Source organism: Betaproteobacteria bacterium (genome assembly GCA_016720925.1).
GTDB lineage: Bacteria > Pseudomonadota > Gammaproteobacteria > Burkholderiales > Usitatibacteraceae > UKL13-2.
The window spans coordinates 115,343-158,886 of record JADKJR010000010.1 but is presented as its reverse complement, the minus strand read 5'-3'; the positions used below and the strand labels follow the sequence as shown (position 1 = coordinate 158,886).

At 59.5% G+C, this 43,544-nt stretch carries 37 protein-coding genes and 6 pseudogenes (1 of these 43 cut by a window edge); 14 read left to right on the top strand and 29 right to left on the bottom strand.

The genetic code is table 11. The features are described from left to right. Positions 1-262: 262 nt before the first annotated feature. Both IPP88_15585 and IPP88_15580 read left to right on the top strand, forming a co-directional pair. Positions 263-601, top strand: coding sequence for a hypothetical protein (locus IPP88_15585; protein MBL0124078.1), 339 nt, complete (start codon positions 263-265; stop codon positions 599-601). Between the two features lie 147 nt (positions 602-748). Beyond that, positions 749-1,108, top strand: coding sequence for a hypothetical protein (locus IPP88_15580; protein MBL0124077.1), 360 nt, complete (start codon positions 749-751; stop codon positions 1,106-1,108). A 916-nt stretch (positions 1,109-2,024) separates the two neighbouring features. Here the strand turns inward: IPP88_15580 and IPP88_15575 are convergent. The 4 genes from IPP88_15575 to IPP88_15560 all read right to left on the bottom strand — a co-directional run bounded on the left by IPP88_15575 (position 2,025) and on the right by IPP88_15560 (position 3,103). After that, positions 2,025-2,177: a hypothetical protein gene (locus tag IPP88_15575; GenBank protein MBL0124076.1), complete on the bottom strand. Its 153-nt coding sequence runs from the start codon at positions 2,175-2,177 to the stop codon at positions 2,025-2,027. A 55-nt stretch (positions 2,178-2,232) separates the two neighbouring features. Next, positions 2,233-2,496, bottom strand: a complete 264-nt coding sequence (locus IPP88_15570; GenBank protein ID MBL0124075.1) for a hypothetical protein — start codon at positions 2,494-2,496, stop codon at positions 2,233-2,235. A gap of 147 nt (positions 2,497-2,643) precedes the next feature. Further along, entirely contained in the window at positions 2,644-2,850 is a 207-nt protein-coding gene (locus tag IPP88_15565; GenBank protein MBL0124074.1) for a hypothetical protein, read from the bottom strand. A gap of 103 nt (positions 2,851-2,953) precedes the next feature. Next, positions 2,954-3,103 carry a hypothetical protein gene (locus IPP88_15560; GenBank protein MBL0124073.1) on the bottom strand — a complete coding sequence of 50 codons (150 nt, stop codon included), beginning with the start codon at positions 3,101-3,103 and terminating at the stop codon, positions 2,954-2,956. A 1,481-nt stretch (positions 3,104-4,584) separates the two neighbouring features. Here IPP88_15560 and IPP88_15555 point away from each other — a divergent pair. After that, on the top strand, positions 4,585-4,836 hold the full coding sequence (locus tag IPP88_15555) for a hypothetical protein (GenBank protein MBL0124072.1): 252 nt from the start codon (positions 4,585-4,587) through the stop codon (positions 4,834-4,836). 544 nt (positions 4,837-5,380) lie between these two features. Here the strand turns inward: IPP88_15555 and IPP88_15550 are convergent. The 5 genes from IPP88_15550 to IPP88_15530 all read right to left on the bottom strand — a co-directional run bounded on the left by IPP88_15550 (position 5,381) and on the right by IPP88_15530 (position 7,634). After that, on the bottom strand, positions 5,381-5,725 hold the full coding sequence (locus tag IPP88_15550) for a hypothetical protein (GenBank protein ID MBL0124071.1): 345 nt from the start codon (positions 5,723-5,725) through the stop codon (positions 5,381-5,383). Between the two features lie 309 nt (positions 5,726-6,034). Next, the gene (locus tag IPP88_15545; protein ID MBL0124070.1) at positions 6,035-6,280 is read right to left on the bottom strand and encodes a hypothetical protein; all 246 of its coding nucleotides are present in this window, start codon (positions 6,278-6,280) and stop codon (positions 6,035-6,037) included. 7 nt (positions 6,281-6,287) lie between these two features. Then, a complete protein-coding gene (locus IPP88_15540) occupies positions 6,288-6,692 on the bottom strand; it encodes a hypothetical protein (GenBank protein ID MBL0124069.1) in 405 nt (134 codons plus the stop codon). A 38-nt stretch (positions 6,693-6,730) separates the two neighbouring features. After that, complete coding sequence (locus tag IPP88_15535) at positions 6,731-7,288, bottom strand: hypothetical protein (protein ID MBL0124068.1); 558 nt, start codon at positions 7,286-7,288, stop codon at positions 6,731-6,733. A 16-nt stretch (positions 7,289-7,304) separates the two neighbouring features. Then, positions 7,305-7,634, bottom strand: a complete 330-nt coding sequence (locus IPP88_15530) for a hypothetical protein (protein MBL0124067.1) — start codon at positions 7,632-7,634, stop codon at positions 7,305-7,307. A gap of 1,570 nt (positions 7,635-9,204) precedes the next feature. Between IPP88_15530 and IPP88_15525 the strand changes: the two are divergent. The 6 genes and pseudogenes from IPP88_15525 to IPP88_15500 all read left to right on the top strand — a co-directional run bounded on the left by IPP88_15525 (position 9,205) and on the right by IPP88_15500 (position 12,279). Next, a pseudogene (locus IPP88_15525) lies at positions 9,205-9,607 on the top strand (glyoxalase/bleomycin resistance/extradiol dioxygenase family protein). A gap of 158 nt (positions 9,608-9,765) precedes the next feature. Then, a pseudogene (locus IPP88_15520) lies at positions 9,766-10,144 on the top strand (nuclear transport factor 2 family protein). 114 nt (positions 10,145-10,258) lie between these two features. Next, complete coding sequence (locus IPP88_15515; protein MBL0124066.1) at positions 10,259-10,753, top strand: hypothetical protein; 495 nt, start codon at positions 10,259-10,261, stop codon at positions 10,751-10,753. Positions 10,754-10,835: 82 nt separating this feature from the next. Beyond that, entirely contained in the window at positions 10,836-11,156 is a 321-nt protein-coding gene (locus tag IPP88_15510; GenBank protein ID MBL0124065.1) for a hypothetical protein, read from the top strand. After that, positions 11,129-11,596 (top strand): (Fe-S)-binding protein, encoded by a 468-nt coding sequence (locus tag IPP88_15505; protein ID MBL0124064.1) that lies wholly within the window; start codon positions 11,129-11,131, stop codon positions 11,594-11,596. The genes IPP88_15510 and IPP88_15505 overlap by 28 nt, the downstream gene beginning before the upstream one ends. A 5-nt stretch (positions 11,597-11,601) precedes the next feature. Next, positions 11,602-12,279: pseudogene (locus tag IPP88_15500) on the top strand (nitrate reductase). 83 nt (positions 12,280-12,362) lie between these two features. Here IPP88_15500 and IPP88_15495 read toward each other — a convergent pair. Continuing rightward, the gene (locus IPP88_15495) at positions 12,363-12,641 is read right to left on the bottom strand and encodes a hypothetical protein (GenBank protein MBL0124063.1); all 279 of its coding nucleotides are present in this window, start codon (positions 12,639-12,641) and stop codon (positions 12,363-12,365) included. Between the two features lie 417 nt (positions 12,642-13,058). Here IPP88_15495 and IPP88_15490 point away from each other — a divergent pair, with 417 nt between their 5' ends. Continuing rightward, a complete protein-coding gene (locus IPP88_15490; protein ID MBL0124062.1) occupies positions 13,059-14,726 on the top strand; it encodes a S9 family peptidase in 1,668 nt (555 codons plus the stop codon). Positions 14,727-14,849: 123 nt separating this feature from the next. After that, positions 14,850-15,095, top strand: a complete 246-nt coding sequence (locus IPP88_15485) for a prolyl oligopeptidase family serine peptidase (GenBank protein MBL0124061.1) — start codon at positions 14,850-14,852, stop codon at positions 15,093-15,095. A gap of 101 nt (positions 15,096-15,196) precedes the next feature. Here the strand turns inward: IPP88_15485 and kdpE are convergent, their stop codons facing one another. From kdpE to kdpF, 6 genes and pseudogenes are all read right to left on the bottom strand, one after another. Beyond that, entirely contained in the window at positions 15,197-15,886 is a 690-nt protein-coding gene (gene kdpE / locus IPP88_15480) for a two-component system response regulator KdpE (protein ID MBL0124060.1), read from the bottom strand. Between the two features lie 30 nt (positions 15,887-15,916). Further along, positions 15,917-18,625 (bottom strand): annotated as a pseudogene (locus tag IPP88_15475) (DUF4118 domain-containing protein). Next, positions 18,625-19,209, bottom strand: a complete 585-nt coding sequence (gene kdpC, locus IPP88_15470; protein MBL0124059.1) for a potassium-transporting ATPase subunit KdpC — start codon at positions 19,207-19,209, stop codon at positions 18,625-18,627. The pseudogene IPP88_15475 and the gene kdpC overlap by 1 nt, the downstream one beginning before the upstream one ends. A gap of 28 nt (positions 19,210-19,237) precedes the next feature. Next, positions 19,238-21,315, bottom strand: a pseudogene (gene kdpB, locus IPP88_15465) (potassium-transporting ATPase subunit KdpB). A 9-nt stretch (positions 21,316-21,324) separates the two neighbouring features. Further along, a complete protein-coding gene (gene kdpA, locus IPP88_15460; GenBank protein ID MBL0124058.1) occupies positions 21,325-23,112 on the bottom strand; it encodes a potassium-transporting ATPase subunit KdpA in 1,788 nt (595 codons plus the stop codon). Further along, positions 23,112-23,204: a K(+)-transporting ATPase subunit F gene (kdpF, locus tag IPP88_15455; protein ID MBL0124057.1), complete on the bottom strand. Its 93-nt coding sequence runs from the start codon at positions 23,202-23,204 to the stop codon at positions 23,112-23,114. Before kdpF ends, kdpA begins: the two co-directional genes overlap by 1 nt. An 821-nt stretch (positions 23,205-24,025) precedes the next feature. Between kdpF and IPP88_15450 the strand changes: the two genes are divergently transcribed. Further along, the gene (locus tag IPP88_15450; protein ID MBL0124056.1) at positions 24,026-25,960 is read left to right on the top strand and encodes a potassium transporter Kup; all 1,935 of its coding nucleotides are present in this window, start codon (positions 24,026-24,028) and stop codon (positions 25,958-25,960) included. 197 nt (positions 25,961-26,157) lie between these two features. Here the strand turns inward: IPP88_15450 and IPP88_15445 are convergent, their stop codons facing one another. Continuing rightward, positions 26,158-27,324: a dipeptidase gene (locus IPP88_15445; GenBank protein ID MBL0124055.1), complete on the bottom strand. Its 1,167-nt coding sequence runs from the start codon at positions 27,322-27,324 to the stop codon at positions 26,158-26,160. A 268-nt stretch (positions 27,325-27,592) separates the two neighbouring features. Here IPP88_15445 and IPP88_15440 point away from each other — a divergent pair, with 268 nt between their 5' ends. Beyond that, the gene (locus IPP88_15440) at positions 27,593-30,163 is read left to right on the top strand and encodes a DUF1800 family protein (protein ID MBL0124054.1); all 2,571 of its coding nucleotides are present in this window, start codon (positions 27,593-27,595) and stop codon (positions 30,161-30,163) included. A gap of 15 nt (positions 30,164-30,178) precedes the next feature. Next, entirely contained in the window at positions 30,179-31,696 is a 1,518-nt protein-coding gene (locus tag IPP88_15435; protein ID MBL0124053.1) for a DUF1501 domain-containing protein, read from the top strand. Between the two features lie 203 nt (positions 31,697-31,899). On the opposite strand, the gene IPP88_15430 is transcribed toward IPP88_15435, so the two are convergent. The 12 genes and pseudogenes from IPP88_15430 to IPP88_15375 form a co-directional block, all read right to left on the bottom strand. Continuing rightward, entirely contained in the window at positions 31,900-32,370 is a 471-nt protein-coding gene (locus IPP88_15430; GenBank protein ID MBL0124052.1) for an NUDIX domain-containing protein, read from the bottom strand. 55 nt (positions 32,371-32,425) lie between these two features. After that, positions 32,426-32,950, bottom strand: a complete 525-nt coding sequence (locus IPP88_15425) for a GFA family protein (protein ID MBL0124051.1) — start codon at positions 32,948-32,950, stop codon at positions 32,426-32,428. A gap of 90 nt (positions 32,951-33,040) precedes the next feature. Beyond that, a complete protein-coding gene (locus IPP88_15420; protein MBL0124050.1) occupies positions 33,041-33,319 on the bottom strand; it encodes a ribosomal protein L7/L12 in 279 nt (92 codons plus the stop codon). 24 nt (positions 33,320-33,343) lie between these two features. Beyond that, positions 33,344-33,490, bottom strand: a pseudogene (locus tag IPP88_15415) (ribosomal protein L7/L12). 56 nt (positions 33,491-33,546) lie between these two features. After that, on the bottom strand, positions 33,547-34,026 hold the full coding sequence (locus IPP88_15410) for a nuclear transport factor 2 family protein (GenBank protein MBL0124049.1): 480 nt from the start codon (positions 34,024-34,026) through the stop codon (positions 33,547-33,549). A gap of 288 nt (positions 34,027-34,314) precedes the next feature. Next, the gene (locus IPP88_15405; protein ID MBL0124048.1) at positions 34,315-34,980 is read right to left on the bottom strand and encodes a methyltransferase domain-containing protein; all 666 of its coding nucleotides are present in this window, start codon (positions 34,978-34,980) and stop codon (positions 34,315-34,317) included. Beyond that, positions 34,981-35,382, bottom strand: a complete 402-nt coding sequence (locus IPP88_15400; protein ID MBL0124047.1) for a hypothetical protein — start codon at positions 35,380-35,382, stop codon at positions 34,981-34,983. It lies immediately after the preceding gene. Between the two features lie 103 nt (positions 35,383-35,485). Continuing rightward, the gene (locus IPP88_15395) at positions 35,486-35,797 is read right to left on the bottom strand and encodes a hypothetical protein (GenBank protein MBL0124046.1); all 312 of its coding nucleotides are present in this window, start codon (positions 35,795-35,797) and stop codon (positions 35,486-35,488) included. 385 nt (positions 35,798-36,182) lie between these two features. Continuing rightward, positions 36,183-37,997, bottom strand: a complete 1,815-nt coding sequence (gene ptsG / locus IPP88_15390; GenBank protein MBL0124045.1) for a PTS glucose transporter subunit IIBC — start codon at positions 37,995-37,997, stop codon at positions 36,183-36,185. Between the two features lie 53 nt (positions 37,998-38,050). Beyond that, positions 38,051-40,597 (bottom strand): phosphoenolpyruvate--protein phosphotransferase, encoded by a 2,547-nt coding sequence (ptsP, locus tag IPP88_15385; GenBank protein MBL0124044.1) that lies wholly within the window; start codon positions 40,595-40,597, stop codon positions 38,051-38,053. A gap of 210 nt (positions 40,598-40,807) precedes the next feature. Further along, positions 40,808-41,212 (bottom strand): MmcQ/YjbR family DNA-binding protein, encoded by a 405-nt coding sequence (locus IPP88_15380; GenBank protein MBL0124043.1) that lies wholly within the window; start codon positions 41,210-41,212, stop codon positions 40,808-40,810. Between the two features lie 18 nt (positions 41,213-41,230). Continuing rightward, on the bottom strand, positions 41,231-43,544 hold the 3' portion of the coding sequence (locus tag IPP88_15375) for an error-prone DNA polymerase (protein ID MBL0124042.1). It continues 767 nt past the right edge of the window; the window shows 2,314 of its 3,081 coding nt (coding positions 768-3,081); its start codon lies beyond the right edge, outside the window — the gene reads right to left on this strand; its stop codon occupies positions 41,231-41,233.

Genomic DNA, 43,544 nt, shown 5'->3' with positions numbered 1-43,544 from the left:
CGTGGTGAAGACCTGCCTACTACGACGCGAATTAGCGATGCCCGCCTGTTGATTCGTGTAACAGGGCGGATCGTTTAGCGCCCGTCGTCTCGCGTAGCAAAGAAAATGGATCCCGCGTTTGCCCGGACTGGTATCGAGCTTATGTGCACCAGTTTCTCCCTCCCGTTCAGCTCAATCCCGTGCGCAGCATGTTCGGTGTGGATATTCCCGATTTTCGAGAGTTTCCATCCCGAGGCCTATCCAGGATATGGTGCAGCCGATCGTGCGCAATATCATCCGCCAGAGCGGTGAAGAGCCGCCCGCGGCGCGGGTGTATCGCGGCGCGTTCGGCTTTGTGCCATCGTGGTCCAGGCCGGAGGATCTGGGCTCCGACGAAGCGTTTCGCTGTACGCATAACGCGCGCCTTGAAGCGTCAGCCAGCTTTCAAGCTACAAAACACGCCACAATTCACAGCGCTGCCCTGATCCCGGTCGAAGCGTTTTTGAGCCGTGCTGGGAAACCGGCAAGGCAGAGCTGGAAAATGACCTGGCGCGACGGGCAGGGTCGTGTTCGCGCTCGCCGGCATCTGGGAGCGCGGTATCGCGATGGCAAGAAGTCATGAGCTTTTTCGATGCTGACGGTCAATGCGGACGATCACGCGATTGCAAGCGCATGCACCGCCCGGTGACGAAAAGCGCATGCCGGTCATCATTCGTCAGGAAGATTACGATCGCTGGCTTGGCGTTGACCCGGAAGTGGCGCGCGGCGCATGCGCCAGACGTTTCCGGCGGATGAGATGATTGCTGAACCTGCGCCGAAGCCGGCAAAAATTGCCAAGTTGATCCCGGGTCAGACGACTTGGAGTTGCTGGACTAAGGAAGAAATTCTCTGGGCCGCCAGTCATCGGCCTCAGACATCTTCCTCAAACTGGATCATCACCCACGCGCCCGCGCTTTGCACCGGCAACGAGGCGCGGATCGGCCACGTTTATTGCCGGTCTTTAATTCAAACCGGCGGGTGTGGGGCGAGCGCACCACTGGACACCAGCATCAGGGTCCTGTCGCTCCCGGTCTCGTCGGGCGGCAGAGAAACAGGCCGGATACCGCTCATCAGTGTGCGCTTGGCCTGATCTTCCGACTGACGCGGAACCAAGTGAACCGGGACCGCGTTCTCGCCAATCAGCTGTATGCCAAACCGCGTATCGTTTCATCGAGGCCTTTGAATTTCCGCACGATGCGGCCAAGACTCCAGGACGCTTCACCTTCGACGGCCACCAGGATCAGCGTCCCGACAGAGATATCCGCATCGGCCGCGTGCGCTGAGGCCAGACCAATTCCGCCGGCGCTCAGGTCCGAATCCGCCAGAGCAGGAAATTGTTGCTATTGCGATGCTCAGGTTCGGGCCCGAGGTGCGCATCGATGAGTGGCAGGGTCCGTCGAGAACGGGCAAGCGCTTCACCAGCGGCACCAAATTTTTTGCGGCGATGGGCATTTAGCCGGAAACGTCCGCGTCGACTTGGCTTCCCAACTCGATGCTTCAAGAAATTCCTCAATCAGGTTCCAGCCGACGAGTAATGACCTGCGCGAAACGATCCGGCGGCGCCAGGTTGCCGGCGCGGGCCGCCTGGAATGCGGAACGATCGTGATACAACTTCTCGAGGAGGCGAGCGTGTCCGGAGAAATCGAGTTCGGTTGCCTCCTTGAGCTCCTTGGTCGTGTCATCATCGTAGTTGCTGTTGGCCAGCTATGCATCTGTCTCTTCAATGTGTCTCGCGACGACGTGATATTGATATATAGCGATAAGTTGGTTCAGTTTTCTCGGCAATACGCTGGATGCCCTGGTCGGAATCGAGGTTCACCAGCATGCTGTGCTTGCCCGGTACGGTGCCTGGCTGAGGCCGACATCGTGCGCCAGCTGCTTAGCCAATTCTGTGAAATCAGTCGCTGCCCTGGCAGCAGATCGCGTTCGGCAAGATCCGCCATCACCAGCATCACTCCATCCTGGCCTTTGGGTGTAATGGACAAGTCCACATCGGATTCGTAGGGTTACACGCCCTGTTCGGCAATATTGCGCGCCTCGGCAATGGCATAGAGCCGATGCAATGCCTTCAGCGGCACGTCACACGGCAACTCGGCGCGCGCGCGCCAGCGCAATTCATTGACGTGACAGTGCAGGGCGACGGCAATGGTCAGCGGCAACAGTCCGGTTTCCGTCCTCGCGGGACTTTAAGCCATTCAGTTGCCCCCAATGCGCTCACGGCCCAGGCAAACCCCCAGGGCCTGCCACAAGTCGGCAATCTGCTGGCTGATCGCCAGCGCGTCCGCCCGCCGCGAATCCAGGCGCCACAATTGAAGCCGGGACATATCGTTTGCGCAACAGCCAATCAAGATGATCCTCCAGTTGCAGCGTCAGGCGCAACTGGCCGACGAACAATTCGCGCTGCTCGTCGCCAAAGGCAAAACAGACCTTCCGATAGCGTTCAAGCGAATGCGGCCCCAGCAGCGTTTCCATGCGCATGACGGCCTCGCGACACGGTCCTCCGTGGTCTCGAGGGCAAAATCGGTTTGATTGAACTTTCTCTCATCTGTGGGGGCCGGTTGGATGGATTAATTCGCAAGTTCAAGCTTCATATGCGTACGCGAAAGCAACGGCTTTTCTTCCCCTTCATGGACTGGCAGCCAGATACCGACGGCGGCTCTTCGTGACCGACCAGGCCGCCGCACTGTGGCAAGAGCGATTCGGCGGATCGAGCAAATAGCCAATGCGCTGTACTTCGTCCCAATTCTTTGATTGCGGGTGGTACTTGCGGAACCACTTCGCGTTGACGAGATAGTCGTTGGCAAATTTCTCGCGATACAGGATCTCCAGCAACCCGAGCCAGAACTCTTCTGTATGGGCCGGCTGTAGGCGGCATATTTCAGGAGCCGTTTCGCGAACTCGGCGGCACCTTCGTCGTGGACCCTGCCAGCCTGGCTCAGCAGTCGTTGGGCGCATCCAGCGCCGGCTTCAGGATCGCGATGTCCTGATAGCGGCTCTCCAGATAACGCGTGCGGCGGGCTCGCAAGTCATTGGCGGGAGCGCTAGTTTCTTCCTTGGGTGCCGGCGAGGCAAAATCGAGCTCCACGCCAGGATTCCCCAAGCGCGGCCACAGGAGCCTGCTGGAGGGCGGTCGGCGTAATCGGAAATGAATTTCTGGCGCGTTGGGCGCGGTGGCCGCGCTAGTATCGACTTCAGCGCTATGCCGGGCTGAAAACGCGGGCGCTTCATTGCACCGTTTTCGCGGGTGAAATCGGCATTGGTCACGCTGCTGGCGCGTGGCGACACATGCGGTTTGTGCGACTCCGCCATTACTTCCGCCACGTAGTCATCGGCCTGTTGCGGCAAGATGCGGAATGTTTCTGCGCGCGCGCAGATGACGCCGCACCACCAGAACGCGGCGCCGGCGACGGCATCGCGGCCGCAGCCATCAACAAAATCGTCGACGTACGGGAAGCGGCGATTCAACGGTTTTTGCGGAGCCAACGATTTTCGGGGATGGCTTTCGCGGGCGCGATTACGGGGAACGACGCGCCACGGGAGCGCTGGGTGACCCGTCGGGCGCCGGTACGGCGGATTCGATCGATTTGGGCGTCAGGCGCGGGTGTGGGTCGATTGATATTAAGCGTGCGCTCGGTGGCAACGCTGACGCGTGCGGCGAGCTGACCAAGCTCCTTTTCCAGCAACGATCCGGTGATGGCGTTCCAACAACGCGGACATGAGATCGTCGGTATCGAGAGTCAACTGCCGCCGCCGCAATGTCTGCGCGCATCTCCTCGCTGGCCATCGGCAGGTGTTCCACGCTTTCGGCGTCGAGCGAAAGGCGCAAGGGGTGCCGGTCGGCCTTTGTTTGCAACATCCGTTTATCGGTGGCGCGCCGGCCTGTCCGCACGTTTACCGCGGCGCGGCGGCGAAGGAGCGGGTTAGTCAATCGGTGCAGTCACCGGCGGAACGTTGACGGGAGATCGGCGTCAGAGGTTCGCGCTGAGCCGGACGCCGCAGATCGTTGCGGCCGCGGCGGGCGCGCCCCTTGCCGATTCGGGAAGCGGCAGGAGGCGAGCGGCGCGTTGGCCGCACCCACGACAGGCGGCAAAATGGCGGCGGGCGCGCGGTGATCGATCACCGTTTGGGCCCAGGACGCGTCCAAGTCAGTGCTGCATCGCTTGCGCGATCGGTTCTTCCAACGCCCGCAGGTGGAGGATCCCAGCAGCAGGCTGAATTCGCGGCTGCGCACCCCGTGTTAGACCTGTTCGCGGGATAACAATGCCGATGGCCAGTTCGTTCACCGGCAAACGCGAGCGAATCACCAGGAAGTATTTCTTGTCCCCGCCGTTTCAAAAACGATCTCCGCGTTTTCCGGGAACGGAATCGGAGCGTTGGAGGGCCGCGAACCCATCGAAAACGGGAAGGCGTGACTTCTTCGGTCGCGTCGGTTGCCTCGATGGGAATTTTCACCCACAGCGGGCTGCCGTCAACGAGCACCCCGGCATTCCGGGAGGCGCGAATAAGTATTCTGGGCGTAACTGGCGGGTGAGCCAACGAGCGCAGGCACCAGCATCGCGATGCGCAATGCGCCGCGACGATGCACCCGTGACGAAGCGCGAGTTGACAGGTGCAGGGGACGCCAGCCCGATGGGCGTGCGCGGGCACGGACGCGGCGCCGTCACCGCGAGTTCGGTTCAGAACGAAAGGCCCGATTTGCATCACGATTTTTTTGACTTGGTTAGATCGATTGTGGTTGCAATGAATCCTGATTCGGCATGTATCCATGTGGCAGAATCACGCTTCAAAAAATCAGTTAATCGACTGAATATTCACTAAAAATCGCATCCGTGTGGGTTCCCCTGACTTGCAATAACCTCTAGCTTCGGATGGAGGATAACAGGCCCGACGACCGGTGGCCACTTCTAGATATAACCGGCAAAACACCATTTTCCTTGTTTGTCGGCTGGCATCAAGAGTGGACGTGCATTTCCCGCTTTCTCGCCGATGCCGATTTGAAGGGATCCCAGCCATCGTTCCCGCCATGATCTTCGCTCCACGTGAGTATTCTCTGGCATGAGCAATTTCGTTTTCCGACAATCCTGCAAAGTCACAAAGGTTTACATGCCGGGGTGGGAGTGGGGGGATCGGAGGCGACGCGGAAATCACCCGCGTAGGGCGACGGGCAGGGTATGGCGGCACGTTTAGCGCCAGGGTCGCTCCAAACGCGGCCATGCGCCAATTGGCGCCTTGCTGTTGCCACGCGCCGCACAGCCCTCATAAGTGCGTACTTCCAGCGTAGACTGCCAGCGGCGAATCCAACATAGGTCTTGTTGCTGACAATCACCGAGTCGGCGAAGCCGTCGTCGGGCGGTTCCCGTGATCAGGATGCCTTCGGTCGGCTGCCCATGTTGGTGGCCTCATCCACCCCTGTCCATCGCGACGAAGACAGGCGCCTTGGAAAGTACCTTGACACCGATGAGGGTGGCGGATGGCTTCTGCAAACTCGATTTGCGGACCACCACGCCCAGCACGCATGGGCGGCCCTTTCGAGGCGAATGGCGAGCAGGTCATCGACGTGCACATGCCGGGCATCGTCCTCGACCATGTCCAGTCCCAATCCGCCTTCGCTGATGTCGATCAATTGAATGGCGTTGCGGATACCAATTTCGGTCCCGCCACCGGCGAGCGGATGCAGTTTTTTCCGAGCGAGAACGCCATGCGGCAAATCTCTTCGAAGCCGAAAATACGCCCACCGGTGAATTCAATCCGATGGCCATGCGCTTGCTGCGCTGCTTGCGCGCGGCTTCGATCAAGGTGAATTCCCGTTCCAGGAAATCGATGACCGCGACGTGGTCTTCCATTTGCCACCCATGCCGATGCCCCAGCCGGGAAAAATCGCCGTGATGAAATTCCCGAAGCGAGCGCGCCAACTGCCGCTGCAAAGGACGCAGGCTCAGGAACAGATGCGCGCCATCTCCCGGCGCATAGGGCGTAAGCCGCGCTGCGGAACGTTGGCATGACGCCCAGCGTCGGCTCACCGGCAACCGGTACCCGCGTGAGCCACAGCGCGCCCATCCATTCGATTAGCCAGGTGTCTGAGGATTTCCGGGCGCTTCGGCGGCAAATTGCCGCCCGAAAACGATCCAGCAGCAACGCGCGTACATACAGCGCCCTCGACGTTGGCATCAATCTGCCGGTCTTCGATGCGCACGCTCAGCACCGTCGCATCGACGCCGAACGCGACAGCGGTGCGAAAAATTTCGTGCAGCCATTCGCGCACAGTCGTGTCAGGCCGGCTGCCCTAGTGGTTCGCCATTTGATTGCGTGCCCGAGAGGTACGATCGCCAGCGCACGATTGCCGCGCGCGGCTGAATATCCGATTGTCGTCGGCGAACGTGCGCGGGGACACATTCGCGCGCCAGCCGCAGCAATGTCCATAGCGCCCCGCGATCCACGCGCAGGTCGCCTGTTCCGGCCGGGTCTTGAGAAGTCCGGTTTGAGCAACTGTTCGCGATCCACGCGACTGACGTCATCGAAGTTGCGCCGGTCTGCGTCAATAACTTCGCGGCCTCGGTCGGCGTGAGTCCGGCGAGAGGGTTTTCAAGCGCGCGGTGCCGGGCGGTGATCTCGTCGTGCGCGGCATTCGATACGCCATATGCCGGGCCCGTCCGGGTGGAATGGAGTGTGTTCATCGGTTTAGTCGCCAGCGTCATTATTCATCGTGGCGGCACTAACGCGGCGCCAATCCGAGAATGGCCTGCGTGGCCCGCACAAGCGAGGCGTGCATCGTCCGCTGTCCCGAATCGTCGCGCCCCAGCAATGCGGAGGCGCTCCAGTCGGCCGGCGCCGCGAACGTTCCTGTTGTCACGGCGGTTCCCGGCGCGCGGGCAAAGCGCCGTGCCATCGCGTCAATCTGCGGCATCGCTGCGTCGTTCGGAAATTGAAGGGCGAAAGCCTGCAGTTCGCCGAATTCGGTGGCGTTGTCATCTTCGTGTCGCCCAATCAGGAACAGCCATAGCGGCCGCTGCTCGGGATCCTCCTCGATGGCGAGCCGCACCAGTTCGGTCGCGGAACGCGGCAGGCCATCGTCCTGCATCTGCTGCACCCAGCGCAGAATTTCATTGGTATTGCGCAGCGACATGCGCGGTTCCGGCATCTGCAGAAAGCGCGCCGTGATGTAACGCAGGCGAATGCGCAGCACCGGCGGATCGAGCGGCCACGGCGTACCGAAGACGCTGAGTTTGCGCGGTGGCGGACGTTGCGGGGGTTTGGTGTTGTGCGTGGCCATGCGCAAATTGATCGAATCAGGCGAAGGCGGGTGTCGCGCGGGTCAGGCGGAAAAACATGGGAGTGTTCTCCTCGTCTATTTGGGTGTGCGCCAAGCGAGTGCGCGCAAAGTGTTCCGTCAGGAATTGTGGCTGATTGGCGGGCGCATCGCCAAAGCAGACACCTCCGCGAACCTGGATTCCCGCCGCAACTGTCGGCAGTCCTTGCGGGGCGCGGGAATGCCTTTTTCCGGCTTGCCACAACATCAAACACCAGCACTGGCGCGCCGTTACAGGCAAAAAGGCCACAAACGCCGCGCCAGTGCTGGTGTTGATGAACGGCATCAGTGTTTCTTCACGATGCGGCATTCGGCTGCGGCGCCTGCGTTGGCAAATGAGCGTGAATTGAGGGCGGCGAGGCGTGGCTTGCATTCGACGGTCGCCGCCCTGCATCTTCCACGCCCATTTCGCGGCGCAGGCACCGCACCACGGTAAGCGAAGTGCATCTGGGTGGATCAACCAAGGCCTTGCCAGTTGTACTAAAGCCCCGCTTGCGCGCGAATCATTTATCGATTGCCGTGGCAAGATCAGGTTGCTAGACTGTCCTTTGTTAATACCGCGCAGGCGAAAAACTTCGTTAAAGTGAGTGACGGAAAAAGGGGTTCTGTTATGGCTGTACAGATATACAGTTTATGGGCGGAAGCAATTGATTGCAAGCGTGTTTTCCGCATTTTTCAGAATGATAGGGAGCAGCGCGGAACGGTATGCAGACGCGGTGCTCCCTACATTGAGTTATGCATCACTTGAGATCCGCCCTCTATTTCCTTTGCCTCTTACACCTGCCTTGCGGCGTATGCGTCGTGATCGCCCGGAGAAATGCAGCCACCACACTTTCAAATACTACGATGAGGCACTTTCTCTACAACTTACGGAATGAACGCCGAATGCGTGAAGGTGCGAGATAAATATTCTAGTGTTGCTGCAAGCAGCGTCCCAAAAGGGTAAGCCCGCGTCAAGTTGACAACTACTTTCACGAGGTCGCAACGTCATCGAAGGACTCTTGCTAAGAACTGTAGCATTTGGTTGAATGGGCAACCAAAGAAAGTTACAGTGATGTTCAGGAGACACAAACCTCAGATCGCAAGCCTAGTGGGAAAAATGTTCACTGTTGCGATCATTTAGTCCAGACGAAGTAGCCGTGAACCAGCAGCGCCTGTTGAACCATTACGCCAAACAGCCGTCTGCGCCCGGATAGACAAAGCAAAATGATGCATAACATTGCGGTCAAAAACGCTCCCTTCGGTCGCTCGGACGGCGCAAAAGCGCGCCGCCTTTTACCTTAATCGTTAGCCGTCACCACATGACCCAATACTGGAAACTTGGTCCCGGGGATGTCGACTCCACGCAATTCTTCCAGCTGCTGCCCATTCACTTTCCAGATGCCACCACCATGTACGGAAGGTACGTCCATCGAGTCTGATGTTCGACAGAGCTTGGTTTGAAGCATCTGCAGAAGACGGTGAGTATTTGCCTGGAGCGCAAACGATTGGCCAAAGTCCAAGAAATATCGCTGTCGTCTTTTCGCCCGCCGCACTCTGAACAACTTGCTCGTGTATCTTTGGGCATGGTGCCGAACCGTGAATTGTTCGACCATATTTTATTTTACGCGGGCAAAGATGCCCCTAATTGAATGGCCGGATGCGTTTGGATGCGAGATGTACATCCGACCGTCGCTCATCGAAGATAGAGTTTCACAATTCGCACACTTGTTGGGACTACCCCCCCCCCCCCCAAACATAAGTGTGAATGCCAAGACGGCTAACACGTCGCTCAAGGTCGCTCCCTTCGGTCGCTGGACGGCGCAAAATCGCGCCGCCTTTTACCTTGGTCGCTAGGCCGCAACCCAATCGTCGCAACTACCAGTTCAAAGGAGACTGGCATGATCAACCAGATTTTCCTCACCCTTCCGGTCCTTGATCTCCAGAGGTCGGTTAGCTTTTCAGGCGCTTGGATTCAGTCACAACCCACAGTTCAGTGACGACACGGCTGCGTGCATCGTCATCAATGATGCAATTTCTGTCATGCTGGGTACCCATGCCAAGTTCCGTGAGTTCACGCCCAAAGCTGTCTGCGATACCAGTCAGGCCGTCGAAGTCTTGATATCTCTCAGCTGTGAGAGCCGTGAACAGGTAGATGAATTGGTCGCCAAGGCCCTTGCAGCTGGTGGTTCAACCTACGATAAGCCCGAGGATTTCGGGTTCATGTACACACACAGCTTCGTCGACCCGGATGGTCATGGGTGGGGGCTGCTCCACATGGTTTCCCAGCCTGCACCACAGTGATTTGCATCAACCAAGCATGGGTATCTTGCGGCCTAACGGATGCAACGCGCGTGGTCGTTCGCCCACTCGGCGCTCAAATAACATGCTCTCTTCGGTTGCACGGCGCCCCGACAGCAGTGCGCATCCTGCATCAACCCATAACCTGAAGACAGGATTCCATGCCAAGCAAGGAAATCGTTGACGCCTTCATCGCCACCGTGGTCAGCGGCAAACACGTCGAAGCTATTGAGCGCTTCGCGCCGCACGCAACGATGCAGGAAAAACCTGAATCCACCGCGTCGAGGATTGGAAGATCTCGTCGCGAATGAGCGTGCCGCCCTGGCGCGCCAGAAGGAAATCGCCACGCGACCGGTGGATTTTTATGCCATCGATGGCGACCGCGTCGTCATTCACTGGATCTTTGATTTCACGACCCTCGATGGCAGAAGATTTGCGCTGGACGAAATCAGCTTGCAGCGGTGGGAAAACGACAAGATCGTGGCGGAGCGCTTCTACTACGATCCGGCGCAGTTTCGGGTGGCCGACCCAGTATCGTAGTGGAGCTGTAGCGGGTTGGGCTCAAAATGACGGGGCTTCTGAATCGAGCGTCGCTTTTGCCGCCCGGTTGATACACGTCAACACGCGCCGCACCGGCAGGTCGAGAATCAGGCTATGGTTAACTCTGCCCCCTCGTCAACCGCTGTTGAGCAACGCGCCCGCGCGGTCGTCGCGTCGGTGGCGGCGCCCGATGCGCGCAAGGCCGTCAACGAGTTCCTTGCCCAGATGGGCCGAGACGTGTCGGCCCAGCTCCGATGCCTGCGTACGCTGGCCAATGCGCCGATGCCTGCCACTTCTGTATCTTGTCACGCGCGATCCGCGCTATGCGCCGGTGTGCGCTGCGCCCGCTGCTCCGCTTACCAGCGTGAGCGTGCGCCGTTTTCCACGATAAAGCGGTGGCTGGGCCTGGCGCCATCCGAAGTCACGGCAGCGGAGCTCGTGGAGTGGTCGGAATTGATGTACGACGGCTGCAACATGTGCGGGCGGTGCACGTTGGCTTGTCCGATGGGGCTCGATATCGCGGGCCTCGTGCGCCGCGCGCGCGAAGGATGTCGGCGGGCGGCTTTGCACCGGCGGACCATTGCAGGCGGCAGGGCGGGCGCTCGATAGCGGCAGCCCGATCGGCGTGGCCTGGCCCGGCGCTGAGGCGCCATATTGAAATTCCGGAAACGGAAAGGGGCTGAATATCCCGGTGGATGTCGAGGGCGCGGATTACCTGGTCATTCTTTCGTCGATCGAGATCATTGCCTTTCCGGAAACGATCGGCGCACTGGCGCGAATCTTCAAGCAGGCGAAAGTTTCCTGGACCATTCCCAGCGTCGGGTTCGAGGCGACGAATATCGGTGTGCAAATCGGTTCGCGCGATATCGCCGCGACGCTGGTTGCGCGCGTAGTCGATGTCGCGGAGCGACTGAAGGTGAAATACGTCATCAGCCCGGAGTGCGGCCACGCCTATTCGGCGCTGCGCTGGGAGGCCGAATCTGCTTGGCCGGCCCTTTGCGTTCAAAGGTGATACAGATAGCCGAGCTTCTCGATCAACTGGTTCGCGAGGGCCGGCTGCGTACGCGCGGCAAGGACACCCGGCACCTTACTTTCCACGACCCATGCCAGCTGGTGCGCCGTGGCGGAATCACCGAAGCGCCGCGCCGGTTGCTGGATGGCGTGAGCGAACACAATGTCGAGATGCCTTCCGCGGGCGACGCCAATTTTGTTGCGGCGGAGGGCGGCGTGAGCGCAATCCACCGCGCCGAGAAACTGCGGTTTGCCGTGTTCGAACTGAAGAAGCAGCAAGTTGCGGCGACCGGTGCCGAGGCGCTGGTTACGGCGTGCGCCAACTGCCGCAATGTCCTCGAGGAAGCCATCGAGGCGCACAACATGACGCTTCCGGTGCTCGGCCTGACCGAGCTGGTCGCACAGTACCTTGAACCTGATCCGGATGTGCCTTCGCCATGACGGCCATGAACCTGCTTGAGTTCGCGCGTGGGCCGGCGCTGTGGTTTTCCCTTCTGGTGCTGTTCGCCGGCAGCGCGTGGCGCATCATCACCATTTTTCCGGTTTGGGACAAAGACGGACCTTTCCGAGCCGCGCAGCACAAAGTGGGTCGCCGACGCGATGCATGGCATCTTTTCACGGATGATCCAGCGGAAAGAGTTCCGGCGCTGGGGCAAGCTTGGCGCGTTGAACGGCTACCTGTATCACATCGGCCTCGCCGTCATCGTGTTTGGCTTTCTGCCGCACATACTTTTCGTTGAGCGCCTCACCGGCTTCGCGTGGCCTTCGCTGCCGGGACCCGTGATCTATGTTGCCGTCGGCCCGCCATCATTGGCTTGCTGGTGGTGATGTTTGAGCGGCTGACCGACCCGGTGTTGCGATTGCTGTCGGGGTTCGATGATTACTTCAGTTGGTTCGTGGTGTTCCTGCCACTTGTTACTGGCATGGGGGCGGTGACGGGCTGGGCCACTCAGGTGTCGGCAGGTGGCGCGCCACTGTATCCACTGCCGATCGCCATCCATTTGCTGAGTGTCGAATTGCTGTTCCTGTGGCTGCCGTTCGGCAAACTGTCACATGCGTTCATGGTCTTCATCTCGCGCGGGATCACCGGTGCGGCGTTGGGACGAAAGGGCGCGGCGTTGTGACGTGCGGTGAGCCGCTGAAAATTTCCGGTAGAAACCGCTTGCGCACGCTGACCCTGGCAATTATTCCCAAGATCCAGTTTTTTCTAAAGCGAGATCAATTCACTCCACGTATCGATGGATCGCTGCTTCGGCGGCTGCAGCGCGCGATAGTGGTTCTGAATTGCAAACATTTCGCTCAGCACGGCTGTCGAAAAGCCACTGCGATTGCCGCGGCTGTCAAATAAGAGGCTATCCAGATAGCAGTCAAGCGACCGCGCGTCCCAATGTTCGGTGATTTTTGCAACGATATGCGGGAACGCCTGCTCCAACTGGTGTGGGTAAAGCTTTGGCGTGTTTAGCTGCGCGGCCAACTTGTTGTTCATCGTTTGCCTCCACTCGTGGACTTGAAAGATAGCCGAAATGGTTTCGACAGGAGATTACGGTGAGTTCGGTACTTGCGATACAGCGGCCAATTTTAATCGGATTGGCCGACATTGTGAGCGCCGTTAGATACCTGCGCGAAAGGGGAGCCACCGCACTAAGGTAGTAAACGCTAATACTGGCGCGGGTTGCAGGTCCTAAATGGCGGGAAAAGCGCGCCAGTGCTTGAGTTTATCCAATCGATTTGCTGGTGACCCGTGCCGGTTCGCGCGCTGGTGACGGGTTGAAACTGCCGCTATAAGTCTGTAGCTTACGCACGTTGCGCGCTGATCTTAGTGCGATGGCGGTTGCGAAATCTTCACTGGCGGCAGGTTTTGGGGGCGAGTGGTGGTTGCAATCCACGACGATGGAAGTGACCGATGCGATTCGCCCTGCTGATTTGGCTATTGGTATGCGCGGCAACCCTCACGCTTGCGCAAGCCACTGAACCCGCCCGGGCCGCGTCGCGCTACGCGAAGCCCGCTGATATTCCGATCGGGGCGTTTTTCCGTAGGGCGGAATATTCGCAAATGGCGATTTCGCCTGATGGCAACCGGCTGGCCGCCGTGAGACCCATCAATGGCCGTGACAATCTGGTGGTCATTGATTTTCTCGCCGGCAAATTGCAGGTTATTTCCAACTTCAAGGAGTTGGACGTTGTTGATTTTGTGTGGGTCAGCAACGACCGGCTGTATTTTCGTTCGGCCGACTTGAGCGAAGTCAGTGGCGCCACCAGCTTGAAAGGCGCCTATGCGGTGGATGTGGACGGCAAGAACATTCGCGACCTCACTTTCCCGCTTGAGCGCACACGCGAACGCGAAGCGCGGCGCAATTCGATTCTTGTGCACGGCATCAACATCTCCTTTCGTATTCTCAGCCAGACCTTTGACGGCAGCGGCGATGTGATCGCGGAAATATTCGGTCGCAGCCAAAGCTATGCTGATGTTTATCGCTTCAATACCAGGACGGGTGAATACAAGCTGCTCACGGTTTCAAACGCCCGGCAACGTTGTCCGCTGGGTGTTGGACCGCGACCTCGAACCCCGTATCGCCATCCGCCAGGAAGAGCGCAAGGATCCCACGAGCCCGCGCGAGCAGACTATCTGGCATCGGCCGGACGACGGAAAAGACTGGGAGATGATTGGCCACGCGTCCGGCAAGGGAAGCCAGGGCAACGTCATGCCGCTGTCGTTCGACTACGACAACAAGACCCTCTATGTTTCGTCCAGTGTCGGCCGCGACCGGAGGGCAATTTTCAAAACGACATTGCCCAGCGAAAACTTGGCGAAAAATTGCTGGAACATCCGCTCATCGACCTGAACGGCGGCTTGATCTTCAGCCGCACAAAGAAAGCACTGGTCGGGATTCGTTATAGCGCCAACGTGCCGGTCACCACATGGTTCGACGAGGACCTCGCGCGCTTGCAGGCGGCGCTCGACAAGGCATTGCCCGAGCGCACCAACGCCATCGATATTGCCGATGAAAACAGCCGGTACGTGCTGATCTACTCCGTATCCGATACCAATCCCGGCGGCTATTTTCTCTACGACACGGAAAAGCGCAGTTTGCAGGAAGTGTCAAAATCGCGCGAGTGGCTTCCGCCCGCACTAATGAGCAAACGCAGCTTCATCAAGTACAAAGCACGCGATGGCCGCGAAATTCCTGCCTGGGTGACCACGCCCATCGACAGCGATGGCAAGGATCTGCCGCTGGTCGTGCATATTCATGGCGGGCCGTGGGTGCGGGGCTACAGCGGAATTCAGTGGGGCCGCTGGCCGGTTGCGCAATTCCTGGCGTCGCGCGGCTATGCTGTACTGGAGCCCGAGCCTCGCGGTTCCACAGGCTTCGGCAGATCGCATTACACGGCGAGTTTCAAGCAATGGGGGCTTGCCATGCAGGACGATATTTCTGATGGTGCTTTGTATCTGGTCAAAGAAGGCATTGTGGACAAGGGCCGCATGTGTCTCTTCGGCGGAAGCTATGGTGGCTACGCGACGCTGCAGGGTCTGGTCAAGGATCCGGATTTGTGGCGCTGCGGTGTTGCCTAGGGCGTGACGGGATCTCGAGTTGAAGCAGACCGTTTCATGGTCGGATGTAGCGCGCAACCTGGATTTTACGAAACCGACTTCAAAGCGCTGGGGAGGTGACAGGACCGCGACCGCGAACAATTTCTGAAGACCTCGCCGGCGAAAAATGCGGACAAGATCAAGGCCCCGGTGCTACTGGCGATGGGTCGTGACGACCAGCGCGTTCCGCTCATTCACGGAACGACGATGCGCGATGCGATGGAAAAAGCGGGCAAGCCGATCGAATATGTGGTCTATGACGGCGAAGCGCATGGCTTCAATAAAGAACAGAACGTCGTCGATTTCTATACGAGGGTGGAGCGTTTTCTTGCGTTGCATCTCGGCAAGTAGCCCGCCGTCACTGCAAGGTGTTTGCGGCGCCGCTGATTGCGGCAAAGTATGGGAGAAACCTGTCTGGGCAAAATTCCCGATTGCGTCCGGCAATGCCGGTGCTATGGCAGCACCAGCCGATAGCCCACGCCGATTTCCGTCAGCAGGAATTTCGGCTGCGCGGGATCATCTTCGAGTTTCTGCCGCAAGTGCTGCATGAAGATTCGCGGATAGTGGCTCTGCTCGACGTGCGAGGGCCCCCACACCTGTTTGAGCAGTTGCCGGTGCGTCAAGACCTTCCCGCTGTGCGTGCACAGGTAGGAGAGCAAACGGAATTCGATGGGGGTGAGGTGCACCTCCACGCCACCCTTTCGTGTCACTCGATTGGCGAGATCCACTTCGACGGCGCCAAACGAAACCATGCTCTCACCCGACTCGGCATTGCGCGCGGACCGCCGCAGCGCCGCGCGCACACGCGCCAGCATTTCACCGACGCCAAACGGTTTAGTCAGGTAGTCGTCAGCTCCCAGATCAAGCGCGGCAATCTTGTCCGCTTCCCCCGAGCGCGCCGAAAGTACAATCACCGGCACGTTCGACCAGCCGCGCAAATCACGGATCAACTCCAGGCCATCGCGATCCGGCAGCCCAAGATCGACGATGACCAGATCGGGCTTCCTGGTGCCGGCCTCGATCAGGCCGCGCTCCACCGTTTCGGCTTCGAACACCTGACAACCTTCCTCCTCCAGCGCAACACGCACGAAGCGGCGAATTTGCGGCTCGTCCTCGACCAGCACGACGTGACGGGCGCTCACGGCGTCCGGCCTTCAGCTTCAGCTTCGACTTCAACTACCGCCGCCGGCGTATCCGAGCGGCAACGTGAACACGAAGCGTGCGCCATGCGGATGCATGTTTTCGGCGCGAATGCTGCCGCCATGCGCTTCAACAACCGCGCGGCAGATTGCCAGACCCAGGCCCACGCCACGTACCGTCGATTCGGGCTCGGCGCGGGTGAACTTGTCAAACAGCCGTGCCGCGAATTCCGGGTGGGAAGCCCGGACCGTCGTCAAGGACCGCAATCTCATCCAGCCACTGCCCGAGCTGGCGCAAGTGGCAATGTGCGACCTGAGGGCGTGTACTTGCGGCGTTCTCCAGGAGATTGCGCCACCACGCTCGATCAGCACGGCATCAAAGCGCACCAGCGGCAGATTCGCCGGCAAGTCGGTCGTCACTTTATGCTGCTGCAACACCGGTTGGCTTACGCGCAAAGCGGTTCCCACGACTTCCTCAACAGGTTGCCAGTCGGCATTGAGTTTGACATCACCGGCTTCCAGGCGCGCCATGTCGAGCAGATTGTCCACCAGTTGCGAGAGCCGCTGTGACTCCGTGAGAATGGATTCCGCCCACTCGATCTGTTTTTGGCAAGCCTGGGTTCCGAGCGCGCCAAGGCGTCGGCCATGCCGATCAACGCAGTTAACGGTGTGCGCAGATCGTGCGACAGCGCCGCCAGCACGCTGTTGCGCAGGCGTTCCGATTCCATCTTCAGGATCGCTTCACGAGCCACTTCAACATAGTGAACACGCTCCAGTGCAATCGCGATCAGCGACGCGAATGTTTCAAGCTGCCGGCGTTGCTCGGGGACTCGCAGCCATCGCGGATTCTCGGTCTCAATCGCCAGCACGCCGCGCGTGCGCATGGGCGCCGTCAGCGGCAGATAGAGTACGTTGCTGCCCGCCAGCGTATCGGTGCCCAATCCCGCCGGCTGGCCGCGGTCATAGACCCACTGCGCAATCGATTCGTTGATACGCGTTGGGCGGGTGCGATCCGTGCCAGGTGAAAAGTCCAGCCGGTCTCCTCGATCTGGCAGAATCAGCGCCGCCTTGGCACGGAAAGTCTCTTCAATGCGCGCATCGCCCATCTCCACGACCTGCTCAAACGTCAGCGCCCCCGATAATTCGCGCGCCATTTCGAAAAGGGCACGTGCGCGACCCTCCCGGTGCCCGGCGATTCGTGCCTGGTATCTCAGGCCGGCCGTCAGTTGCGCCGTGATCAACGCAACCGCCAGCATGATGGCGAACGTCAACAGGTATTGCACGTCTGAAACCGCGAAAGAAAAGCGTGGGGTCACAAAGAAGAAATCAAAGGATGCGACAGAGAGAAATGCCGAAAGGATCGCCGGGCCGCGGCCCAGGCGCGCCGACACCAGCACCACATTCAACAGAAACAGCATGACGATGTTGGCCAGCGCAAAATACGGCAGCAGGCCCGTTGCGACCAGGCTGGTGAGCGCACAAGCACCTGCCGCGACTAGATACGGAAGCACACGCGATTTGCCGCCACTGGCGGATTCCTCGACGGTCGCGCCGACCCGCAAAGTGCGGCCCGTTGTCCCGGCGCCGCGCGCAATCTGCATCACATCGAGCTCCGGTGCCTTTCGCAGCACCCGATCCGCGAGCGTCGTGCGCCAGGGCCAGCTTACATTCCAGTCGTGTTCGCCGGCCAATTCCCGGCCGATCACGACCCTGTTGAGATTGTTATCGCGGGCATAGCCAACCAGTGTTTCATCGATATTCTCGCCGGCCAGCGTCGTCGTGTTCGCCCCCAAATCCTGGGCCAGCTTGAGGACGCTGAGAATGCGCGTGCGTTCCGCTTCGGGCAGGCGCTGCAACCTTGGGGTTTCCACGTAGACTGCGTGCCAGGGTGCGTCCAGGCTCTCGGCTAGCCGCGCGGTGGCACGCACCACGCGTTCGCCTCCCTCACGCGGACTGACGCAGGCGAGCAGCGCATCGCGCGTGGCCCATACGCGCTCGATGGATTTTAGATCGCGGTAGTCCTTGACGTCGGCATCGACATGGTCAGCGGTGCGGCGCAGCGCGAGTTCACGTAGCGCGATCAGGTTGCCCTTGCGGAAAAAATTCTTCGCTGCCCGTTGCGCCTGCTCAGGCAGATAGACCTTGCCGGCCTCGAGGCGCTTCAGCAATTCTTCCGGCGGCAAGTCGACCAGGGTGATTTCATCGGCCTGGTCGAATACCAGGTCGGGAACGGTCTCCCCATACGCGCACGCCGGTGATGCCACCGACCACGTCATTCAAACTCTCAATGTGCTGAATGTTCAGCGTCGTGTGAACATCGATACCGGCCTGCAATAGCTCTTCCACGTCCTGCCAGCGCTTGGCATGCCGCGACCCCGGCGCATTATTGTGGGCGAGCTCGTCGACCAGCAATAGCGCCGGACGGCGTTTCAATGCGCCATCCAGATCGAATTCCTTGAGAGCCCGGCCTGCGCCGGCAACTTCCGCGAGCGGCAGGACTTCGATGCCTTCTAGCAGCGCGCCGGTTTCCCGGCGTCCGTGCGTTTCAACGACGCCAACGACGACATCCAGGCCCTCACGCCGCGCCGCACGCGCCGAGGACAGCATGGCGTAAGTCTTGCCGACGCCCGCGTTGGCGCCCACAAAAACCTTGAGCCGCCCGCGGCGGCTCTTGGCATAGACTTCCTGAAGTTGGGCTAACAGCCGGTCCGGATCCGGCCTGGTCTGTTCGTTCAATTGAATTACTTTACGGTATCCACTGCAAGGTTAAGTTTTAGCACGTTTACGTGTGCATCTCCAAACAGCCCCAGCCATTTCGCCTGGGTATTCGCGGCGACCAACTCGCGCACGCTTGCTTCCGGTATGCCGCGCATTTTTGCCACCCGTGCCAGCTGGTATTCTGCCGCAGCCACGCTGACGTGCGGATCGAGTCCGCTACCCGAGGCGGTTACCAGATCGATCGGCACCGCTTTCGTTTGCTTGACGCCGGCCTCTTGATCCGCCTTGCCCAATGCCTCGATGCGCGCTTTCACATTGTCGGCAAGGGCCGGGTTCAACGGGCCCAGATTCGTGCCGCCCGAAGCGGACGCGTTATAGGGATAGGTTCCCGTGCCGGACAGGCGGCCCCAGAAATATTTGGAATCGGTGAATTGCTGGCCGATCAGGGCGGACCCGACCAGCTTTCCGTCCTTCTCGATCAAACTGCCGTTTGCCTGGTACGGAAACACCAGTTGCGCGACGCCTGTCGTCAGTAGCGGGTAAACCAGGCCGGTCAGCACGGTCATCACCAACAACATCAGAATAGCGGGCTTCAATTGCTTTTTCATATTCATTCCTTCATTAAACGAATGTCACTCATACCCAACCGGCGGCGACCAGCATCAGGTCAATGATCTTTATGCCGATGAAGGGCACAACGATCCCTCCCAAGCCGTAAACCAACAGGTTGCGGCGCAACAAGACTGCCGCACCTATTGCGCGGTACTTGACGCCTTTCAGCGCCAGCTGAATCAATGCGATGATGACTAGCGCATTGAAGATTACGGCCGAGAGAATCGCCGAATTGGAGGTGGCAAGCCCCATCACATTCAGTGCCCCGAGTTGGGGATAAGTTGCGGCAAACGCGGCCGGGATGATGGCGAAATATTTGGCCACATCATTGGCAATCGAAAACGTGGTCAGCGCGCCGCGCGTCATCAGCATCTGCTTGCCGATCTCGACCACTTCGATCAGTTTGGTCGGATTGGAATCGAGATCGACCATGTTGCCGGCTTCCTTGGCCGCCTGCGTGCCGCTGTTCATCACGACCGCGACATCAGCCTGCGCCAGCGCCGGGGCATCGTTGGTGCCGTCGCCGGTCATCGCCACCAGCCGTCCTTCGGCCTGGTATTCGCGGATCAGGGCAAGCTTTGCCTCCGGTGTTGCCTCGGCGAGGAAATCGTCCACGCCGGCTTCGGCCGCGATCGCCGCGGCGGTCAGCTTGTTGTCGCCGGTGATCATCACGGTCTTGATGCCCATGCGCCGCAGTTCGGCGAAGCGCAGACGAATATCGGGTTTGACGATGTCCTTCAATTCGATCACGCCGAGCACGCGGTCGTTTTCGGCAACCACCAATGGCGTGGAGCCGCGACGCGCAACGTCGTCGACCTTGCGTGCGACTTCCTCCGGAAAACGGCCCCCAAGGTGTTCGACATGCAGCCGAATCGCGTCGGCGGCACCTTTGCGGATGATTCGCTTATCTTGCCGGTCCGCGACGTCGACGCCACTCATGCGGGTCTGCGCCGTGAAGGAGACGAAGACGGCATTTGCATTTGTGCCGTCGATCACCGTCAGCGGGTACTCTTGTCGTGCCAGCATGACAATGCTCTTGCCTTCAGGCGTTTCGTCGGCCAAAGAAGCGAGTTGCGCGATTGCGGCCAATAGTTGATCGCTCACACCCGGTGCCGCCAGGAATGCCGACGCCTGCCGGTTGCCAAAGGTGATGGTGCCGGTTTTATCGAGCAACAACACATCGACATCGCCCGCGGCCTCCACAGCACGGCCGGACGTCGCAATCACATTGGCCTGCATCATGCGGCTCATGCCCGCCACGCCGATCGCCGACAGCAACGCGCCGATGGTGGTGGGAATCAGGCATACGAGAAGTGCGATCAGGACGGTGACGGTGACCGCGCTGCCGGCCTTCGCCGCTTCCACTGAGAACTGCGAGAACGGCAGCAACGTTACGGTGGCCAGCAGGAACACGATGGTCAATGCCACCAGCAGGATGGTCAGCGCAATCTCGTTTGGTGTCTTGCCCCGCTTGGCGCCTTCCACCATCGCGATCATTCGGTCGAGAAAAGTCTCTCCCGGATTGGCTGAAACTTCCACAATCAGCCAGTCGGACAGCACGCGCGTACCGCCGGTCACGCTGGAAAAATCGCCGCCGGCCTCGCGTATCACCGGTGCGGATTCGCCGGTGATAGCGCTTTCGTCCACCGAGGCTACGCCCTGCAGCACGGTGCCGTCCGCCGGAACGACATCGCCCGCCTGCACCAGGACGACGTTGCCTTTCTTCAGTTCTTCCGAGGGCACCGTATAAATGGCGGCCCCGTACTCCGGCTGGCTCATCCTTTTCGCCCATACCGACTTGCGCAGGCCGCGCAAGGACGCTGCCTGGGCCTTGCTGCGGCCTTCGGCCATGGCTTCGGCGAAGTTGGCGAAAAGCACGGTGAACCATAGCCAGAGCGAAATGGCAAGATGAAACCGGCCGGCGCTTCGCCCTCCCCGCCGAGCGCATGCAGGAACAGGCCGGATGTGAAGATGCTGCCGACATAAACGACGAACATCACCGGGTTCTTCATCTGCGTCGACGGCGCCAGTTTGCGGAATGCATCGGCAATGGCGGGATAGATCAGCGCCGAGTCGAACAGGGATAGGGTTTTGGTTTTCATGTCTTCACCTTATTTCGCGGCAAGCATCAACAGATGCTCGACGATGGGTCCCAGCGCCAGCGCGGGAATATAGGTCAGTGCGCCAATAAGCAATACGGTTCCGATCAGCAATGTGACGAACAGCGGGCCGTGAGTCGGCATGGTGCCGCTCGATACCGGGATGCGTTTCTTGGCGGCGAACGAACCGGCCAGCGCCAGCACCGGCACGATGATGGCGAAGCGGCCGAACCACATGGCGATCGCCAGCGCCGTGTTGTAGTAGGGCGTGTTGGCCGAAAGACCGGCGAACGCGCTGCCATTGTTGTTGGCGGCCGACGAAAACGCGTAGAGAATTTCGGAGAAGCCATGCGCACCGGGATTGAGCACGCCGGCTTTGCCATCGGCCAATAGCACGGATAACGCGGTGCCTGCCAGCACCAGTATCGGCGTCACCAGGATTGCCACCGACACCATCTTGATTTCATAGCTCTCGATCTTCTTGCCGAGATACTCCGGCGTGCGGCCGATCATCAGGCCGGCCAGGAAGACCGCCATCACGGCGAACACCAGCATGCCGTAGAGGCCGGAGCCGACACCGCCGAAAACCACTTCTCCCAACTGCATCAGTAATATCGGCACCATGCCGCCGATGGGCGTGAATGAATCGTGCATGGCGTTAACCGCGCCGCACGATGCCGCCGTGGTGACCGTGGCAAACAAGGCTGACGCCGCGACGCCAAAGCGCATCTCTTTGCCTTCCATGTTGCCCATGGAGACGTCACTGCCGAGTTTGGCAATGAGCGGGCTGGCCGTCTGCTCGGCCGACATGGCAACGATTGCGAAGCCAACGAAGATCATCGCCATCGCACCGAGAATGGCCCAGCCTTGGCGCGTGTCACCTACGGCGCGGCCAAATGCATAGCACAGCCCTGCCGGAATCAGGAAGATCGACAGCATCTGCAGGAAGTTCGCCAACGGCGTCGGATTCTCGTAAGGGTGGGCGGAGTTGGCATTGAAGAAACCGCCGCCGTTGGTGCCCAGCATCTTGATCGCTTCCTGCGAGGCGACCGGTCCCATCGCAATGACCTGGGTCTTGGCTTCGGCGGGTTCGGTGACCGCATTGCCCTTGTCATCCTTCTGCGGCTGGCCGTTCGGACCATTCTTCGGCGCATCGTATTTGTTTACTTCCAGCGTCGTTGCCTCCGGATAAGGTGAGAGATTCTGAATGACTCCCTGACTGACAAGGGCCAGCGCGAACACGAATGAGATCGGCAGCAGCAGGTACAACGTGATGCGATAGAGGTCGGTCCAGAAATTGCCGATGGTCGCCATCGAATGGCGGGCGAAACCGCGAATCAGCGCAAAGGCCACCGCAATGCCGGTTGCCGCCGACAGGAAGTTTTGTACCGTCAGCGCCGCCATTTGCGTGAAATAACTCATTGTGGATTCGCCGCCATAGCCCTGCCAATTGGTGTTGGTGATGAAGCTCACCGCGGTATTGAACGCGGAATCCGCCGACAGGTTGGCCATCGATCGCGGGTTGAATGGCAGCCACAGTTGGATTCGCTGCAGGAGATACGTCAGTAGCACGCCTGCCGCGCTGAACAGCAGCACGGCGACCGCGTAATCCTTCCAGTTCATCTCTTCATCGGCGTTGGTTCCGACCAGGCGCAATATGCCGTTCTCGATCCGCTTGCCCGCCTTGACCAGGCGCGACGATCCGTCAATCAGCCCCGTCAGATGCAGGCCGACCGGTTTCGCCACCGCGACGACGATAGTGGTGAAAACCGCCAGCAATAACCAGTATTCAAAGGACATCATGAGAAGTCCTCCGCATTGAACAGGGCCACCAGAAGGTAGACCAGCAAGCCGACCGCCACAAGGGCGCCAGCGATGAGAATTCCGTTCATTTCTTCTCCTTCAGGCGCGCGCAGCCCGCGACCAGCAACAGAATCACTGCACCAAATACCAGAATCAAACCCACAAATAGAAAATCCATGACTGCTCCAATTCAGGAAGACCTGCGGCAAGGTTACGTACATGTTCGTTTTGGCCGTCTATATATTTGGGCCAGACATATAAAGACGGCATAAAGAAATTGGACCGCCCGCCCCGACGACGGGATTCATCGATATGCCGGCCCTATCAGATCAGAATGGCAAGACGCAAAGTCGCAGTCGCTTTCTCTAACCTGAACGTCCGAAGTCTCACGTGCTCGGTGACTTCCACATTGGCAACCATTTTCGTCCGCGTGTGGCCGGTGTATTGACAGCCCGCAAATAACCACGTTTAAGCAGAACTGAATTGGTGGAGCCGGTCGCAAAAATCATCCCAGGTAATACCCAGCCACCGGCGCGACTCCCGGCGCCTTTTGACCGGAGTGCCGTACCGGTGCTTGCGTTTGGCGTCTCGCTACGGGCGATTCCGCAACCTGCGTCCGCAGGAAGTTACGCACGCATTCCTGGAAATTACATGTCCCTTATGTCGATTCGTTCTTCAGCATACCCACCGAAGTCCAATATCCCCTGGCATCATGGAAAGTGCGCTTGGCGCGAAGGCTCACCCAGTGCTGCAATCTAGGTTTCTGAGGCATGCAAATCGCGGCCCCGAAGCCGGTATGCCCGACGACCGGCGCCGTTTGCGCATAAAGAACCTGTAAAATTTCTCGCATAGACAGCCTTGCCTGCAGGTCAAAACCTAGAATATGACCTTGTTGTAACAAGAGGTCGCAATGGAATCAACTCAGCCGCAGCCGCTGACGCCGCCGGAAAAGCTGGCAGCGACACCTCAAACGTCACCACAATCGCACCGGCAATACGGCCTGCTGGCGCTCGCTGCCCTCGGCGTGGTCTACGGTGATATCGGTACCAGCCCGCTGTATACGATCAAGGCGATGTTCGACCCCTCGTTCGGCATTCCTTTCACGGCGGAAAACATCCTTGGCGGCCTCTCCGCGCTGTTCTGGTCGCTGATGCTGGTGGTCTCACTCAAATATGTGATGCTGATGATGCGCGCGGACGACCAGCGGGAGGGCGGCATCATGGCGCTGCTGTCTCTTGCCTCGACGTCTGTGAAAGACCGTCTGCATTGGCGGACAGGACTGACGCTGCTGGGCGTGTTTGGCGCGGCGTTATTCTATGGCGACAGTGTCATCACGCCCGCCGTCACGGTGCTTGGGGCGATGGAGGGGCTGGAGATTGCGACGCCGTTGCTGAAGCCGTACGTGGTGCCGCTTTCGGTAGTCGTCATCGTTGCACTTTTCGTTCTGCAGCACAAAGGCACGGCGACCGTTGGTGCACTGTTCGGCCCGGTCATGTTGCTGTGGTTCGGTACGCTCGCGGTTTCCGGCGTGCTTAACATGATCGCGAATCCGCACGTCCTGCAGGCCCTGAGCCCGATGCACGCGTTGCGTTTCGCGACGCAGCACGGCTTCGGTTCCTTCATCGTGCTGGGCGCAGTTTTCCTGGCAGTCACCGGTGCCGAAGCGCTGTATGCGGACATGGGCCATTTCGGAAAGCAGCCGATCCGCCTGGCGTGGTTCTTCTGCGCATTTCCGGCACTGGTGCTCAACTACTTCGGGCAGGGCGCACTGCTGATTGCCAACCCCAAGGCGCTGGAGAATCCGTTTTTCCTGATGTTCCCCAGTCACCTGCTGTACCCGGTCGTGGTGCTCGCAACGGTTGCCGCGGCGATCGCGTCGCAGGCTGTCATCTCGGGCACCTATTCGATGACGCGGCAGGCGATACAACTCGGCTTCCTGCCGCGCGGCAAGGTGGTGCAGACCTCGGCGAAAGAGATCGGCCAAATCTACATGCCGGTGGTGAACTGGACCCTTATGCTGGGCGTGCTGGCGGCGGCAATCGGCTTTGGCTCCTCGACTACGCTGACGTTTGCCTACGGCCTCGCGGTGTCCGGCACCATGCTGATCACCACCGTGCTGACTTTTTTCGTGCTGCGCTACGGCTGGCAGTACAACCTGCTGCTTTGCCTGCTCTCGACCGGTTTTTTCCTTGTGATCGACACGGCATTCTTTTCGGCCAGCTCGGTCAAGCTCGTTGAAGGCGGCTGGTTCCCGCTGGCCATGGGTGCCACGATGTTCACCATCATGACCACCTGGAAGCGCGGTCGCGCGGAGGTCGCAAAACGTACCCATGAATGGAGTATGCCGTTGAGAGACTTTGTCGAAAACGTCGGCGCGTCACCACCGACACGCGTGCCGAATACCGCTGTCTTCATGACCGTCAATTCTGACGCGGTTCCCAAGGCGCTCCTGCACAACATGAAACACAACCAAGTGCTGCACGAACGCATCGTCGTGCTCACCATCGTCAACGAGGACATTCCGCGCGTGCCGGAGGAGGACTACATCTGGATCGAGGATCTGGGCCACGGCTTCTGGCGCAGCAAGGGTCATTATGGATTCAAGGAAACGCCGGACGTCCCGCAATTGCTGAAGGACTGCGGACGGCAAGGCCTCCATTTCGATCTGATGCAGACTTCATTCTTCCTGAATCGGGAGACCCTCGTGCTGGCGCCGGGCAAAGGCTTGGCTCGTTGGCGGCGGCACCTCTTTATCTGGATGTCGCACCTGGCGACCAAGGCATCCGACTACTACCGGATTCCGTCCAACCGGGTGATCGAGTTGGGGACGCAGGTACAGATTTAACGCTGACGGTATCCGGTTTGCTCTGCAACACGCGGATCACGCAACGTGCCGCGACGCTAATTCACATGCTGATGGGTTTAAGCTTTGGTTCTTCGCGAATGCGGGAAAATGTAAAGAAATGAGTGTGGGTGCGGATCCTGGAGTATTTTCTGCTTGAAAGGTGCGCCAGTGCTTGAGTTTTCTCCCCGCGTGCGCGCCTATTGCGTCGGCAAGTTTTCCAGTAGCAGGCGCCGGACATTGCCACCCATGACGTCGGCGATGTCCGATTCACTCAAGCCGGCTTCCATCAATCCTTGCGTCAACAACTGCAGGCCGGTGGTATCGAACGCGACGCGAATGGCGCCGTCAAAATCGGAGCCCAGCGCCACGTGTTTGACGCCCGCCACCGCAATGGCATGCTGCATCGCCTTGATGATATCTGCCGCAGTGAGCCCGCATACGGCGCCCTGGAAGTACGCGATGCCGATGACGCCACCGGTTGCCGCAATCGCTTTGATATGTGCGTCGCTGAGATTGCGTGGACCGGGGCAGGTACCCTTGACGCCGGTGTGGGAGACCAGCACCGGACGCTTGGCGATGGCCAGCACATCGTCGATCAATTGCGGCGAGGCATGTGCCAGGTCCACCAGCATCTTCCTCTCTTCCAGCCGGGCGACCACCTGCCGGCCGAAAGGCGTGAGGCCGCCTTGCACCATGCCGTGCGCGGAGCCGCCGACCTCGTTGTCAAAGAAATGCGTCAATCCGGTGATGCGAAATCCGGCGTCATAGAGCCGGTCGACGTTTTCGAGCTGGCCTTCAAGCGGATGCAACCCTTCTGTCGCCAACACTGCGGCCAGCCGCCCGCTTTGGCTGGATTGCGTTTTGAGTACTTCCACCAGATCGGATTGCGTTCGCACGATGCGTATCGCGCCCGTACTCGCGGCGGCAGCCTGGTGCAGCCGTTCGCTTTGATAGAGTGCGCGTTCAAGCAGACTCGTCCAGGTGCGTATCGGCCAACGCTGTGCCATCACCAGCAGAGTGATATTGTCGCTGTCCGCGGCATTGCGATCGAAATTCATGTTGCGTGGCGTCTTGGTGACGGTGGAGAACACCTGAAGCCCCACGTGCCCGGCCTGCAGCCGCGGCAGGTCGCTGTGGCCATAATCGTTTCGCGCGAGCAGATCGCGCGACCAGAGCAGGATATCGTCGTGCAGATCCGCAACGAAGAGCTTGTCGTGGAGCGCACGGGCGGCGGCGCTGGCGGAATAGGGCGGCGCCAGTTCCGAGGTATTCATCCGTTTGTCCAGCACCTGGGGAATGTTCAGGAAAACAATCACACCCACCAGGACGAGGAGCGTGACGACGATCAATATTTTTTTACGCATGGGTGGCAACGAGAACCTCAGTGAACAAACGCCAAGCATCTCATATCTTTAACGGAATTCCTGTTGAATGTGGGGGCTGAAGTTTGGATCCTCGGAATACCCACCGCACAACCAAGCCGACACTTCTGGCGCCATTTGTCGCCGATTGACGACAAATTGGACTGCGAAATGGCGCTTGTCGGCGTCGCCAAAAGACTTGAATCCTTGGCACGGTTAGTGCTTTTCAATTGAAATGAGAAAGTTCAACCAACTATATTTGGCGCGCCCCATGACAGAAAAATGCCCGAAGCCGCCGCGCGGCGTACTTTCGTTAATGGTATTGACGATCGCATTGCTGGCGTCAACGATTGCATCATCAGCCGCCGCACTTTCGCTGAACGGCGTCGTCTCGCGCAAAACACACGGCAGCGCCGGCACGTTTGATCTGCCGATCGACCCGGTACCTGCTATCAACGGAAATATTTCAATCGAGCCGCGATCCGGCGGTGCGGGTCATTTGATCGTGTTCAGATTTGGCGAAGCCGTCACCTCGCCAGGCACAGTCTCGGTCGTTGATACCGCGAACGCGTCCATCGGCAATGCCACGGCAAACATGTCCCTCACCGTGCCCACCGAGGTGCTCGTGAATCTCACCAATATTCCGGACCGTCGGCGAATAAAAGTCACGCTCACGGGCGTGACGGGTGGGAGCGGCGCGCTGACAGTCTCCTCCTCAGTGGGTTTCCTGATGGGCGACTTCGATAATTCCGCGTCGGTCACTGCCGTGGACAAAAGCGCCGTCAAGATACGCGCGGGTCACATCGCGAATGCCAGTACGTTCCGCTATGACATCAGCGTTTCGGGACAAGTGACCGCGGCGGCGATTGCTGCGGTCAAGTCGCGGGTAGGCATCACGCTCACGGCCGCGGCACCGCCGTACGTATCGCTCGCCGCTGTTGGCGCGGCACAGATGGGCACACCCGTGACGCTCGATGCCAGCGCGTCCGTCACCGGCGGAACCATCGTGCGCGTCGAGTTTTTTGATGGCGTCAACAAGATTGGCGAGGATATTGCCGGCCCGTATTCGTTCGCGTGGACGCCACCGACGGAAGGCCCGCGCTTCCTGACGGCCAAGGCCACCGACGGCAACGGCGTTTCGGTAATTTCCGCGCCAGTGGCCGTCAATGTCGGGCCGCATCCGCAAGGGGATCCCGCGCGCCTGCTCACGCAGACAACGTTTGGCGCGACCCAGGCCGAGATCAATCGTGTGGCCGCGCTGACGCCGGCCGCGTATCTCGATGAGCAGTTTGCATTGCCACCGTCGCTACACTTGCCTACCGTGAGAGATGACCCGTTTTATCCAGTCACGCCCTACGCGGTGATGATGCCGTCGATCTGGAAGAAATACTTCGAGGCGCCGGATCAACTGCGCCAGCGCGTTGCCTATGCGCTCTCGCAAATTCTCGTGATCTCGATGCAGAACAACACGATCGGCGATGCGGCTTGCGGTGCGGCGAGTTACCTAGACATATTGGGCGCCAATGCGTTCGGCAATTTCCGCACGCTGATCAAGGAAGTCACCCTGAACCCGGCGATGGGGGAATACCTGGACATGAAGGGCAATGCCAAGGCGGACCCGACGGCGCCCAACATCTTTCCAAACGAGAACTATGCGCGCGAGATCATGCAGCTCTTCACCATCGGCACGGTGATGTTGAATCTCGATGGTTCAGTACAGTTTGATGCCGGCACCGGCAAAGCTATCAGTACCTACACGCAAGACGATATTCAGTCGGTGTCGCGCGCGCTCACGGGTTGGACCTACGCGGGGCAAGACCAGACCAAGACCTGGCGCTGGCTATATCCCGACGTGCCGTACCCGTCGGATGTCGCGACCGCTGCTAAGGCCTGCACGGCGTGGTCAACGCCAATGGTGCCCTGGACAGCTAGCTACCGTTCCAGTGACGACAAGCGTGACATCACCGGCGGCCCGCACGACGCAGGCGCGAAAACGCTGCTGGTTTATCCAGGATCAGCGGGCTTCAGCCAAAACGTACCGGCCGGCCAGACGCCGATGCAGGATGTCGATGCCGTGGTGGATAACCTCTTCAATCACCCGAATGTCGGTCCATTCATCGGCGAGCAATTGATCCAGCGGCTGGTCACCAGCAACCCTAGCGGCGCATACGTTGCGCGTGTGGCGAGCGTATTCAACAATAACGGCTCGGGTGTGCGCGGCGATATGAAGGCTGTGATTCGCGCGATCCTGCTCGATCCCGAAGCCCGCCTGTCGCGCACCAATCAGCCGAATAGTTATGGAAAGTTGCGCGAACCGGTTCTGCGCTTTACACACCTGCACCGCGCATTTGGTGCGGTGATGACCAGCGGTTACGCCACCATCTGGGATCTGGGCGGTTCCGATGCACTGGGGCAAAGTCCGCTGCATGCACCGAGCGTATTCAATTTCTACAGCCCCGATTACGCACCATCCGGCCCATTGTCACAGGCTGGACTGGTCGGGCCGGAGTTTGAGATTGCCAATAGCGCGACGATTTCCGGATTCATGGATTTCTCGCAGTGGGGCATCATCGGCGGCTTCGGTCAATCGAACGCGTTGCCCGGCGATCGGCTGACGCCGGACTACGCTCCCTACATTGCGCTCGCCTCGAATCCGCCAGCCATGGTCGATGCGCTGAACATCCTCTTGCTGTCGGGCGGGATGAGCATGCAGTTCCGCACGCAGTTGATCGATGTCGCGACCAAGCTCACCGATAGCAACGCCACCACGCAGAGTACCGAGCGCTTCAAGACGGTGTTTTGGCTCATCATGAATTCCCCCGAATACTCGATTCAGAAATAGCGCGAGACGCCAACCATGAAAACCTTCAATCTTCACCACGACCGGCGTCGCTTCATGAAAATGATGTCCGCTGCCGCATCCATGCCGATGATGGGCAACATCATGCAGGCAGCCTATGCGGCAGGTCCGTTCAACGACTACCGCGCACTGGTTTGTGTTTTCCTGTCCGGCGGCAATGACAGCCAGAACATGATTATTCCGCTCGGTACCGAGTACGCCGGTTACCTGGCGGGGCGTGGAAACCTGGCGATTCCACAGGCAAATGTGCTGCCGGTGAATGCCGGACTGGCGGGCCGCTCGTTTGGTTTTCATCCCAGCTTCACCGGACTCGCCAATATCTTCAACACGAGCCGCAAGCTCGCCTGCATCAATAACGTTAGCGTGATGCTGCAACCAACCTCGAAAGCACAGTATCAAAGCGGTACCAATTTGCCGCCGCAGCTATTTTCGCATTCGGATATGGTGAGCCATTGGCAAACGGGACGCGCGGATTATCCTGCGCTCACCGGTTGGGGCGGGCGCCTGGGCGATCTGATTGAATCCGCCAATGGCAATAGCCAGGTGTCGGTCTCCATCACGGTTGCGGGACAGAATATGCTGCAAAAGGGCAACAACGCAGTCTCCTATGCCGTCTCTAGCTGGGGCGGGCCAAGAAATACCATCGTGCGGCGGCTGCGGTCTTATCGCTCATGGGACAAGTCCGCCGGACGTCCGAACCCACAAGCAGCCTTTGAGACTCAACTAAACATTCTGCGCGCCAATGCGCTTGAGGATCAATGGGGCGATTCGGCCGCGCGGGCGCTTTCCACCAGCGAATTCGTCAATGCCACACTCTATAACCTGGACGTAAATGGCAACCCGGCAAAGGATGCGTCGGGAAACTATCTGGAGAAATTTGCAGTCAGCCCCGCCCCGCCGATGACCTATATCGATTCTGCAGGCGCGTCGAAAAAAAATCGCCTTGCGGAACAACTCCGATCGGTCGCAACAATGATCGCGGCACGCGACACACTTGGCGTGAAGCGGCAGATATTTTTTGTTTCAATCGGCGGCTTTGACAATCACGCCGATCAATTCCTTGGGTCTCTCAATACGACCACGCCAATTCTCTCCGGCCGCCACGCTGAACTGTTCTCGCAGATCGATCAGGCGCTCACCTGGTTTTACAACTGGACGGTATCGCAAGGCATCGCCAACAACGTCACCACTTTTACCGGTTCCGATTTTGGTCGTACGCTTACGTCCAACGGATTGGGTACCGATCACGGCTGGGGCGGGCATCACTTCGTGCTTGGCGGCGCTGTGAATGGTGGCGCGTTTTACGGCGGTCCGGCAGCGGGGCAGGAGTTTCCAACGGTTGCGCTACTGGGGCCCAACGACATTGGGCAAGGCCGACTGCTGCCGACTACCTCGGTCGATGAGTACTGCGCGACATTTGCCAAATGGATGGGCGCTTCCACGGGGGAATTGGCGACCGTGTTTCCGAATTTGTCGCGATTCCCGCGCAGTAACGGGATGCCGTTTCTTATATAACAAAGTCAAGCACTGGCGCGGCTTCTGGCGGCGTTGTGGCTGGAGAGGCGCTACAGTGCTTGTGTTTTGATTGTTCGCCATACATCAGTTCGAACATGTGCTGGCTCGCCTGATATTCCCCGGGCGGATAGATTTTCATGCAGCCCCTGGCGAATCCGCGGTGTCACACACGCTGGCGGCGCAGTATCGCTCGCGGCGCCGATTCATAGCAGTTGAAGCTCCTTCGCGGGCTCAGTTACGCCGGTGATGTACTCAACCGTCGAGCGAAGGCCATCTTTCAATCCCCGAAAATGCAACATGGTCAATGCCTGCGCGAATGAATACCAGCCGAATTCGGCGTGTTCAACGGGGTTGAGCAACACGTGACCGTCACGAACCTCCGCCGCATACACGCCGATGAGCTGCATGGTTTCGTAACGGCGGTTGTAGATGGAGTACGTGTGTTCGGCGGCCCCGATCGATGCGGCATTCAAACCAAAATCGTGCAAATGACGCTTGATCGCGCCAACCACCTTTTCCCCTGAATCAATGAACCCGCTGGGAATTTGCCAGAAGCGACCGCCATTGAAATAGCGATCCGCTTTTTCCTGGGACGTGTAGAGCAATAAGTACTCTATGCCATTTTCTGATCGTCGGAATGGCCAAACGTCAAATACGTTTACGGATAGGTCCATTGATGTTCCTATGTGGGTGGCAACGGTCGCCATCAGTCGGCGGTGGCCACGGGTTCTAATTGAGCCTACTGCGAAGTTTCGCTTGATATTCCTCGATCCGGGGCAGCAAAACTTGCCGGCGCGCGAGACTCTCGACCGGCCAGTATTTCTCGCGTTCATAGTACTCGGGCACGGCAGGCGCACCAGCCGGAATGACGACCCACGGCTGCTTTGAAGCGGTGAAGATATGTATGTCGGGCGGCAGTTCATCAGGTTTGTCGAGCGTGCCGACGCGGACAAACTTGATCAAGGGGCCCGCCCCCGCGTAGACGCTCCATACCGCGACGCGACACCGCGGGCACCGCGCAATCTTCTGGCCCATGCCGCTTTGCGACGGCGTATCGACAACTTCCGGTTCGCCCGCCAGCAACGTGACGCGATCCGCTTCAATCATCGCATTCAGTGCAAACGATGCACCGGTCTCACGCTGGCACCAGCGACAGTGACAGCAATGCACGAAGAGAGGCGGGGTCTCCATGCGATAACGGAGATGGCGGCATGTGCAGCCGCCCTCAAGCGGGAATGCAAGTTGATTGGACATTATGACGGGGGGTCATGGTAATGGTGGAAATCCTGTCGATCTGTGGAATTATTGTCACGCTACCGGCGGGATGAAAGGTATGTCGCTTTCCTATCGGGAAAATGGAAGGAAGTAATAAGCCGCTACCCCGGCGACAGCGACAGCAACCATCCACCAAACGGCGCTCGTCGATCGCGAAACTTCGCCAGGCCCAAGCTTGCCATCCCTGGTACGCGCGCCGAGGTGAAATGCATCGATGGCGTCTTTCGCTTCTTTCAGGCCGAGGCCCGTGTGCTCGCGCAGGAGTTTGATGGCGTCGATCTTGTTTCCCCGGCGCAATGCCGCGGCCACCGCGGGGGGCAATGTGCTTGCCGGTGCGACGGGCGTCATGCCAACAGCGAGGCCGCGCGCCTGCTGGTCTATGACGTCCTTTGCCTCTTTCAATCCGAGCCCGGTGGTTTCGCGCAGGCGCTTGATGGCCTCGATGTTATTGCCCTGCTTTAACGCGTCGAGCACGTTGGCGGGTAGCGGATCCGAAGGCGGGCTGGCAAATGACGCCATCTTGGCATTTCACTTCTGCAAGGTTGAATGGGCAGGATACAGCCTGTAGCATCAAACTAGGCCGGAATCTTTGAAATCTGCACACTGACAATTCGCCAGCGTCCGTCGCGGCGAACGTAGATATCGATGTAGCGGTAATGACTTTGAAAATGCTTGCCGTCATATTGGCCGGTCATTTTTGTGCGGCCACTCAGAAGGGCGACATCACCATACAGGCGCACGTCGAAATCTTCGACGGTGTACGGATCAATCCGCAGTTTTGGCGACATGAGCCCCTCTACAAATGAGGCCTTGTCTTCCAGGTTTCCCGCGCCGTCAATCTGGCGGAAGTCTTCCGCCATGTTCGATTCAATCGCCGCCCGGTCCTGCCGGACGATGGCTTTGTCCCACTGGTCGGCCTGACGCGATAGCGCCGCTTTCGTGTGTGCGGGATCGTCAGAATTCAGTGGCGGATTGACCATGCAGGCGGGGACCAAGGTCAGAAGAAGCAGGGCGACGAAGGTTGGCAGGGATCGGCGAGAGTGATGCAATGGCATGTTGTGTGCTCCGGCAGGGATAGCGCAAATCTTGAATGAGCGTGTTTCCGTGACAACACCCAGCGATTAGGCTGAAGTGTACGCGTCACGCGAGCGCGGCTCACGCTCGAACGGCACGTCTGTTGCTCATATTTTTGATTCAAGCACGGGTAGTGTTGCGGCGAGGCGCTTCGCCGGGAGGTACAGTGACAAAAATTTTGCCGCGAACACGGAACGAGGAAAGCTCGAAGTGAGGCGCTTCGGTGACCTCGGGCAACGACATCGCGAAACGGCGAACCTGGGCGACCTTCATCTTGTCTTGACGCTGTTTTTTGCGACCACGGAGCCCGAGGCAAGAAACATCAAGCCGAAGAAATATTCCTCGACGTGAAGGCTTTTGACGCGACTCGCCACCAGCTTCCAGGGAGCTTCGTCCGGGATTGGTGTCGCGGGTGAGAGTTTGGCAACGGCTTTTCGCAGCACTGGGTTCAGCAGCTGCCCCAGGCGACCGTCCGACATCTTTGCGCCGAAAAATACCACACGGGCATTTTCACGCAAGTGCAGAAAGATATTTTCCAGCGCGGTTTCTGACGCGAACACATCGGGAGCCGCAAACATCAGTACGCCATCAAAAGTGCCGTTCAGAGGAACCTCTTGCGCGCCGCCTTCAAACACGCTGACATTTGGCCACCCGTTTCTTTCGATACGCTTTCTTGCGTTGATGCAGCTCTGGGGACTGATATCGACCCCAACCACCTCACCCGATGCACCGACGGCCTGTACCAGGTATGGAAAACTCCCGCCCGGACCGCATCCGATGTCTAGCACACGTCCACCCTGCTTAAGTTGCAACCATTCGACGGCTTTTTCGCGTACTGGTTTGATGAAGAAGAAATCGAAATTCGGGAATGGCCTGATCAGGCGGCTGAGGTACCGGGCGTAGGGAGCTTCGGCGCCGTGTTGGTTTTCATTCATTCAATTGCTCCCGTGACCGAACGCACGGCGGGCCGTATGGTTTCGACAGGCGAGCCAGTCATGTTCCAGTGAACGAAAAAGTTCAATTTTATCGTTGAGTTTCGGGCGCAGTGTTTTGCCGAGGATTACGTCTTTCAGGATCCCCATCGCAATCGCCCGCGCGACAACGGTGTCGGGATCCAGTCCGGTGTAACGGCTGTAGAGTTCGCGGGAAGCACCGTTATGAAATTTGTGAATCTTGTCCGAAAGCTCGAACGCGTTCATTCCATTGTCGGCCCAGCGCGAAAATTCCTCTACGAGCTGTTCGAGACTATCGTCAAGCTCTGTTTCCCATGATTCTTGGGCAAACTGCCGAAGGATTGCGCGTTCAGATTTTGTGATTTTGGTTGGTGATTCTGACATGGCGAATTATCGAAGTACCTGGACAATCAAGATGGGGCGGCGCGTATTTGCGACGGCCCAGCGCCAGAAGGCGGCGACCTTTACCCCAATATTGTGTCGCAGACTAACGCGCCAGATTGCCACTATCGGCTTCATTGTTCCAAGTGTGGAATACATAGCACTCACCATCAATTGCTGCCTGTTCGAAGTATGGCGATGAACTGAGCGGGACACGACTCTTTGTTACTTCTGTCCATTCTTCGTCGACTGCGACGATTATCCAAAGTCTCTCTTCAATTGTCTGGCGAGCGAGTTTGGCAGCCTCCGCAGCTGATATCGCTTTGATCCAGCAGACAATTGACGCGCCTCCGACCTCTACCGCATCTTCTGCACGCGGGGCAGGTTTTCCTTCATAGACAGCACAGAAAATTGGCAAGTCGCGTCCTTTGCGATATCACTTTGAAATAGAAGTTCTAAATTACGCTGCGCAAAGTAACCCTCTTGAGGGGCCGCTGAAAAAGTCATGATCAAGCGTTTGGGGCAATTTAGTGCCTCCTATTTGAAATAGCAAACACGTCATTCGTCACTGGACAACGTTAATGCGAGGCGCATCAATTCGCGCGATCGGTACAGGCGACAAACGCAAGCACTGGGGCGGCTTCTAGGCTATAAAGCTGCCACAAGCCGCGCCAATGCTTGTGTTTTTACTATAAATGCGGGCTATGCCTGAACGCTGGGAAATATGCAAGAGCAAGATCTTCCTTCCCCGGCCGGCGCCGGGGAAAACCAAAAGCAATGCGCCTTTGCTCTTCGGCGCAGCATTAATCCGTGAGTACGATCGCCTGCGCGTAATGACCGGCCTTGTCGCCGACAATAAGGTGTAGCACCCCCGCCGCGACCGGCATCACGCCGACCACTCCCGCGAGCCGCGCGGCGGCTTCGTCAAAGCGTGTGCCATCAGCGAGTTCGACGCGCAGGCGTGTGTACGCGACGGCTTCGATTCCGCGCAAGTTACCGCGACCGCCCAGCGCCGCGAGCAAAGGTCCTGCGGCTTCACGCACCCATAGGTCCGGACCGGCGCTTACGGCGACCGTGGGTGCCGCCGCGACATGGGATGATGGGCTGACAGGTGAGGGCGCTGCCTTCGCCGCATTGGGTGTTGTCATTGCGGCGTCCGCGTTTCCGTCATGCGTTGTGCGCTGCAGATATTCCTGCATGTCGGTTTTCATGTTCTCGGAGAGCGTGCCGAAGATCGCCTGAACGCCGTTGCCGACCACCATCACGCCCGCCGCACCCATTCCCTTGAGTTTTCCCTGATCGACCTTCGCGATGTCCTTGACGGCCACGCGCAGCCGGGTGATGCAGGCGTCCAGGCTGGCGATATTGTCACGTCCGCCAAAGGCGAGCACCAGTTCCTGCGAACGCCCACTGGTCGCGCCGCCTGAAGTTGCTTGCGCGACCGATTCATCTTCACGTCCCGGTGTGGCGAGGTTCAGCCATTTAATCGCGCCGCGAAATACGCCGTAGTAGATGGCCGCATAGATGGGGCCCAGCACCAGCACCAGCCACCAGTTCTGCGAGAACTTGCCGAATACATTGAATACCAGAAAATCGATGCCGCCCTGCGAGAACGTGAAGCCCATGTGCATGCCGAGCGTGTTGGCCACGAACTGCGTTGATGCGGCGAGCACCGCGTGAATCAAATACAGCACAGGCGCCACAAACAGGAACGCGAACTCGATCGGCTCGGTGATGCCAGTTAGGAACGATGTCAGCGCGGCGGAGATCATGACGCCACCGACAGCGACCTTGTTCTGCGGTTTGGCGCTCTGCCAGATGGCAATTGCCGCCGCCGGCAAGCCAAACATCTTGAACAGGAACGCGCCTGCGAGCACGCCCGCGGTCGGATCGCCCGCGAAGAAGCGGTTGATATCGCCGCGCACCACTTTGCCGGCCGCGTCGGTGAACGAGCCCATTTCGAAGAAGAACGGCACGTTCCAGATGTGATGCAGGCCAAAGGGAATCAGCAGGCGCTCGACAAAGCCATAGACGGTTGCGGCGGTGCGCGGATCGCTCACGGCGGCCCAGTGCGAAAACGCGTTGATCGTGTTTTGTACCGGTGGCCACACCACCGACATCACCACGCCCAGCACGATCGCGGCGAGTGCCGTGATGATGGGCACAAATCGTTTGCCGGCAAAAAACGCGAGGTAGGGCGGCAGTGAAATGCGGTAATAGCGGTTGAACATCCACGCGGCCAACCCGCCGGCCAGAATGCCGCCGAACACGCCGGTCTGCATCGACTTGATACCCATGATGGTGGCCGGCTCCACACCCCACACGCCGGCCATGACGCCCATCGTCGTCAGCATGACCATGTAGCCGATGGTCGCTGCAATGCCGGATACACCGTCGTTCTCGGTGAATCCCACCGCAACACCAATGGCGAAGATCAGTGGCAGATTGCCGAAGATGACATCGCCGGAGTTTTTCATCAGTGCGGAAATCAGCGGCGGGATCCATTCGAAGTTTGCCGCGCCGATACCGAGCAGCAATCCCGCCACCGGCAGCACCGCGACCGGCAGCATCAGCGACTTGCCGATCTTTTGCAGGAAGGCGAATGAATTTTTGAACATGTTGCGTCTCCTCTTTATGGATTTATTCTGGCTGCTGCATTCATTACTTACAATCAATCGGCGAACGAAGCCAGCCGCGCGCGTACCTCGGTGGCCGTTCCCATTTGCAATACTTCCTGCGCGAGTGATTGACACTCGCTGCGCGTGAGCCGGCAGACCAATGCCTTGACAGCGGGGATCGCGGGCACCGAGACGGACAATTCATCCACGCCAAGGCCGATCAGCACCGGCACCGCCATCGCATCGCCGGCAATACCGCCGCAAACACCGACCCACTTGTCGTGTTGGTGCGCCGCATCGACGGTCATGCCGATCAGACGCAGCACGGAAGGGTGCAATCCGTCGGCTTCGCGAGCCAGGCGCGCATGACCGCGATCCATCGCCAGCGTGTATTGCGTCAAATCGTTGGTGCCGATCGAGAAAAAATCCACCTCGGGCGCCAAACGTTCTGCGATCAGTGCGGCCGACGGCACTTCGATCATGATACCAACTTTGGCGGTGTGGCCGGTATTTCGCTGTTCCTCATTGAGGATCTTTTTCGCCGCGCGCAGTTCATCCAGAGTCGCGATCATCGGAAACATGATGTGCAGATTGCCGACTGGGGCAGCTTTGAGCATGGCGCGCAATTGGGTGCGGAACATGTCCGGATAATCGAGACTGACCCGAATGCCGCGCAGCCCGAGGAACGGATTGTCTTCGCGCGGCATCGGCAGGTAGGAAAGCGGTTTGTCGCCGCCGATGTCGAGGGTGCGAATGACCAATGGCCGTTCACGCCCCAGCACTTCCGCCACGGCCCGATAGGCGGCCGCCTGCTCGTCTTCGCTGGGCGCTGTATCGCGATCACTGAACAGGAATTCCGAACGCAGCAATCCGACGCCTTCGCCGCCGATCGCCACGGCTTCGCGTGTTTCCGCCGCGTCGCGGACATTGGCGACGACCTCGATGCGGGCGCCATCCCGTGTTATCGCAGGCGCACCGGCGGCTGCTTTCTCCTGCTCGACGCGCGCCGCGTGACGCGTCATGCGTGCATGGGCTTCGGAGAGTGCGGCGGCATCCGGGTTGCGCCGCAATGTGCCCGCGCTGCCGTCAATGACGACTTCGGTGCCGTCGCTGATCTTGAGGGCGGCGGAATCCATTCCGCAAATGGCGGGTATGCCGAACGAGCGTGCGAGTATCGCCACGTGCCCGGTCGCGCCACCGCCGACCGTGCAAAAACCGAGCACCTTGCTGCGGTCGAGCGTGGCGGTATCCGACGGCGTGAGTTCTTCGGCGATCAGGATCGACCCGGTGGGCACGTCGATTTTGGCGTGCGTGACGCCCGCGAGCAGCAGCAACACGCGCCGGCCGACGTCACGCACGTCGTTGGCGCGCTCGCGCAGCAGAGCATTGTCGAGACCTTCGAGCTCACCCGCATAGAGCGTGAATGCCGCGCGCCACGCCCAGCCGGCGCTCTTGCCATTCGCAATGTTTTCCACCGCAAGGTCGACCAGTTCCGGATCCGCGAGCAATTCCTGATGCGCGTCCAGAATCTTCGCTTTCGATGCGTCGGCGATTTCGCGCTTGAGCAATTCGACGTCGCGTACGGCCTCACGCAATGCGGTGTCAAGGTGCGCGCGCTCGCGGACGACGCCGACCCCGGCTTCGCTCACCTCGATTCGCTGCGCTCGCACCTGTACGACTTTTCCCACCGCAAGCCCGGGCGATGCGGCCACGCCAGGGAAAATGTCGGGATTTGCGCTTGCAACGCCGGTCGCGGCGGTTGGCGCGGTGACCGGCCTCGTCAGCGGCGCCGAGGCAGCTGCTTGACTTTCCCCAGCTCCTTCGCCGCAACCCGCCGCGAGCAACGCCGCCAGTTCGCGCACCGCTTGCGCCGCGTCCGCGCCGCTTGCCTGTACGCGTATCGAATCGCCGGCCTGTGTTGAAAGTACCATGACGGAAACGACGGATTTGGCGTTGGCCTCATCTTTGCCACGAAGCAGCCTGACATCCGCGCGAAACTTCTTGGCGGCAGCGGCAAGCACTGCCGCCGGGCGCGCATGCAGGCCCTGCGGGTTCGGCAACGTAACTGGCTCGGAGAATAACGTCGCACTCGCGTGGTCGCTGTGCATGGTCAACTCGGTTGTGACTGGGCGGTGCTCGATGCGCATGACGACGTCGCGTCCCGCTTGCACGGGTCCGCTAAAGGGGGCGACATGAATTTCTTCGCCACCGTTGGCAATGAGAACTTGCGTGAGCAGGCTGCGAGCGCGCGTCGCCACAAAATCGGCGGCAAAGCCGATCAAGGGTTGTCCCATTGTGACGCGTTCGCCCTGGCGGATGCGCGGTGCAAATCCTTCGCCGCGCAGCATTACCGTATCAATGCCGATATGTACCAGCACCTCGATACCGTCATCGGTCGTAATGGTCAACGCGTGGTGCGCGTTGTGGAGATGCGTGACGATCCCGGCAACAGGTGCCAGCAATTCACTGGAGGTCGGGTCAAGTGAAACGCCGTCACCAACCATGCGCTCGGCGAAAACCGGGTCGGGTACATCCGACAACGGCACAAGGACCCCGGACAACGGCGCATAGACATCCAGGCGAGTGAGATGCTCGCTCATGGACGCTTGCCGGCGACATGCCGCGGCGGGAAGTGGGAGGCGGAAATATGGTGAGACATGGCGCTCTCGTCGATCAAGGATAGTTGGCCGGGCGATCCCCGGTGATTGATTATTGCGCGGGCGAAATTACGCTGCGCTGCACAATTGCCGGGCAAAGTGGAAACGTTTCCGATTCCGTCTGCGGACTGTACGCCTCAACGATTTTGGCTGTCAATGCTTCCTTGGCGGAAGTACCTTAGTGGCAGTGCCGATTCGTCCCTCCGTCGGCAATAAGTTCCGGCGCGACATCGGCAGAGTCTCAAGCGCATATCGATAAGACCACTGCACCAGTTCCCGCAAGTATCCGGCTGGAAAGTTGCCCACGGCGACAATGGTGATCCAGTGATAGCGTCCGCGGTACCGCGCCGGCTTCACGCCCGGCACGCTAGTGAGTTCGATGAAACGATCGGGAGACACCTTGATGCTGAAGCGCCACATTTCGGGCTGGCTGGTCTTGAAGTAGGCGAAGTTTTTCCTGTCCAGCGAGTAGACGAGGATGTTGTAGGGGGCTGGCAGCAAGCGTTCATTGGCTCCGGGCAGGCTGCGGCAGAATTTCTTGAGTTGTTGGTTATTCATGCTGGCAATGATCAAATTCTAGTGGAACTCGTGGCTGTGGAAGTCCAGTTCGCCCAGCATTGCAGTCTGGTCGATGAGTTTCCCCGCGATCAAATGCACCACCTCCCCCTGCCGCTCGACGCGCCCGGCCACGCACATCAGGCGTGACTGCACCAGTTCCTTGCGTTGCCGGGCGGCGACATGCGACCACACCACCACGTTCACATAGCCAGTCTCATCCTCGAGTGTGACGAAGGTGGTGCCTTTGGCGGTGCCGGGGCGCTGGCGGCAGGTGACGAGGCCGGTGGTGCGGATCAACTGGCCGTGGCGGGCATTCTTTACTTCCTCGGCGCTGCGGATGCGCTGGGCGGTCAGTGCAGGGCGCAGCAAGGCCAGCGGGTGGCGGCGCAGGCTCAGGCCGAGGCTACGGAAATCGGCAACAATGTCGTCGGCTTCGGTCGGGGAAATGAGGGTGGCAATGGTGGGATCGGCGGGCGCGGTGAAAAGTTTCGTGTCGCGTTCGAGCCCCAGCGCTTCCCATAACGCATCGCGGCGGTGGCCGATAAGAGTGTGAAAGGCGTCGGCAGCGGCCAATGCTTCGATTTCCTGTTGTGTCAATTCCGCGCGACGCTGGAGATCGGCAACATCGAGGAAGGCGGCTTGTGATCGTGCCACCACGATTTTTTTGGCCGAGGTTTTGTTAAGCTGCGCGACCATTTCCAGCCCAAGGCGAATTTGCGGATTTTCCGGCGGGCCGGCCAGCACGCAACAGTGTTCGCTTATTGTCACATCGACCGGCAGCACCGTCACGCCGTGACGCTGAACATCCTGCACCAGTTGCGAGGGCGAATAGAATCCCAGCGGCTGCGAATTCAGCAGGCCGCAGGTGAATGCGGCAGGGTGGTGGCATTTCAGCCAGCAGGAGATGTAGACCAGCAGCGCGAAGCTGGCGGCGTGCGATTCGGGGAAACCGTATTCGCCGAAGCCCTGCATCTGCTTGTACAGCCGCTCGGCGAATTCTTCGTCGTAGCCGCGCGCGCGCATGCCGCCGACCAGCTTGTCGCGGAATTTTTCCAGGCCGCCTTTGCGTTTCCACGCGGCCATGGCGCGGCGCAGTTGGTCGGCCTCGCCCGCGGTGAAACCAGCGGCGACCATCGCCAGTTGCATCACCTGTTCCTGGAATATCGGCACGCCCAGTGTGCGCGATAGCACCGCTTCCACTGACTTGCTCGGATAGACCACCGGCTCCTCGCCGGTGCGGCGTTTGAGATATGGGTGCACCATGCCGCCCTGGATCGGACCGGGCCGCACGATGGCGACTTCGATGACCAGATCGTAAAAGCACTTCGGCTTCAATCGCGGCAGCATGCTCATCTGCGCGCGCGATTCGATCTGGAACACGCCGATGGTGTCGGCGTGCTGGATCATCTGGTAGGTGACCGGATCCTCGCGCGGCACGTCCTGCATGGCCATCGGCTGTCCGCGCCAGTTTCCGATGAGATCGAGCGTCTTGCGGATCGCGGTCAGCATGCCCAGCGCCAGCACATCGACTTTCAGCAGCCCCAATGCATCGAGGTCGTCCTTGTCCCACTGGATCACGGTGCGGTCCGGCATGGCGGCGTTCTCGATGGGCACCAGCCGTGTAAGCTTGTCGCGGGCGATGACGAAGCCGCCGGAGTGCTGCGAGAGATGGCGCGGAAAACCGATCAGCGCTTCGGTGAGCTTCATCAGCATTTGCATGCGCGGCGCTTCGGGATCGAATCCCGCTTCGATCAGGCGCTCGGGCGCGATGCTGCGACCGTCCCACCAGGCAATGGTCTTCGACAGCGTATCGACCTGGCTCAACGTCAGCCCCAGCGCCTTACCAACATCGCGGATCGCCCCCTTGGGCCGGTAGGTGGAGACGGCGGCGGTGAGCGCAGTGCGGTCGCGACCGTATTTGTTGTAGAGATACTGCATCACTTCCTCGCGGCGCTCGTGCTCGAAGTCGACATCGATGTCCGGCGGCTCGTTGCGCTCGCGAGAGATGAAACGCTCGAACAGCACCTGCATGTGCCCGGGGTCCACCTCGGTGATGCCGAGGCAATAGCACACGGCGGAGTTCGCCGCCGAGCCGCGTCCCTGGCAGAGAATTTTTTTGTCGCGCGCGAAGTTTACGACATCGCAGATGGTCAGGAAATACGCTTCGTAATGGAGATCAGCAATGATTGTCAGCTCATGCTCGACCAGGGCGCTTACGTTGTCCGGCATGCCCTGGGGATAGCGCCGGGCGCCGCCTTCAACCGTGAGCCTTCGCAAGTAGGCGGCGGGGGTTTCATCGACGGGGATGACTTCGCGTGGATATTCGTAGCGT

Bases quoted from the DNA above. Each gene is read 5' to 3' on its own strand.
- IPP88_15580 (MBL0124077.1), top strand. From the start codon at position 749: ATGCGCCAGACGTTTCCGGCGGATGAGATGATTGCTGAACCTGCGCCG.
- IPP88_15570 (MBL0124075.1), bottom strand. From the start codon at position 2,496: ATGCGCATGGAAACGCTGCTGGGGCCGCATTCGCTTGAACGCTATCGG.
- IPP88_15555 (MBL0124072.1), top strand. From the start codon at position 4,585: ATGCGCCGCGACGATGCACCCGTGACGAAGCGCGAGTTGACAGGTGCA.
- IPP88_15540 (MBL0124069.1), bottom strand. From the start codon at position 6,692: ATGAACACACTCCATTCCACCCGGACGGGCCCGGCATATGGCGTATCG.
- IPP88_15535 (MBL0124068.1), bottom strand. From the start codon at position 7,288: ATGGCCACGCACAACACCAAACCCCCGCAACGTCCGCCACCGCGCAAA.
- IPP88_15530 (MBL0124067.1), bottom strand. From the start codon at position 7,634: ATGCCGCATCGTGAAGAAACACTGATGCCGTTCATCAACACCAGCACT.
- IPP88_15515 (MBL0124066.1), top strand. From the start codon at position 10,259: ATGGTTAACTCTGCCCCCTCGTCAACCGCTGTTGAGCAACGCGCCCGC.
- IPP88_15495 (MBL0124063.1), bottom strand. From the start codon at position 12,641: ATGAACAACAAGTTGGCCGCGCAGCTAAACACGCCAAAGCTTTACCCA.
- IPP88_15490 (MBL0124062.1), top strand. From the start codon at position 13,059: ATGCGATTCGCCCTGCTGATTTGGCTATTGGTATGCGCGGCAACCCTC.
- kdpC (MBL0124059.1), bottom strand. From the start codon at position 19,209: ATGAAAAAGCAATTGAAGCCCGCTATTCTGATGTTGTTGGTGATGACC.
- kdpA (MBL0124058.1), bottom strand. From the start codon at position 23,112: ATGTCCTTTGAATACTGGTTATTGCTGGCGGTTTTCACCACTATCGTC.
- kdpF (MBL0124057.1), bottom strand. From the start codon at position 23,204: ATGAACGGAATTCTCATCGCTGGCGCCCTTGTGGCGGTCGGCTTGCTG.
- IPP88_15450 (MBL0124056.1), top strand. From the start codon at position 24,026: ATGGAATCAACTCAGCCGCAGCCGCTGACGCCGCCGGAAAAGCTGGCA.
- IPP88_15445 (MBL0124055.1), bottom strand. From the start codon at position 27,324: ATGCGTAAAAAAATATTGATCGTCGTCACGCTCCTCGTCCTGGTGGGT.
- IPP88_15440 (MBL0124054.1), top strand. From the start codon at position 27,593: ATGACAGAAAAATGCCCGAAGCCGCCGCGCGGCGTACTTTCGTTAATG.
- IPP88_15435 (MBL0124053.1), top strand. From the start codon at position 30,179: ATGAAAACCTTCAATCTTCACCACGACCGGCGTCGCTTCATGAAAATG.
- IPP88_15430 (MBL0124052.1), bottom strand. From the start codon at position 32,370: ATGGACCTATCCGTAAACGTATTTGACGTTTGGCCATTCCGACGATCA.
- IPP88_15425 (MBL0124051.1), bottom strand. From the start codon at position 32,950: ATGTCCAATCAACTTGCATTCCCGCTTGAGGGCGGCTGCACATGCCGC.
- IPP88_15420 (MBL0124050.1), bottom strand. From the start codon at position 33,319: ATGACGCCCGTCGCACCGGCAAGCACATTGCCCCCCGCGGTGGCCGCG.
- IPP88_15410 (MBL0124049.1), bottom strand. From the start codon at position 34,026: ATGCCATTGCATCACTCTCGCCGATCCCTGCCAACCTTCGTCGCCCTG.
- IPP88_15405 (MBL0124048.1), bottom strand. From the start codon at position 34,980: ATGAATGAAAACCAACACGGCGCCGAAGCTCCCTACGCCCGGTACCTC.
- IPP88_15400 (MBL0124047.1), bottom strand. From the start codon at position 35,382: ATGTCAGAATCACCAACCAAAATCACAAAATCTGAACGCGCAATCCTT.
- ptsG (MBL0124045.1), bottom strand. From the start codon at position 37,997: ATGTTCAAAAATTCATTCGCCTTCCTGCAAAAGATCGGCAAGTCGCTG.
- ptsP (MBL0124044.1), bottom strand. From the start codon at position 40,597: ATGAGCGAGCATCTCACTCGCCTGGATGTCTATGCGCCGTTGTCCGGG.
- IPP88_15380 (MBL0124043.1), bottom strand. From the start codon at position 41,212: ATGAATAACCAACAACTCAAGAAATTCTGCCGCAGCCTGCCCGGAGCC.